Source organism: Amycolatopsis stemonae (assembly GCF_054781455.1).
The window spans coordinates 112857-170527 of the sequence record NZ_BAAGUJ010000016.1; the positions used below are offsets into that span (position 1 = coordinate 112857).

General features: G+C 71.3%; 45 protein-coding genes (2 of these 45 cut by a window edge). 28 read left to right on the forward strand and 17 right to left on the reverse strand.

Annotation, left to right across the window (positions count from 1 at the left end; all coding sequences use genetic code 11):
• The 3 genes in view from ACYVLJ_RS39360 to ACYVLJ_RS39370 are tightly spaced (each overlapping or abutting the next) and all read left to right on the forward strand, a layout consistent with a single transcriptional unit that may run on beyond the window.
• Positions 1–737, forward strand: partial view of an ABC transporter substrate-binding protein gene (locus ACYVLJ_RS39360; protein ID WP_460442478.1) — the 3' portion only. The gene continues 553 nt to the left of window position 1, outside the view; the window shows 737 of its 1290 coding nt (coding positions 554–1290); its start codon lies off the left edge, out of view; its stop codon occupies positions 735–737.
• Positions 734–1618, forward strand: a complete 885-nt coding sequence (locus ACYVLJ_RS39365; RefSeq protein WP_460442479.1) for a carbohydrate ABC transporter permease — start codon at positions 734–736, stop codon at positions 1616–1618. Before ACYVLJ_RS39360 ends, ACYVLJ_RS39365 begins: the two co-directional genes overlap by 4 nt.
• The gene (locus ACYVLJ_RS39370) at positions 1608–2435 is read left to right on the forward strand and encodes a carbohydrate ABC transporter permease (RefSeq protein WP_451984201.1); all 828 of its coding nucleotides are present in this window, start codon (positions 1608–1610) and stop codon (positions 2433–2435) included. The genes ACYVLJ_RS39365 and ACYVLJ_RS39370 overlap by 11 nt, the downstream gene beginning before the upstream one ends.
• Before the next feature lie 1743 nt (positions 2436–4178).
• Here ACYVLJ_RS39370 and ACYVLJ_RS39375 read toward each other — a convergent pair.
• Together ACYVLJ_RS39375 and ACYVLJ_RS39380 are read right to left on the reverse strand one after the other, a co-directional pair.
• Positions 4179–6083: a sensor histidine kinase gene (locus tag ACYVLJ_RS39375; RefSeq protein ID WP_460442480.1), complete on the reverse strand. Its 1905-nt coding sequence runs from the start codon at positions 6081–6083 to the stop codon at positions 4179–4181.
• Positions 6073–6768 (reverse strand): response regulator transcription factor, encoded by a 696-nt coding sequence (locus ACYVLJ_RS39380; protein ID WP_451984205.1) that lies wholly within the window; start codon positions 6766–6768, stop codon positions 6073–6075. Before ACYVLJ_RS39380 ends, ACYVLJ_RS39375 begins: the two co-directional genes overlap by 11 nt.
• Positions 6769–6924: 156 nt before the next feature.
• On the opposite strand from ACYVLJ_RS39380, the gene ACYVLJ_RS39385 reads away from it, so the two are divergent.
• Positions 6925–10059: a GH92 family glycosyl hydrolase gene (locus ACYVLJ_RS39385; RefSeq protein ID WP_460442481.1), complete on the forward strand. Its 3135-nt coding sequence runs from the start codon at positions 6925–6927 to the stop codon at positions 10057–10059.
• A gap of 18 nt (positions 10060–10077) precedes the next feature.
• Here ACYVLJ_RS39385 and ACYVLJ_RS39390 read toward each other — a convergent pair whose 3' ends face one another.
• Positions 10078–10941: an esterase/lipase family protein gene (locus tag ACYVLJ_RS39390; RefSeq protein WP_460442482.1), complete on the reverse strand. Its 864-nt coding sequence runs from the start codon at positions 10939–10941 to the stop codon at positions 10078–10080.
• 115 nt (positions 10942–11056) lie between these two features.
• Between ACYVLJ_RS39390 and ACYVLJ_RS39395 the strand changes: the two genes are divergently transcribed.
• The 3 genes from ACYVLJ_RS39395 (at position 11057) to ACYVLJ_RS39405 (ending at position 13194) form a co-directional block, all read left to right on the forward strand.
• Positions 11057–12175, forward strand: a complete 1119-nt coding sequence (locus tag ACYVLJ_RS39395) for a PucR family transcriptional regulator (RefSeq protein WP_460442483.1) — start codon at positions 11057–11059, stop codon at positions 12173–12175.
• A gap of 99 nt (positions 12176–12274) precedes the next feature.
• Positions 12275–12763, forward strand: a complete 489-nt coding sequence (locus ACYVLJ_RS39400; protein ID WP_460442484.1) for a hypothetical protein — start codon at positions 12275–12277, stop codon at positions 12761–12763.
• A complete protein-coding gene (locus ACYVLJ_RS39405; protein WP_460442485.1) occupies positions 12760–13194 on the forward strand; it encodes a hypothetical protein in 435 nt (144 codons plus the stop codon). Before ACYVLJ_RS39400 ends, ACYVLJ_RS39405 begins: the two co-directional genes overlap by 4 nt.
• Here ACYVLJ_RS39405 and ACYVLJ_RS39410 read toward each other — a convergent pair.
• The 3 genes from ACYVLJ_RS39410 to ACYVLJ_RS39420 all read right to left on the reverse strand — a co-directional run bounded on the left by ACYVLJ_RS39410 (position 13191) and on the right by ACYVLJ_RS39420 (position 18452).
• Positions 13191–14813 carry a DUF885 domain-containing protein gene (locus tag ACYVLJ_RS39410; RefSeq protein ID WP_460442486.1) on the reverse strand — a complete coding sequence of 541 codons (1623 nt, stop codon included), beginning with the start codon at positions 14811–14813 and terminating at the stop codon, positions 13191–13193. The two genes, ACYVLJ_RS39405 and ACYVLJ_RS39410, sit on opposite strands and share 4 nt — an antisense overlap.
• Before the next feature lie 103 nt (positions 14814–14916).
• Entirely contained in the window at positions 14917–17511 is a 2595-nt protein-coding gene (locus tag ACYVLJ_RS39415) for a glycoside hydrolase family 3 protein (RefSeq protein ID WP_460442528.1), read from the reverse strand.
• Positions 17512–17918: 407 nt separating this feature from the next.
• Positions 17919–18452: an Lrp/AsnC family transcriptional regulator gene (locus ACYVLJ_RS39420; RefSeq protein WP_460442487.1), complete on the reverse strand. Its 534-nt coding sequence runs from the start codon at positions 18450–18452 to the stop codon at positions 17919–17921.
• A 68-nt stretch (positions 18453–18520) separates the two neighbouring features.
• On the opposite strand from ACYVLJ_RS39420, the gene pdhA reads away from it, so the two are divergent.
• The 5 genes from pdhA to ACYVLJ_RS39445 are packed head-to-tail and all read left to right on the forward strand — an operon-like array spanning position 18521 to position 23338.
• On the forward strand, positions 18521–19591 hold the full coding sequence (gene pdhA, locus ACYVLJ_RS39425) for a pyruvate dehydrogenase (acetyl-transferring) E1 component subunit alpha (RefSeq protein ID WP_460442488.1): 1071 nt from the start codon (positions 18521–18523) through the stop codon (positions 19589–19591).
• On the forward strand, positions 19591–20586 hold the full coding sequence (locus ACYVLJ_RS39430) for an alpha-ketoacid dehydrogenase subunit beta (RefSeq protein WP_460442489.1): 996 nt from the start codon (positions 19591–19593) through the stop codon (positions 20584–20586). The genes pdhA and ACYVLJ_RS39430 overlap by 1 nt, the downstream gene beginning before the upstream one ends.
• Positions 20579–21751 (forward strand): dihydrolipoamide acetyltransferase family protein, encoded by a 1173-nt coding sequence (locus ACYVLJ_RS39435; RefSeq protein ID WP_451984227.1) that lies wholly within the window; start codon positions 20579–20581, stop codon positions 21749–21751. Before ACYVLJ_RS39430 ends, ACYVLJ_RS39435 begins: the two co-directional genes overlap by 8 nt.
• A gap of 55 nt (positions 21752–21806) precedes the next feature.
• Positions 21807–22355 carry a hypothetical protein gene (locus tag ACYVLJ_RS39440; RefSeq protein ID WP_460442490.1) on the forward strand — a complete coding sequence of 183 codons (549 nt, stop codon included), beginning with the start codon at positions 21807–21809 and terminating at the stop codon, positions 22353–22355.
• The gene (locus ACYVLJ_RS39445) at positions 22352–23338 is read left to right on the forward strand and encodes a coiled-coil domain-containing protein (protein ID WP_460442491.1); all 987 of its coding nucleotides are present in this window, start codon (positions 22352–22354) and stop codon (positions 23336–23338) included. The genes ACYVLJ_RS39440 and ACYVLJ_RS39445 overlap by 4 nt, the downstream gene beginning before the upstream one ends.
• A 97-nt stretch (positions 23339–23435) precedes the next feature.
• On the opposite strand, the gene ACYVLJ_RS39450 is transcribed toward ACYVLJ_RS39445, so the two are convergent.
• From ACYVLJ_RS39450 to ACYVLJ_RS39470, 5 genes are all read right to left on the reverse strand, one after another.
• The gene (locus ACYVLJ_RS39450; protein WP_460442492.1) at positions 23436–24578 is read right to left on the reverse strand and encodes an NAD(P)/FAD-dependent oxidoreductase; all 1143 of its coding nucleotides are present in this window, start codon (positions 24576–24578) and stop codon (positions 23436–23438) included.
• Entirely contained in the window at positions 24575–24895 is a 321-nt protein-coding gene (locus ACYVLJ_RS39455; protein WP_451984235.1) for a bifunctional 3-phenylpropionate/cinnamic acid dioxygenase ferredoxin subunit, read from the reverse strand. The genes ACYVLJ_RS39450 and ACYVLJ_RS39455 overlap by 4 nt, the downstream gene beginning before the upstream one ends.
• Positions 24896–25076: 181 nt before the next feature.
• Positions 25077–26735: a choline dehydrogenase gene (gene betA, locus ACYVLJ_RS39460; protein ID WP_451984237.1), complete on the reverse strand. Its 1659-nt coding sequence runs from the start codon at positions 26733–26735 to the stop codon at positions 25077–25079.
• 8 nt (positions 26736–26743) lie between these two features.
• On the reverse strand, positions 26744–28312 hold the full coding sequence (locus ACYVLJ_RS39465; RefSeq protein ID WP_460442493.1) for an amino acid permease: 1569 nt from the start codon (positions 28310–28312) through the stop codon (positions 26744–26746).
• 32 nt (positions 28313–28344) lie between these two features.
• A complete protein-coding gene (locus tag ACYVLJ_RS39470) occupies positions 28345–29811 on the reverse strand; it encodes an aldehyde dehydrogenase family protein (protein ID WP_460442494.1) in 1467 nt (488 codons plus the stop codon).
• Between the two features lie 159 nt (positions 29812–29970).
• On the opposite strand from ACYVLJ_RS39470, the gene ACYVLJ_RS39475 reads away from it, so the two are divergent.
• A complete protein-coding gene (locus ACYVLJ_RS39475; protein WP_451984243.1) occupies positions 29971–30549 on the forward strand; it encodes a TetR/AcrR family transcriptional regulator in 579 nt (192 codons plus the stop codon).
• Positions 30550–30800: 251 nt separating this feature from the next.
• The gene (locus ACYVLJ_RS39480) at positions 30801–31922 is read left to right on the forward strand and encodes an aromatic ring-hydroxylating oxygenase subunit alpha (protein ID WP_451984245.1); all 1122 of its coding nucleotides are present in this window, start codon (positions 30801–30803) and stop codon (positions 31920–31922) included.
• Here ACYVLJ_RS39480 and ACYVLJ_RS39485 read toward each other — a convergent pair.
• Positions 31919–32566 carry a GntR family transcriptional regulator gene (locus ACYVLJ_RS39485; RefSeq protein ID WP_460442495.1) on the reverse strand — a complete coding sequence of 216 codons (648 nt, stop codon included), beginning with the start codon at positions 32564–32566 and terminating at the stop codon, positions 31919–31921. The genes ACYVLJ_RS39480 and ACYVLJ_RS39485 overlap by 4 nt on opposite strands.
• Before the next feature lie 57 nt (positions 32567–32623).
• Between ACYVLJ_RS39485 and glyA the strand changes: the two genes are divergently transcribed.
• From glyA to ACYVLJ_RS39530, 9 genes are all read left to right on the forward strand, one after another.
• Positions 32624–33898, forward strand: a complete 1275-nt coding sequence (glyA, locus tag ACYVLJ_RS39490) for a serine hydroxymethyltransferase (protein ID WP_460442496.1) — start codon at positions 32624–32626, stop codon at positions 33896–33898.
• The gene (locus tag ACYVLJ_RS39495) at positions 33895–35109 is read left to right on the forward strand and encodes a sarcosine oxidase subunit beta family protein (protein ID WP_460442497.1); all 1215 of its coding nucleotides are present in this window, start codon (positions 33895–33897) and stop codon (positions 35107–35109) included. Before glyA ends, ACYVLJ_RS39495 begins: the two co-directional genes overlap by 4 nt.
• An 8-nt stretch (positions 35110–35117) precedes the next feature.
• Positions 35118–35396, forward strand: coding sequence for a sarcosine oxidase subunit delta (locus ACYVLJ_RS39500; protein WP_451984253.1), 279 nt, complete (start codon positions 35118–35120; stop codon positions 35394–35396).
• A complete protein-coding gene (locus ACYVLJ_RS39505; protein WP_460442498.1) occupies positions 35393–37966 on the forward strand; it encodes an aminomethyltransferase family protein in 2574 nt (857 codons plus the stop codon). Before ACYVLJ_RS39500 ends, ACYVLJ_RS39505 begins: the two co-directional genes overlap by 4 nt.
• Complete coding sequence (locus ACYVLJ_RS39510) at positions 37956–38423, forward strand: sarcosine oxidase subunit gamma (protein WP_460442499.1); 468 nt, start codon at positions 37956–37958, stop codon at positions 38421–38423. Before ACYVLJ_RS39505 ends, ACYVLJ_RS39510 begins: the two co-directional genes overlap by 11 nt.
• Complete coding sequence (gene purU / locus ACYVLJ_RS39515) at positions 38420–39262, forward strand: formyltetrahydrofolate deformylase (protein WP_460442500.1); 843 nt, start codon at positions 38420–38422, stop codon at positions 39260–39262. The genes ACYVLJ_RS39510 and purU overlap by 4 nt, the downstream gene beginning before the upstream one ends.
• Before the next feature lie 10 nt (positions 39263–39272).
• On the forward strand, positions 39273–41708 hold the full coding sequence (locus ACYVLJ_RS39520) for a GcvT family protein (protein ID WP_460442501.1): 2436 nt from the start codon (positions 39273–39275) through the stop codon (positions 41706–41708).
• A 3-nt stretch (positions 41709–41711) separates the two neighbouring features.
• Positions 41712–42248: a cyclodeaminase/cyclohydrolase family protein gene (locus ACYVLJ_RS39525; protein ID WP_460442502.1), complete on the forward strand. Its 537-nt coding sequence runs from the start codon at positions 41712–41714 to the stop codon at positions 42246–42248.
• A 134-nt stretch (positions 42249–42382) separates the two neighbouring features.
• Entirely contained in the window at positions 42383–43726 is a 1344-nt protein-coding gene (locus tag ACYVLJ_RS39530) for a S1C family serine protease (RefSeq protein ID WP_460442503.1), read from the forward strand.
• Between the two features lie 51 nt (positions 43727–43777).
• On the opposite strand, the gene ACYVLJ_RS39535 is transcribed toward ACYVLJ_RS39530, so the two are convergent.
• On the reverse strand, positions 43778–45235 hold the full coding sequence (locus ACYVLJ_RS39535) for an MFS transporter (RefSeq protein ID WP_460442504.1): 1458 nt from the start codon (positions 45233–45235) through the stop codon (positions 43778–43780).
• Positions 45236–45321: 86 nt separating this feature from the next.
• Between ACYVLJ_RS39535 and ACYVLJ_RS39540 the strand changes: the two genes are divergently transcribed.
• On the forward strand, positions 45322–45696 hold the full coding sequence (locus ACYVLJ_RS39540; RefSeq protein WP_451984269.1) for a MarR family winged helix-turn-helix transcriptional regulator: 375 nt from the start codon (positions 45322–45324) through the stop codon (positions 45694–45696).
• A gap of 14 nt (positions 45697–45710) precedes the next feature.
• Here the strand turns inward: ACYVLJ_RS39540 and ACYVLJ_RS39545 are convergent, their stop codons facing one another.
• Positions 45711–46160 carry a carboxymuconolactone decarboxylase family protein gene (locus tag ACYVLJ_RS39545; RefSeq protein WP_460442505.1) on the reverse strand — a complete coding sequence of 150 codons (450 nt, stop codon included), beginning with the start codon at positions 46158–46160 and terminating at the stop codon, positions 45711–45713.
• Between the two features lie 47 nt (positions 46161–46207).
• Between ACYVLJ_RS39545 and pdxR the strand changes: the two genes are divergently transcribed.
• Positions 46208–47593 carry an aminotransferase-like domain-containing protein gene (gene pdxR, locus ACYVLJ_RS39550; RefSeq protein WP_460442506.1) on the forward strand — a complete coding sequence of 462 codons (1386 nt, stop codon included), beginning with the start codon at positions 46208–46210 and terminating at the stop codon, positions 47591–47593.
• Positions 47594–47675: 82 nt separating this feature from the next.
• On the opposite strand, the gene ACYVLJ_RS39555 is transcribed toward pdxR, so the two are convergent.
• Positions 47676–48488: a glycoside hydrolase family 25 domain-containing protein gene (locus ACYVLJ_RS39555; protein ID WP_460442507.1), complete on the reverse strand. Its 813-nt coding sequence runs from the start codon at positions 48486–48488 to the stop codon at positions 47676–47678.
• A 261-nt stretch (positions 48489–48749) separates the two neighbouring features.
• Between ACYVLJ_RS39555 and ACYVLJ_RS39560 the strand changes: the two genes are divergently transcribed.
• Both ACYVLJ_RS39560 and ACYVLJ_RS39565 read left to right on the forward strand, forming a co-directional pair.
• Positions 48750–50330, forward strand: coding sequence for a substrate-binding domain-containing protein (locus ACYVLJ_RS39560; protein WP_460442508.1), 1581 nt, complete (start codon positions 48750–48752; stop codon positions 50328–50330).
• A gap of 43 nt (positions 50331–50373) precedes the next feature.
• Positions 50374–52086 carry a hypothetical protein gene (locus tag ACYVLJ_RS39565; RefSeq protein WP_460442509.1) on the forward strand — a complete coding sequence of 571 codons (1713 nt, stop codon included), beginning with the start codon at positions 50374–50376 and terminating at the stop codon, positions 52084–52086.
• Here the strand turns inward: ACYVLJ_RS39565 and ACYVLJ_RS39570 are convergent.
• Positions 52080–52730, reverse strand: a complete 651-nt coding sequence (locus ACYVLJ_RS39570) for a class I SAM-dependent methyltransferase (protein WP_460442510.1) — start codon at positions 52728–52730, stop codon at positions 52080–52082. The genes ACYVLJ_RS39565 and ACYVLJ_RS39570 overlap by 7 nt on opposite strands.
• A 127-nt stretch (positions 52731–52857) precedes the next feature.
• Here ACYVLJ_RS39570 and ACYVLJ_RS39575 point away from each other — a divergent pair, with 127 nt between their 5' ends.
• Positions 52858–56862 carry an alpha-(1->3)-arabinofuranosyltransferase domain-containing protein gene (locus tag ACYVLJ_RS39575; RefSeq protein ID WP_460442511.1) on the forward strand — a complete coding sequence of 1335 codons (4005 nt, stop codon included), beginning with the start codon at positions 52858–52860 and terminating at the stop codon, positions 56860–56862.
• A 3-nt stretch (positions 56863–56865) separates the two neighbouring features.
• Here the strand turns inward: ACYVLJ_RS39575 and ACYVLJ_RS39580 are convergent, their stop codons facing one another.
• On the reverse strand, positions 56866–57671 hold the 3' portion of the coding sequence (locus ACYVLJ_RS39580) for a lipopolysaccharide biosynthesis protein (RefSeq protein ID WP_451984285.1). The gene runs 424 nt beyond the window's last position; only the last 806 of its 1230 coding nucleotides appear in the window; the start codon falls outside the window, past its right edge — the gene reads right to left on this strand; the stop codon is at positions 56866–56868.

The window sequence follows — 57671 nt, forward strand, 5'->3', positions numbered from 1 at the left end:
CGGCCAGGCAGATCGCCACCCAGGTCGCCGCGAAGGACACCGGCAAGGCCGGCCTGGTCATCCGCGAGTTCGAGTACAAGCAGTGGGTGCTGCTCGCCTCGGTCTGGCGGGGCTTCGGCGCCGACGCCTGGGGCCCGGACGGCAGGTCCTGCGGGTTCACCTCGCCGGAGATGACGTCCGCGATGACGTTCCTGCACCAGGCGATCTTCACCGACAAGGCGCTGCCCGGCCCGGGCACGACGGCGGACTTCTTCGCGGGGGAAAGCGGCCTGACCATCGCCCAGATCAGCCGGGCCGGGCTGCTGAAGAGCAAGCCGTTCGACTGGGGCATCGTCCCGCTGCCCGCCGGGCCGAAGGCGAACGCGCAGGTCATCGGCCAGGCCGGGATCGGCGTGCCGGTGAAGGGCAAGCACGTCAAGGCCGCGGCGGACTTCCTCGCGTTCTTCACCAACCCGGCCAACTCGGCGAAGCTCGGCCAGTACTTCCCGCCGGCTCGCGACAGCCTGCTCAACGCGGCGGCACTCGCCAAGGCGAACCCGCTGTTCAGCCAGGAGCAGCTGCAGAACGTCGTGGTGAACGGGATCAAGACCGGCGCGGTGCTGCCGTCGCACACCGGGAGCGCGCGGATCGCGTCGCTCGTCCAGTCCGCTTTGGACCCGATGTGGAAGCCGGACGCGAACGTGCCCGCCGCGCTGGCCGGCGTCTGCCAGGCGATCGACCCGGCGCTGAGCCGATGACGTGGACGACGAAGAAGCGCGACGAGCTGGCGGGGTGGCTCTTCGTCGCCCCGCAGGCTCTCGGGTTCCTCGCCTTCGTCGTCGCGCCACTGGTCGCGGTCGTCTGGTACAGCTTCCAGGACGTCAACCTGCTCGCCGGGACGTCGTCGTTCGCGGGCGCGGACAACTACGCGAAGCTCTTCGACGACCCGACCGCACCGAAGGTCGCCCGCGCCACGGCGATCTTCTGCGTCGGCCTGGTCGTGCTCAACCTCGCGCTGGCGTTGTCGCTCGCGTTGCTGCTCAACCTGAAGCTGCGCGGCACCACGGTGTTCCGGACGGTCTTCTTCTCGCCGGTCGTCATCACGCTCGTCGCGTGGACGATCGTCTGGAACTTCCTCCTGCAGGACAACGGCGGGATCAACTCGCTGCTGCAGGCGATCGGCCTCGACGGCCCGAACTGGCTGCGCGGCAACGGCACCGCGATGCTGTCGGTGGTCGTGGTGCAGGTGCTGAAGAACGTCGGCCTCAACATGGTGCTGTTCCTGGCCGCGCTGCAGGGCATCCCGCAGTCCATTGTGGAGGCCTCCCAGCTGGACGGCGCCGGGCCGTGGCGCCGGTTCCGCTCGGTCACCCTGCCGATGATCAGCCCGACGACGTTGCTCACCGCGATCATCACGGTCGCCGGCGCGCTGCAGGTGTTCGCGCAGATCCAGGTGCTGACCCTCGGCGGGCCCGCGGACAGCACCAACGTGCTGGTGTTCTACTTCTACCAGCAGGCCTTCGCCAACCACGACCTCGGCTACGGCTCCGCGCTGGCCGTCGTGCTGTTCCTGGTGATCCTCGTGCTCACGCTGCTGCAGTGGCGGATGCGGAAGCGGTGGGTGTTCCATGAGTCGTAGGGCGAAGATCGCCTGCTACGCCGTGATGGTCGTGCTGGCCGTGCCGTTCGTGTTCCCCACCTGGTGGATGATCACGGCGTCACTGCTGCCGGCCAACGAGGTGCTCGCGTACCCGCCGAAGCTGTTCCCGGACCAGCCGCAGTGGGAGAACTACCGAGCCGCGTTCGCGGACTTCCCGTTGGCGCAGCAGTACTTCAACAGCCTCTACATCGCCGTGCTCGTCACGCTCGGCACGATGTTCTTCTCCTCGCTCGCCGGGTACGCGTTCGCGCGCATCCGGTTCCGCGGCGAGAAGCTGTTCGCGGTGATCCTCATCGGACTGATGGTGCCGAGCGAGGTCACGATCATCCCGCTGTTCCGGGTGGTCGACGACCTCGGCCTGACCAACACGCACTGGCCGCTCATCGTCGTCCCGGTCTTCGGGGCGCCGAGCGTGCTGGCGACGTTCGTGATGCGGCAGTTCTTCATCGCGATCCCGGGCGAGCTCGAAGAAGCCGGCCGGCTCGACGGCCTTTCGCGCTTCGGGCTCTACCGGCGCGTCGCCCTGCCGATCGCGAAGCCCGCGCTGGCCGCGGTCGCCATCTTCACGTTCCTCAACACGTGGAACTTCTTCCTGGAACCGCTGGTCTACCTGACCGACAAGAGCATGTTCACGCTGCCGGTGGCGCTGACGCAGTACGTCGACGTCTACGGCGGCCACCTCTGGAACGTCCAGCTCGCCGCCGCGACCACGACGGTCGTGCCGGTGCTGGTCGTGTTCGTCATCGCGCAACGCCAGTTCGTCGAAGGGCTCGCCCAAAGCGGCCTGAAAGGCTAGGAGGCAGTCGTGCTCGATCGCAGAACCTTCCTCGGCGGAGCCACGGCCGCCACGGTGCTCGGCCTCGTCGGCGCCCGCACGGCGGCCGCCGCAGTGCCACCCCCGGCCGGTCCGTACCCACCGCTCGCCCCGCTCCCGGCCGGGGCGCCCGACCGGCGGCTCTTCACGCCCGAGGAGCAGCGCTTCGCGCCCTACCTCGCCATCTTGCCGGGCATTGTCAACGATGTCAGCACGGATCCGGGCACCCTGGGGTTCTTCGGCGGCGGCTGGTGGCGCACGCCGAGCCAGCCGTACAACGCCCGCGTCCAGGAGCACGTCTACACGCTGAGCTGGTTCTACGCGAACCGGCGCCCGTGGAACCCGTATTACCTGGATCCCGCGCTGCGGAACCGGCTCGAAGCCGCGATCGTGCACTACCTGAACCTGCAGCACGCCGACGGGTCGTGGCCGGAGTACTCGATCGACGAGAAGTCCAAGGCGGCCACCGGTTTCGGCATGGGCTACCTCGCGAAGACCCTGGCCAACCTGCGCCGGGTGAACGCGCTGCCCGCCCGGCGCGCCGAGCTGGAAGCCGCGCTGCACCGGGGCATGACGTGGTTCCTGAACCCGGCCAACCCGATCTGGGCGCACCCGATCGAATTCGCCAACCAGAACACGTCCGGGCTTTCGTCGTCGCAGCTCGCCTTGACCCTGACACCCGACGCCACGCTGAGCCGGCAGCTGGCCGACCGGATCGAGTTCCTCGCCGCGAACGGCCAGAGCCCGGCCGGGTTCTTCTACGAACCGACCGGGATGGACGTCAACTACAACTTCGAGGTCATGCTCCCGGAGCTGGCCGAGATCCACGCGCTGACCCGCGACCGCACGGTCGTCGGGATGGCCCGGAAGTTCGCGGACTGGTTCGGCTACAACGTCGTGCGCGAACCGGACGGCTCGGGCTCGCTGACCTACGTCGCCACGTCGAGCCGCACGCACGTGACCTGCTACGACGACGTGATCCCGGACCCCGACCGGACGAACCTCGGTTCGCTGTTCGTGCCGGAGGTGCCGGACCTGGCCGCGTTCTTCACCACGCGCGAGGACCGTGCCGAAACGCGCAGGCAGTGGGCGAAGGTACCCGGCCCGGCGATCGGACCGGCCAAACAGGACACTTCACCGCGCATCCTCGCGCACGTCTCCTACGGCGAGGCGTTCCCGTCGCACGGGGAGAAGCAGGCCTCGATCCGGCAGCTCCCGTACCTGCGTTCGAACGACTTCGCCGTCCAGCGCCGGGACGACGAGCTGAACCAGACCTACTGCTACGTCCGGCGCCCGCAGCTGTACCTCGCCGGGTTCTGGGGCACACGGGCGTCGACCTACGTCCGGGGCGCGCAGGGCCTGCTCTGGCACCCCCGGGCGGGCATGGTCGTGGACTCGCAGCAGGACGACACCCAGTGCTGGGCCAGCGTTCTGCCCGGCGGCAGCCCGGACGCCCGCGGCCTCCTCGACGCGGAGTTCTTCATCGGCGACCGCCCGTGGGACGGCAGCCGCAAGGTGCCCGGTTCGGCCCCGGTCGTCGTCCGGTACACCCTGGACAGTCGCATCCGGACCGACTTGACGATCACGCGCGACACCGTCACCCGGGCCGTGCGGGGGACGACTCCGCTCACCGAGCAGATCCCCCTGGTCCTGCACCCGGGCGACGACGTGCGGTTCGCCGACGGCACCCCGGTCACCCCCGGCGCCGACGCGCACGCGACGGCATCAGGGCTGACGATCCGCCGCGGGGGCACGACGATCGCCATCGGCTGGGGCACGGCCCTGGCCGCGACCGTCACGGCCACCGCCGTCACCTTCCTCCGCGACGGCGCGCGGCGGCTGCACGTCCTGCGCGTCCCGCACCCCGGCGTCCTCACCACCGGGATCCGGCTTCGGTAGCCGGACGGTGAACGTCGAGCCGACGTCCACTTCGGACTCGACGGTCACCGTGCCGCCGTGTGCCGACACCAGGTGCCGCACGATGGCGAGGCCGAGCCCGCTGCCGCCGGTCTGGCGGCTGCGGGACTTTTCGGCCCGCCAGAACCGGTCGAACACGTGCGGCAGGTCTTCGGCGGCGATCCCGGCGCCGGTGTCCGCCACGGCGAGCGTCACCGCGTCCACGGTGGACCGGACGTGCACGGTCACCCGGCCGCCGGGCGGGGTGTGCCGGATCGCGTTGGTCACCAGGTTGCCGACGACCTGGCGCAGCCGGACCGGGTCGGCGTCGAGCCCGGCCGAGCCGGTGGCCTCGACGGAGAGCGTGACGCCCGCCGCGGCGGCCCGGTCGGCGTGCGCGGCGGCGACGTGGCCGGCGAGCTCGGCCGCGTCGAGCGGCTCGGGGTGCAGCCGCAGATGCCCGGCGTCGGCCGCGGCGAGGTCCTGCAGGTCGTCCACGATGTGCTGCAGCAGCACGGTTTCCTCGAGCAGCGACGCGGACAGGGCCCGGTCGAACGGCAGGTGCCCGTCCTCGGCGGCCTCCAGCCGGCCGCGGATGACGTTGAGCGGGTTGCGCAGCTCGTGGGCGATGTCGCTGACCATCGCCTTGCGCTGCTCCTCGATGCGTTCGCGGCGGGCGGTGAGGTCGTTGAACGCGGCGGCGAGGTAGCCGACTTCGTCGCGGGTCTTCACCGGTGCCGGCCGGTCCTGCTTCGCCGCCTCGGTCAGCGCGCGCAGCGGCCGGGACAGCCGCCGCGCGACGAGCACGGTGATCAGCGCGGCCAGCACCAGCACGCCGCCGGTCACCGCCAGGATCCGGGTGAGGTTCTCCCGCGAGAGCGTGAACGTCGGCAGCTGCGACCCGCCCGGGCCGAGCGTGAACAGCAACGCCGGCGGCGCGACGAACGGCGTCAGCTGCGCGCGGCGCGCGGAGTCGACGCAGGCCCGGCTGGGTCCCTGGTCCGCGACGCCGAGGGCGTCGAAGTCGAGGCCGAGCTTCACCGGCTCCGCGCCCTGGGCCTGCAGGCAGCGGTTCACGGCGTCGTCGAGGCTGTCGAGCGCGGCCTGCTCGGTCGGCGTCGGCTCGGCCAGCTCGTAGAGGCCGCACTTGGCCGCGAAGTAGCGGGCGGCCAGCGGGTCGAGCGCGGTGAGCTGGGCGCGGCCGCTCGCGCCGTCGCGCACCTGGCTGGGGAAGCCGAGCGCGGTGAGGCAGGCGGCCGCCTTCTGCGCGAGCGAGCCCAGGTCGGCGCGTTCCTTGGGCGGCAGCCGGAACGGGCCGGCCGCGCGCGGGTCGATGCCGCTCGTCCCGGCCTGGGGCAGCAGGACCGGGTCGACGTGCAGCGGGTCGACCGACGCCGTCGCCTTCACCGGCAGCGTGACCGGCGCGCCGCCGGAGTCGCCGAGGACGCGGCGGTCCAGGGTGGTCAGCACGATCCGGCGGCCGGTCTGCTCGGACAGCGCCTTCACCTTCGACCCGACCTGCTCCCAGGTGTGGTTGGCTGCCGCGAAGCCGATCAGCTCGGTGTAGATCGTCGCGTCGCCCGAGAGCGCCTGGCCCTGCTCCTGCTGGATCGCGTGGGTGGTGGTCTGCACGGCGAGCCACGCGGTCGCGGCGATCGAGCCGAGCGCGATCAGCAGCGAGACGGCCGTCAGCCGGACGACCAGGCTGCGTCTGCGGGGGAAGCTACGCGTCATCTTCCGCCGTCAGCTTGTACCCCACGCCGAACACGGTCCGCAGGTAGACGGGCTTCTGCGGGTCGGGCTCGAGTTTCTTGCGCAGGTTGAGGACGTGGACGTCGATGATCCGGGTGCTGACGAACCGGTCGTCGCCGCGGGTGAGCTCCAGCAGCTGACGGCGGGTGAACACCCGGCCGGGCTGCCGGATCAGCGTCTCCAGCAGCTGGAACTCGCCGGGCGTCGTCTCCACCGGGCGGCCGTCGATCGACACCTCGTGCCGCACCGGGTCGAGCCGCAGCGCGCCGGCGCGCAACGCCGTGTCGGGCGGTTCGTTCCGGGACGCCGTCCGCCGCAGCAGGGTCCGGACGCGGGCCATCAGCTCGCGAGGGCTGTACGGCTTGGTCAGGTAGTCGTCGGCGCCGAGGTCGAGGCCGAGGAGCAGGTCGTCCTCGGTCGCGCGGGCGGTCAGCATCAGCACCGCGACGTCGGACTCGCCGCGCAGGATCCGGCAGACGTCCAGGCCGTCGACCTTGGGCATCATCACGTCCAGGACCAGCAGGTCGGGCCGGTCGCGGCGGGCCTCGTCGAGGGCCGCGCGGCCGTCCGGGGCCAGCACCACGGTGTGACCTTCGCTCTCGAGGTAGAGCCGGAGGACTTCGGCCTGCTTCTCGTCGTCCTCGGCGACCAGTACACGTGCGCACACGGCGTCGAGGTTAGGCGTCCTGACAGCGCTGCCACCCGATCCTGACCGGATCTTCATACCTCCGGGCACGAGCCAGGTCTTTGTCAAAGTGTTGACCCGGGGGCCGGGCGCAGGCAAAGGTCGGATGACAAGGCTGTCAGCTCTGGGAGGCTCCGGGTGCGGTACAGGTTCATGGCGGCGCTGGTCGCGACGGCGGTGATCGGGGTGCCCACGGTCGCTTCGGCGGCGCCGACAACGATGTCATCGCTGGTCGGCGACCCGTCGGCGTACGTCGACCCGCTGATCGGCACCGGCCGGGGCGGCAGCTCGGTCGGCGAAATCAACAACTTCCCCGGTCCGGCGGCGCCGTTCGGGATGATGCAGTTCTCGCCGGACACCCAGGGCGCGTACGCCGGCTACCAGTACCACTCCGACCAGATCCGAGGTTTCAGCCTCGACCACGCGTCGGTCGGCTGCAACGCGTTCGGGGACGTGCCGCTCCTGCCGGTGACCGGCGACGTCGGCAGCGCGCCGTGGGACCGCACCGAGCACTTCAGCCACGACGGCGAGCAGGCCGAGCCGGGCTACTACGCCGTGACGCTCGCCGACTCGAAGGTCCGGGCCGAGCTGACCGCGACCACGCGCACCGGGCTCGCCACGTTCACCTACCCCGCCGGCTCGACGCCGCAGGTGCTGGTCAAGGGCGGCGCCAGCCTCGCCGGGAACTCCGCCGCGACCCTGAAGATCACCGGCGACCGCGAGGTCAGCGGCTCGGCCACCACCGGCAACTTCTGCGGCAAGGGCAACAAGTACACCGTCTACTACGCCATCACGTTCGACCAGCCGTTCACCGCGCACGGCACGTGGGACGGCTCCAGCGTCAAACCCGGCACCGACAGCGTCGACTCGCCGCGGGCGGGCGCGTACCTGACGTTCGGTTCCTCGACCGTGCACGCGAAGGTGTCGATGTCCTATGTGGGCGTCGAGGGCGCGAAAGCCAATGCCGCCGCGGAGGTCCCGGGCTTCGACTTCGCCGCCGTCCGGAAGTCCACCCGGGACCAGTGGACGCAGGCGCTGGGCAAGATCCGCGTCGCGGGCCGCGACACCGCGCAGCTCAAGACGTTCTACACGTCGCTCTACCACTCGCTGATGCACCCCAACACCTTCGACGACGCCGACGGGCGGTACATCGGCTTCGACAACCAGGTCCGGACCCTGCCGAAGGGCCGGCACCAGTACGCGAACTTCTCCGACTGGGACACCTACCGCTCGCTCGCGCCGTTGCACGCCATGCTGTTCCCGAAGGAAGCCAGCGACATGGCGCAGTCGCTGACCAACGACGCCGTGCAGGGCGGCTGGTGGCCGCGCTGGCCGATGGCGAACGGCTACACCGGGCAGATGACCGGCGACAGCTCGGTCGCACTGATCTCGAACCTGTACGCGTTCGGCGCGCGGGACTTCGACGTCAAGACGGCACTGAAGTACCTGGTCAAGGGGGCTACTTCGGTCGACGACACGCCTGGCGCGTATCAGGAACGCCGGGGCGTCGCCGACTACGTCGCCCGCGGGTACATGCCGAACAACGACGCCTCCCGCGGCGACCACGCGCGTGTCGGCGCGTCGATCACCCTGGAATGGGCGATCGACGACTTCGCCATCGCGCAGTTCGCGCAGGGGATCGGCGACCGCGACGTCGCCCGCGAGTTCACCCGGCGCGGCCAGAACTGGCAGAACATCTTCAACCCCCTGACGGGGTACCTGCAGCCGCGCGCGCAGGACGGCCGCTTCCCGGACGGCCCGGCCTACGTCCCGCCGCCGCCCGGCAAGTTCGGCCAGGACGGCTTCGACGAGGGCAACGCGGCGCAGTACACCTGGCTCGTCCCGCAGGACCCGGCCGGTCTCGTGACGGCGATGGGCGGGCCCGCGGCGGTTTCGTCCCGGTTGGACACCTTCTTCCAGAAGCTGAACGTCGGCCCGAACGAGCCGAACATGTGGGCCGGCAACGAACCCGACTTCGGCGTGCCGTTCCTGTACAACCACGTCGGGCAGCCGTGGAAGACGCAGCAGGTGGTCCGCGAGATCGCGACGACGTTGTTCAGCGCGACCCCGGACGGCGAGCCGGGCAACGACGACCTCGGCGCGCAGTCGTCGTGGTACGTCTGGGCCGCGCTCGGCATCTACCCGGCGACCCCGGGCACGCCGGACCTGGTCGTGGCCAGCCCGCTGTTCGAACGCGCGGTGCTGTCCCTCCCGAATGGCCGGACGATCGACATCCACGCGCCGAACGCGCCGGCGACGTACGTGCACGACCTGTCGCTGAACGGCCACGACTGGGAGCGCACGTACCTGCCCGCGAACACCGCGCGCGACGGTGGCCGGCTGGACTTCTCGCTCGCGTCCACTCCGGACCGGCGCTGGGCCGCGGACGCCGAGCCGCCGTCCTATCGTGACAGTGAAAAGCCGTTCCTGGCGTCGGCGACCAACCAGGTCGCCGTCGCGCCCGGGAGCAGCGGATCCGTCACGGTCAGTGGACAACGGCTCGGCGGGCACGATCGCTCTCTGGACGTGACGACGACGGCACCGGCCGGGGTGCGGGTGACCGGCCCGCGGCAGCTGCGGCTCGACGACCGGACCGGCAGTGGCACGGCGAAGCTGAGCGTTTCCGTGGCCGCCGGGACGCCCGAGGGCTACTACCAGGTGCCGGTGACCGTCCGCGGCGGTGCGACGACGGTGTCGTCGTCGGTGATCGTGCTGGTCGCGCCCCCGGGCGGGCCGGCGGCCGCGTACTCGAACGTCGGCATTTCCGACGACGGCGACACCGGGTCGGCCGACATCGACGGCGCCGGGAACAGCCTCTCGCGCCAGGCCCTGGCCGCGGCCGGGCTCGTCGGCGGCAAGCCGTCGCAGGCCGCGGGCACGACGTTCACCTGGCCCGCCGCGCCGGCGGGCCGGCCGGACAACGTCGTCCCGGCCGGCCAGACGATCCAGGTGTCCGGGACCCGGCTGTCGTTCATCGGCACGGCGTCGAACGGCGACCACCAGGCCAAGGCGACGGTGACGTTCACCGACGGCACCACGGGCCAGGCCGACCTGTCGTTCGGCGACTGGGTCTTCCCGGGCGGCGGCACGGACCCGGTGTTCGGCAACACGCTGGTCGCGCGCACCGACCACCGCAACCAGCCGGGTGGCCCGGGTGGCGGGGCGTCGGTGTACGCGACGGCGCCGTTCGACGCCCCGGCCGGGAAGCGGATCGCCTCGGTGACCCTGCCCGCCGACGCGAACCTGCACGTCTTCGCGATCGGCCTCGCCTGACAACCCGCGGCAAACCCCTCAGCCCGGCGAACCCACCGCGCAGACCGCGATCGGGGTGGCGTTCGCCGGGTCCAGGGCGTTGCGGACCAGGTGCCAGACGTTGAGGTCGTAGGCCTCGCCGATGTGGCCGACCGGGTCGAACGGGCACGAGTCCTGGACGTAGCGGTTGTGCACGCCCGGCTCGCGGACGAACGACGTCTCCGTCGGCGTGACCAGTTCGTCGTAGCGGGACGTGATGATCGTGTAGTCGATGCCGGGCTGGGCGACCGGGCCGGTGTTGAGCGCGACGATCGCCGCGCCGCCGTCCAGCTCGTCGGCGAAGATCGGCAGGCCGATCGTCTTCACGATGCTGTCCCACGTCGACTTGCCGAGCAGCTTGTAGGCCAGTGTCAGGAGCCCGGACGCGTTGGCGCCGTGGGTCGGCGGGGCGATCGCGACGACCTTGCCGATCTCGCTCCGGATGCCCTGCATCTTGGCCAGGTAGATGGACTGGAGGCCGCCTTCGGAGTGCCCGACGACGTCGACCTGGGCGGCGCCGGTGGCCGCGCGGACCTTCTCGACGAAGTCCTTGATCTCCGAGGACGACTCCGCGACCGGCTTCAGCCCGCCGACGAACGGGAACTGCGGGTAGGCGCCGTAGGTGAGCGAGAACGTGCAGTAGCCGCGGGCAGCCAGGTCGGCCTGGAGGAAGTTGAGGTCCTCGTAGTAGGTCGCGAAGGTGCCGTGGAGCAGCACGACCGGGTTGGGGTGGGCCGCACCGGGGCGGCAGCCGAAGTCGTTGTTCCCGCCGCTCGGCGCCGCCTGCGCCGGCGTCGCCGCGCTCAGGGCGAGCGCGCCCGCCAGGCCGATCGCGGCCAGCCACCGTTTCGTTCCCCGCGCCATTGCCGAGTCCCTTCGTCTGGTTGGTATGCACAGCATGCGCCGCTTGATCAACGCTGTCTGCTGGCAAAACGCGCAGAAACTTGCCGCGGCCGTTTGTGCATGGTGACAATGTGGCATGGATCCCGTGGCCGAGCTGTTCCCTCGATCGGGTGAGATCGCGGCCGCGATGATGGCCCGCTGCGCGGCCGAGATCCCGGCGTACCGGCTGCTGCCGGCCACCGTCCTGGAGGGCGACCTGGTCGCGAACGCGCGGGCCGTGTTCGAGCTGTTCCTGACCACCGTCGCCGAGGACCGGCGGCCGACCGAGGACGAGCTCGCGCTGCCGATCGCCTGGGGTGCCGAACGGGCCCGCGACGGCCTGCCGCTCGAAGCCGTCCTGAAGATCTACCCGCTCGCCGCGAGCGTCGCGTGGGAGCGGCTGGACGGCGACCGCGCGCTGCTCGGCGCGCGGATGCTGGACTTCCTCGGCGAGGTGGTGCCGCGCGTCGCCGAGGCGTACCTGGCCGAGCGGGACGACCTCGACTGGGAGCAGCGGGAGGACCGGCAGAACCTCGCCGCGAGCCTGCTCGCCGGCCGCCCGGTGCGCCACCGCGAGCTGCCCGAGAGCTACGACGTCGTGGTGTTCCCGCTGCCGTCGCGGCCCGCCTCCGCCGGACCCCGGGCGGCGACGGACCTCTTCCGCGCCGTCCGGTCCGATTTGGACAGTCAGCCCGGGGTCCTGGTGACGTTCAAGGGCGACGGCGGGGTGCTGCTGGTCCCGGACGGCACGCACGCCGACGCCGTCGCCGCCCGGGTCGACCGGGTCTGCGGGCGTCGCGGCACCGCCGCCGCGGCCCGCGCCGAGACGCACGCGGACATCCCGGCGGCGCACGCCGAGGCCGTCGAAATCCTTGCCCTGGCGGAAAACCTGCGCCGTCCGGCCCGGCTCTACCGGCTCGCCGACCTGGCCATCGAGTACCAGCTCGCCCGGCCGGGCCCGGCGCGGGAAGCACTCGCCGCGGTGCTGGCGCCGCTCGAGGACCACCCGCACCTGATCGACGCCCTGCGCGCGTTCGTGACGGCGGACTACAACCGCGGCGAAGCGGCGACGACGTTGAACATCCACCGCAACACGCTGACCTACCGGCTGGGCCGGATCCAGCTGATCACCGGCTACGACGCGACGCGTCCCGAGGACGCCCGCCACCTGGCCGCCGCGATGACGGCTTACGACATCGCCGTGCGGAACGGGTGACTTCCACGGGATAACGCTTGGATCGCGATTCCCCGGATCCGGTGCGCTTCCGCACGTCCGCCCGATTCCTGAAGGCGGACACGGAAGAAGTTGATTCCCATGAAAGCTGCCGGAATTCTCGTCGCCGCCCTGATCGCGCTGGCCGTCACCGCCTGCGGAACGCCCGTGGTGGGCGTGCCGGTCGCCGTGACGCTCGCCCCGGCGCCGACCACCAGCACGGCCATGGTCGCCGTGCCCCAAGCGCCTCAGACGGTGTACGTGCAGCAGCCGCCCGCGTACGTCGCACCGGCGGACACCGCGGAGGCGCGCACGGTCATCGCGTACTACGACGCGATCAACCGCCGCGACTTCGCCACGGCGTGGTCGCTCGGCGGCAGCCGCATCGCGGGCGGCGGCGGATACACCAAGTACGTCAACGGTTTCACGACGACGTCGTGGGACACGCTGACCGTCACCGACGTCCGCGGGAGCACGGTCTCGGTGGTGCTGTCGGCCGTCCAGACCGACGGCAGCACCCGGACCTTCTCCGGCACCTACACCGTTTCCGGTGGCGTCATCACCGGCAGCCACATCACCCGGACGAAATGAGCCCGACCGTGCGCCTTTTCCGCGTCACCGCTGCCCTTTCCGCCGTGCTCGCGCTCGCCGCGTGCGGCCTGCCGCGCCTGAACCCCGGGAGCGCGACGCCGGCGGCGACGGTGACCACCACCCTGCCGAGCACGCCGACCGTCACCGCGCAACCGCCCGCCGTCGTCGTCCAGCCGCCGCAGACCACGACCGTCGCACCGAAGGGGGTCGCGGCGTCGAGCCAGTGGTACGCCCAGTCCAGCTGGATCAACGCCCAGCCGTGGATCACCATCACGCCTTCGGCCGGGCAGACGCCGTGCCAGTGGCTGCACGCGAGCGGCTACAGCTACGCCCAGGCGTACGCGGCCTGGGCGCAGAACGGGTACCCGGCCAGCTGGTCGGCCACGAACGACGGCTACCCGTGCCAGAAGTCCTACGGCATGCAGCACTAGCCCGCCCAGGCGCGGACGGCGTCGGCCAGCACGGCGAGCGGCACCGGGCCGCCGCCGAGCACGACGTCGTGGAAGTCCTTGATGTCGAAGGAATCCCCGAGCCGCTCCTCGGCGAACCGGCGCAGGCGCAGGATTTCCAGCCGGCCGGTCATGTAGGCCAGTGCCTGGCCCGGGCACTCGACGTACCGGTCCGTTTCGGACTGGACCTCGACCTCGCTCATCACGGTGTGCGTGCGGAGGAATTCGACGCACCGGTCCCGCGTCCAGCGCAGGGCGTGCAGGCCGGTGTCGACCACCAGCCGCGCGGCGCGCACCGAGTCCTCGGCCACCATGCCCAGGCGCATCAGATCGCTGGAGAACAGCCCCATCTCGTCGGCGAGCCGTTCCGCGTAGAGGCCCCAGCCTTCGCTGTAGGCGGTCACCGGCGCGATCCGCCGCAGCAGGGGCAGGTCCGTCAGCTCCAGGGCCAGCGAGACCTCGAAGTGGTGGCCCGGAACGGCTTCGTGGAACGCCACGGTCTCGGCGATGAACCGGTCGCGCGTGCGCACTTCGTGGGTGTTGGTGAAGTACGTGCCCGGGCGCGACCCGTCGGCGGCGGGCGGCAGGTAGTACGCCGGTGCGGCGACCGGCGCGTCGGCCTCGGGCACCGCCCGGACGACGCACCCGGCCCGGGGCAGCCGGTGGAACCAGCCGGGCGCGGCGGCGGTCGCGCGGGCGACGGCGGCGCGGGCGGTCTCGAGCATCTCCTCGGCGTCACGCCAGCGGAGGCTGTCGTCGGTCCGCAGCCGGCGGCGCACCTCGGCGGGTTCGGTCAGCCCGAACTCCCGGCCGCCGATCTCGGCGTACTCGGCTTCGAGCCGGGCGAGTACGTCGAGGCCGAGCTGGTGCAGCTCTTCCGGCGTGCGGTCGGTCGTGGTGTGCATGCGCGCCAAGGCCGCGTAGTGCGCTTCGCCGTCTTCGAGCCAGCAAAGCCCCGGCCGGTCGTCGGGACGGCCGTGTCCGGCGACCTCGGTGGCGAGGAACTCGCGGTAGCGCGTCAACGCCGGCCGGATCACGTCGGCGACCAGCCGGTCGCGGCGCTCGCCGCGGGCGCCCGTCAGCGGCTGGGGGAACAGCTTCTCCTGCGCGAGGTACCGGTCGAGGAACGCGACCGCGTTGCGCGCGTTGCGGTCCACCGGCGTCCGCCCGGCGCGCAGGCCGTCCCGTTGGCGCGTCGCCAATGCGCCGTAGAACGCGGGGAGCGCGGCCAGCCGCGTCAGGTAGTCCTCTTCGGCCTGGTCGCCGGACGGGGTGAGCTGCGGCAGGAAGGCGAGGTGGCTGATGCCGGTCGCGAACATCGGGTCGGCGAGGGTGAACTCGACGACGCGCGCGTCGAGCTGGGTCACCACGGCTTCGGCCTGCTGGACGACGACGCCGAGCGTCACCCGGTCGGGATCGTCCGACGCCCGGGCCCGCGCGAGGATGCCGGCGGCCCGCTCCCGCAACCGCTGCTGGGCCGCCTCGCCGGGATCGGTCAGCTCGGCGTCGTGCCCGGCGATGCCCACCATGGTCGCTTCGAGCGGCACCCAGGTGCCCAGTACTTCCAGGAGTTCGTCAGCGAGCGCGGTGGCGGAGGTCATCCCCCCATTCTGTCGGCGCCGCTCGGCCCCGATCCAGGGGATTTCGCACCGGGGCGTGAAAACGGGACCGGGCCGGGAGCGTGGCTCCCGGCCCGGCCGGTGATCAGGTCAAACTCGAACAGGGTCTCGCGTCGGGATCCTTGGCCCCGCCGGGCACCCACCGCACGTTCGCGAAGGACGCCTGGAACGGGCCGTCGGTGTAGACCAGGAACGGGGTGTTGATGTTCTCGAAGTCCAGCCCGTTGTTGAAGCAGGACAACGGGATCTTGACCGTCGTCTTGCCCTGGCCCTGGAGGTCCGTGAACAGCTTCGTCGCGTTCACCTCCGAGAAGCACGGGTACACGCAGTGCATGCTGACCACCGTCCGGTTGGTCGGGGCCTGCTGCACGATCGTGTCGAACTCCAGTGCGCCGTCGGCGTTGAGGTAACTGCGGAGATCGTTCGTGCCCGCCGGGTTCTGGAGGTAGATCTGGGCGGCGCCGGCGCCGGTCCAGGTCGTCTTCAGGCCGTCGCCCTGCACGTTGACGTCCGTCGGGACGACGTTGATCTCGCTGTGCGCCGCCGTGCCGTCCGGACCGATCTCGGTGCCGCCCCAGTTCTCCGCCGAACCGATGAAGCTCTTGTACGGCGCGACGTCGGTGCGGTCGAAGATCGACAGGTCCTCGGTCGCCGTACCGCCGCCACCGGTCGAGGTGCACGACGCCGGGCCTTCGGTCTCGTCGAGCTTCCCGATGGTGACGCGCTGGCCGGTCTTGAGGCCGTAGCCGAGCTTGAACAGCGGGTCGTAGTTCGGCGACCACGGGTTGAGCGGCGACTGGCACGCGCTCTTCGGCCACGAGTAGGACAGCGTGGCGGTGTAGCCGCCGTTGACGTCCTTGCCCTTGACCATCAGGTCCGCGACGCCGCCGCCCTCGCTGCCGGGCAGCCAGGCCGCGACAAACGCGTCGGAGCGGTTTATCTCCTTGTTCATGTACAGCGGGCGGCCGCCGACGTAGACGGTGGCGACCGGGGTGCCCTTGCCGCTGACCTTGTCCAGCACGGCCAGGTCCTCGGGGTAGAGCTTCGACGCCTCGAGGGTCTTGCGGGTGAGGTCGCCGACGCCCTCGGCGTACGGCGTCTCACCGATGACCGCGATGACCGCGTCGTAACCCTTCGGGTCCGTGTTGCCGGTGGGGTCGAAGGTGACGTTCGCGTCGCCGAGGTCCTGCTTGAGCCCGGCGAGGATCGACGTGGCGTTCGGGAAGTCGGCGTTGGTGTTGCCGGTGCCCTGCCAGCTCAGCGTCCAGCCGCCGGTCTGGTTCTGGATGCTGTCGGCGCTCTTGCCGACCACCAGCACCTTGGACTTCGGCTTCAGCGGCAGCACGTTGCCGTTGTTCTTCAGCAGCACCTGCGACTCGCGCGCGGCGGCGCGGGCCAGCTGGTGGTCGGTCAGGGCCTCGTCCGACTCGGCGAACGAGCGGTCCGACGGCGCCTGGGCCTCGAACAGCCCGTCACGCAGCTTGACGCGCAGGATGCGGGTGACCGCGTCGTCGATCCGCGACATCGGGATCTGGCCGCTCCGCACCTGGGCGACGGTGTTGGTGATGAACGCCTTCCAGTCGGCGGGCACCATCACGATGTCGATGCCGGCGTTGATCGCCTGCGGGCACGAGGAGTTGGTGCAGCCGGGGACCTGGCCGATGCCGTTCCAGTCGGACACGACCAGGCCGTCGAAGCCCATCTTGCCCTTGAGGATCTGGTTCAGCGCCTTGTCGCTGCCGTGCAGCTTGCCCTCGTTGATGCCGAGGTCGGTGTTGGTCCAGCTGTTGAACGACACCATCACGGTCTGGGTGCCGGCGGCGAGCGCGCCGTAGTAGCCCTGGCCGTGGATGTTGATCATGTCGGCTTCGGACGACGGGTTGACGCCCTGGTCCTGGCCCTTCATCGTGCCGCCGTCGCCGATGAAGTGCTTGGCGGTGGCGATCACGCCGCTGGACCCGATGCGCTTGGTGGCCTCGTCCTGGAGGCCGTCGATGGCCTCGTAGCCGTAGGCGCGGGTGATGTGCGGGTCCTCGGAGAAGCCTTCGTAGGTGCGGCCCCAGCGGTCGTCCTGGACGACCGCGAGCGTCGGCGAGAACGCCCAGTCCTGCCCGGTGGCGCGGATCTGCCGCGCGGTGGCGGCGGCGACGTCGCGGACCAGGCACGGGTCGTGCGCCGCGCCGAGGCCGATGTTGTGCGGGAAGACGGTGGCGCCGTAGACGTTGTTGTTGCCGTGCACGGCGTCGATGCCCCAGATGACCGGGATCTTCGTGCGGCTCGACTTCGAGGCGTACCAGTAGGAGTCGGCGAGGTTCAGCCAGTCCTGCTGGGTGGCGTGCTTGTTGCCGCCGGGCCACGCGCCGCCGCCGTTGAGGACGGAGCCGATGGCGTACTGCTTGACCTCGTCGGCAGTGATCGAGGTGATCTCGGGCTGCGTCATCTGCCCGACCTTCTCCTCCAGGGTCATCCCCTTGAGGATCTGGGCGATGCGCGCCTCGTCACCGGCCTTGCCCTTGAACCGGCTGTCGACCTTGGGCCAGTCCGCGAGGGTGGGCAGGTTCGGCTCGATCTTGGCGCAGCCGTCCTTGTCCTTGGCGGGCTGCCCGATCACGGGCTGTGGCGGCTCGGCGGCTTGGGCCGGAATCGCCTGCGCGACCCCGCCCAGCAGGCTCAGGCTCATCAAGGTGACGAGCGAACTTCGGCGCGCACGGGACCACGCGCGGGATCTTCTGGCCATGGTCTGGTCCATTCTGCGATGAACGGCGGACCGGCCGATCCTCACCGGGCGCAGCGACGGCGTCAATAGGTTTCGGGCTCGTTATTTCTCGACATAAAATAAGAGTCGCCCGTCGACCCGGCCACCCTTAGCCGCCATCGCCGTGAAGGTCAAGGGCACTGCGGGGCAAGGCTTCTGCCCGACGGTCGCGGGGTGCGTCCGTGCGGGTGATTCTCGTGTGGACGTTCGGCTGAGCGCACCGCCGTGTCGACCCTCGGATCACGCGTGTCGACCCTTCGGTCACGCGGCCGGGCGGGGCCGGGTGTGATCGGGGAGCCGACACGCGTGATCGGCGGGTCGACACGGCGGCGTCAGTGCAGGACCGAGCCCGGCAGTTCCTCGAAGATCAGCCACGTCCGCGTCGAGCGGACGCCCTCCAGAGCCTGCAGGCGCTCCAGGACCACGTCGCGCAGGGTCTGGTTGTCCGGGGTGCGGACCAGCAGGAGGATGTCGAAGTCGCCGCCGACCAGGGCTACGTGGTCGACGTACGGGATGTCGTGCAGGTCCGTCGCCATCGTGCGCCAGGACGTCTGCTCCACCGTCACCATGATGTACGCCGACGTCCCCAGCCCCGCGCGGCGCGGGTCGATCCGGGCGCCGAAGCCCGTGATCACCCCCTCCGCCATCAGGCGCTCCAGGCGCGCGTACGCGTTCGTGCGCGAGATGTGCAGCTTCTCGGCCAGGGCGCGGACCGCGAGACGGCCGTCCGAGGACAGTTCGGCCAGCATCGCCCGGTCGACGTCGTCCAGGGCCGGGGCCGTTCGTCCCGGAAGCCCGCCGACGGCCGTGGTCGCGGAAGACGTTTGGTCACCAGATGGGGTCCCGGAAGACCGTTTGTCGCTCATTTCGCTGAACCCTTGAACAGACGACCAGCAAGAACCACCATTCCAGCATCATATGTCTGCGAGAGGTGGTGTCCGTGGATACCCTGCTGCCGTCCGCGTCGCCGGTGCGGTTCGTCGCCGAGGACGGGACGCCCGTCGACCGCCACGGTGACTACGCGAAACCCGCCGAAGACCGGCTCAAGGCCGCCTACCGGCTGATGGTCCTGGGCCGCCGCTTCGACGTCCAGGCGACCGCGCTCACCAAGCAGGGCCGCCTCGCCGTCTACCCCTCCAGCGCCGGCCAGGAGGCCTGCCAGGTCGCCGCCGCGCTCGCCCTGCGGAAGAACGACTGGCTGTTCCCCACCTACCGCGACTCGGTCGCCCTCGTCGCGCGCGGCCTGAAGCCCGGCGAAGTCCTGACGCTCCTTCGCGGCGACGCGCACTGCGGCTACAACCCCGCCGAGACGCGCGTAGCGCCCCAGTGCACTCCGCTCGCTACGCAGACTCTGCACGCCGCCGGTCTCGCACACGCGATGCAGCGACGCGGCGAAGACGCCGTCGCGCTCGCGCTCATCGGCGACGGCGCCACCAGCGAAGGCGACTTCCACGAGGCGCTCAACTTCGCCGCCGTCTTCAAGGCGCCTGTCGTGTTCTTCGTGCAGAACAACCGCTACGCCATCTCCGTCCCCTTCGAGAAGCAGAGCGCCGCGCCCGCGTTGGCGTACAAGGGCATCGGTTACGGCATGCGCTCCGAGCAGGTCGACGGCAACGACGCCGTCGCGGTCCTCGCCGTCCTTGACGACGCCGTGAAGCACGCGCGCGAAGGCAACGGCCCGGTGCTCGTCGAGGCGCACACCTACCGCATCGACGCCCACACCAACGCCGACGACGCCACCCGCTACCGCGACGCCGGCGAAGTCGCGAAGTGGCGCGAAGCGGATCCGATCAAGAGGCTCGAGGCCTACCTCGGGGACGCCCTCACCCAGCACGAAATCGCGCAGCATCGGGAAGAGGCCGAGGAGTTCGCGCAGTCCGTCCGCGACACCCTCAACGCCGACGCCGAACTCGACCCGATTTCGCTGTTCGACCACGTCTACGCCGAGCCGACCCGCCAGCTGGAGCGCCAGCGGGCCGCCCTGCAAGCCGAACTGGAGGCCTGATGACGACCACGATGGCGCAGGCGCTCAACGCGGCCCTGCGCGACGCGCTCAAGGACGACGACCGCGTGCTCGTCTTCGGCGAGGACGTCGGCACGCTCGGCGGCGTCTTCCGGGTCACCGACGGCATCACCGCCGACTTCGGCGAGGACCGCTGCTTCGACACGCCGCTGGCGGAGTCCGGCATCGTCGGGTTCGCCGTCGGGATGGCGATGGGCGGCTTCCGCCCGGTCGTCGAGATGCAGTTCGACGCCTTCGCCTACCCGGCGTTCGAGCAGATCACCTCGCACGTCGCGAAGCTGCGCAACCGCACCCGCGGCGCGCTGGAGCTGCCGATGGTCATCCGGATCCCCTACGCCGGCGGCATCGGCGGCGTCGAGCACCACTGCGACTCCAGCGAGGTCTACTACACGCACACGCCCGGCCTGCGCGTCGTCACGCCGGGCACCGCGCAGGACGCCTACGACCTGCTCCGCGACGCCATCGACTCGCCGGACCCGGTCGTCTTCCTCGAGCCGAAGGCCCGCTACTGGTCCGGCGAAGAGGTCTCGTTCACCCGTAACGGCCCGGCCATGGACCGGGCCGTGGTGCGCAAGAGCGGCAAGGACGTCACGCTCATCGCGTACGGCCCGATGGTCGCCACGGCCATGGAGACCGCCGAAGCCGCGAAGGACGAGGGCTGGGACGTCGAGGTCGTCGACCTGCGCTCGCTGTCGCCGTTCGACGACGAGACCGTGACGGCGTCCGTGCGCCGCACCGGGCGCGCCGTCGTCGTGCACGAGGCCGCCGGCTTCGGCGGCTACGGCGCCGAGGTCGTTGCTCGCGTCACAGAGCAGTGCTTCCACCAGCTGCACGCGCCGGTGCTGCGCGTGACCGGGCTCGACATCCCGTACCCGGCGCCGAAGCTCGAGCGCCACATCCTGCCGGACGTCGACCGGATCCTGGACACCATGGCGCGCCTGCAGTGGGCCGATACCCCGGTGGTGGCCGGTGCCTGACTTCCTGCTTCCGGACCTCGGCGAGGGCCTGACCGAGGCGGCGATCCTGAACTGGCACGTCGGCGTCGGTGACACGGTCGAGGTCGACCAGATCGTCGTCGAAGTCGAGACGGCGAAGGCGGCGGTCGAGGTGCCGGTGCCGTTCGCCGGCGTCGTGTCCGCGCTGCACGGCGAGCCGGGCCAGCTGCTGCCGGTCGGCGCGCCGCTGCTGAGCGTCGGCGGCTTCGCCGAACCCGGTGTGACGACGTCGAGCGGCAGCGGCAACGTCCTCATCGGGTACGGCACCGCGCCGACGACGCGGCGCAAGCGCGCTCGCCGCGTCGAACCGAAGGTGGTCGTGAAGACGCCCGGCGTCATCTCGCCGTTCGTCCGGAAACTGGCTTCGGACAACGGGATCGACCTCGCCCGGCTCACCCCGAGCGGCCCGGACGGGATCATCCGGCGTGCCGACGTCGAGGCGGCGCTGAAGAAGCCCGTCACGAAGGGCAAGCGGATCCCGCTGACCGGTGTCCGCAAGGCCGTCGCCGACAAGCTCACGGCGTCCCGGCGCGAGATCCCCGAGGCCACGGTCTGGGTGGACGTCGACGCGACCGGGCTGGTCGCCGCGCGGACGGCCCTGAACGCCAAGACGGACCGGCCGGTCAGCCTCCTCGGGCTAATCGCGCGGTTCGCCGTCGCCGGGCTTCGCAAGTACCCGGAGCTGAACTCGCGCGTCGAAGGCGACGAGATCGTGCTGCTGGACGAGATAAACCTAGGGTTCGCCGCGCAGACCGACCGCGGCCTGGTCGTGCCGGTCGTGCGGGACGCGGGGGAGCTGTCCACCCGCGACCTGTCGGCGGCGATCGGCGACCGTGCCCGCACCGCGCGCGAGGGCAAGCTCGCGCCCGCCGACCTCACCGGCGGCACCTTCACGGTCAACAACTACGGCGTCTTCGGCGTCGACGGCTCGGCGGCGATCATCAACCACCCCGAGGCCGCGATCCTCGGCATCGGCCGGATCATCGACCGGCCGTGGGTGGTCGACGGCGCGCTGGGCGTGCGGAAGGTCTGCGAGCTGACCCTGGCGTTCGACCACCGCGTCTGCGACGGCGGCACGGCCGGCGGGTTCCTGCGGTTCGTCGCGGACTGCGTGGAGTCGCCGGTCACGGCGCTGGGCGACCTCTGACGACTCACCGGCCGCGTTGGCCGGTTGTGACGGTCGTGGCACTTAAAGTGTTCGCGTGACGACTCCAGCCCAGCACGACCGCGACCTCGCGGAAGGGCGCGTGGCGCGGCTCAAGCAGGACCTTCGCGACGGGCTGGCGACCCCGCCCGAAGACGTCGAGGCGATGGACGACCTCGTCGCGACGGCCCACCGGCTGCTCGACGCCGAGGTCGCGTTCGACGACGCGAAGCACCGGCTCGCCAACGCCGAGCTCGAGTCCCGGCACGCGGCGACGCAGCGTGCGGTCGTGTACCTCGCGGCCGCCCCGGTGCTGGTGCCGTTGGTGGCCGCGGCGCTGGTGCTGTTCGAGGTGCTCTCGCCGGTGTGGCTGCTGGCCCTGGTCCCGCTGTTCGCCGCGGGCCTGTGGATCGGCTTCGGCCCGGTACGCCGCGTCGGCGACGTCATCCGCGAGCGGACGCGCGCGGCGTGGGCGGGGAGCGTGACGGCCGCGGTGCTGGTGCTCGCGCTGGTTTCCTGGCCGGGGACGGTGGTGTGCACGATCCTGGCGGCGCTGGGTGTCGCGGGCACGTGCGGCCTGCTGTGGCGGGAAAGCCGGATCCCGTGAGCCACGGCTACGCGACCTACGGCGACGATCCGGAGTTCTCGGAGCAGTACGAGGAGCCCGTCGACCCGACGCGGCGCGACCTCGACGAGCTGTTCGCGGCGGTCGACGGCCTGCGCGCGGCCGTCGAGGAGACCGACGACCGCCGCCGGCAGGACGTCGCCGACCTGACCGAGCGGCTCGAATCCGGCACCGCGCACCGCCAGGAGGACCGGCTCGACCTGCTCGGCAGGCGGCTGGACCGGCTGCAGCAGCAGGTGCAGGCCCTGGAGCGCGCGGTCCGCGTGTCCGACGGCGTGCCGCAGGTGAACCTCGACGACGTCGGCGCGGAGACGCGCGCGCTCGCGGCGGAGGCGGCGCGCTGGGACGACCTGCACAAGGAGCTGGTGACGAAGGAGCAGCGGGCGCGGCACGAGCAGGAGATCGAGCGCCTGTCGTCGGTGCGGTCCGCGCTGGAGCGCTGCGACGCCGACCTGCTCGGCGTGATCGGAGTCCTGGCTTCCACCGATCGGGGCTCCCGCGCCCGCGGGGAGGCGGAGTCGTCGTTGCGCGCGTTGTCGACGCGGCGCCGGACGTTGCTGGACGAGGAGATCCCGGCGGCCGTCGTGGCGGCGGACCAGGCCCGGCTGGCGTTGCGCGAGGCGGACGCGGTGGAGGCGCGCGTGGTGCCGCAGCTGGAGCGGGCCGAGCGCGCGTGGCACGACCTGCAGGTACGGCTGCGGACCCGGATCACGGACGCGCTGGGCTCGAACGCCCTGCTGCCGACGTGGTTCGGGCACGCACTGGGTGTGGCCCCGCCGTCGGGCGCTTCGGGTGACGCGTGGATCCGGACGGCCGCGTCGGTGCTGGCGTACCGGGTGACGTTCCGGATCGCCGATCCGACGCTGCCGCTGGGCCCGCCGCCGGGCGAGGACGCGGACAAGACCGAGCGCCGCTGGACCTGGCGAGCACGGCTGGAGTCCGACCTCGACGACCTGGCTTTGTAGGTCTGCCGCGGTGCCGAGGGGGCGGCCCAGGTTCCCCGGGCGTCAAAGCCCGGGGTTCGGGAAGAGTCGGCTCCATGTGGGTGACGCGTGGAGACTTTCAGACGACCGCCGGCCGCCGGAGGGGGCGGCGCAGGCGGTTGAACAACTTCGCGTTGTTCAACGCGAACACGCCCACCGTCGAGCCGTCGCGTTCATAGGTCGCCACGAACGACGACGCCGACGGATCGCCGTCCACGAACGTCAGCTTGTCGGTCGGCAACGGGTGCCCCGCCAGCTGCAGCGTGCCCGCGTACTGGTCCGACCACACGTATCCGCTCGGCACGTACGTCCGCGAAGTGTGCCCGGCGAGCAGGTTCGCGACCGCGACCGGTGCCTGCTCCGACGCGTTCGTCCAGTGCTCGTGCCGCCGGCCCTCGCCGGAAACGTGGTAGCGCGCGACGTCGCCCACCGCGACCACCTGGGGCAACGACGTCACCAGCCCGGCGTCGGTGTGGACGCCGTTGCCGGCCTTCAACCCCGAGCCCGCCAGCCAGTCGGTCGCCGGGGTCATGCCGACGCCCGTCACGACCACGTCGGCCGGGACCAGCTCACCGGAGGCCAGCTCGACGCCGGCGGGCGAGAGTCCCGAAACCCGGACCCCGCAGCGCAGGTCCGTGCCGTGGTCGGCGTGCAGCCGGGCGCACACCGCGGCCAGCTCGGGGCCCAGCACGGGCGCGAGCGGCGCCGGCAACGCCTCCAGGACCGTCACCTCGAGCCCCAGCGAGCGGCACGTCGAGGCCACCTCGGCGCCGATGAACCCGGCCCCGACGATGGCCACCCGCGCCCCGGGCACCAGGGCCGCGCGCAACGCCACGGCGTCGTCGAGGGTCCGCAGCGTGTGGGCGCCCTCGAAGCCCGGCAGCGTGCGTGCCCGGCCGCCGGTCGCGATGACGACGCCGTCCGCGTGCACCGAGCCGCCGTCCGACAGCAGCACCCGGCGCGCGGCCGGGTCCAAGCCCGTCGCCCGCACACCCAGCCGGAAGTCGAGCGCCAGCGACGCGAGGTCCCCGGCGTCGAGCAGCTCCAGCGACGCGGGCGACGCCGTCCCGGCCAGGAAGGCCTTGGACAGCGGCGGCCGGTCGTAGGGCAGGTGCCGCTCCTCGCCGATCAGCACGATCCCGCCGTCGTAGCCCTGCACGCGCAGCTCCTGCGCCGCGCGGACCCCGGCGAGCGAGGCGCCGACGACCGCGACGCGCTTCACGCCGCGTCTTCCTGGGCCGTGCCCTGGACGTAGATGACGCCGTCTTCGACGAGGACCGGGTACGTGCGCACCGGGTCCTTCGCCGGCAGGCAGCTCGGCATGCCGGTGCGCAGGTCGAACAGCGCCGCGTGCAGCGGGCACTCGACGAAGCAGCCTTCGAGCCAGCCGTCGGCCAGGGAGGCGTCCTGGTGCGTGCACGTGTCGTCGATGGCGTACAGCTCGCCGTCCTCGGTGTTGAACACCGCGATGGCGGGGGCCCCGGGAATCCGGACGGACTCGCCGGGGGGCAGCTCGTCGACGGTGCACGCGCGAATCATGGGTCCTCCGAGACTGTTGCGCATTGGGGAACATCGACTGCGATCCGCAACAAGTGTGAAGACGGCACCGAGCGCCGTCAAGGGGGTACGCCCCGGTAGTTTTCGTTACCCGCTAACGGATAATCCGGGCACGCCGGAGGCCCGTACCGAGGATGGCGGTACGGGCGCTCGTGCGTCCGGGCTAGTTCTCCCCGTGCCGGTAGAACGGCAGCTTGATCGGGGCGAGCGGGGTGTTGCCGAGGATGAGGTCGGCGGCCTTCTCGGCCGTCATCATCACCGGCGCGTAGATGTTGCCGTTGGTGATGTAGGGCATCACGGACGCGTCGACGACGCGCAGGCCCTCGGTGCCGTGCACCCGCATGCTCTGCGGGTCGACGACGGACAGCTCGTCCACGCCCATCTTGGCCGTGCACGACGGGTGCAGCGCGGTTTCGGCGTCCTTCGCGACCCAGTCCAGGATCTCCTCGTCGGTCTCCACCGACGGCCCCGGCGAGATCTCCCCGCCGTTGTACGGGTCGAGCGCGGACTGGTTGAGGATCTTCCGCGCCACCCGCACGGCTTCGACCCACTCGCGACGGTCGTTCTCCGTCGACAGGTAGTTGAACTTGATCGCCGGGTGCTGCCGCGGGTCGGTCGAAGTGACCTTCACCGAGCCGCGGGTGTCGGCGTACATCGGGCCGACGTGCACCTGGTAGCCGTGGCCTTCCGTGGGCGCCGACCCGTCGTAGCGGATCGCCACCGGCAGGAAGTGGAACATCAGGTTCGGGTACTTCACCTCGTCGTTGGACCGGACGAACCCGCCGCCTTCGAAGTGGTTCGTCGCGGCCGGCCCGGAGCGCAGGAACAGCCACTGCGCGCCGATGTAGGGGCGCTTCCACTTCGCCAGCGACGGCTGCATCGACACCGGCTGCTTGCAGGAGTACTGGATGTACACCTCCAGGTGGTCCTGCAGGTTTTCGCCGACGCCCGGCAGGTCCTTCACGACGTCGATGCCGAGCTTCTCCAGCTCGGCCGCGTTGCCGACGCCGGAAAGCTGCAGCAGCTGCGGGCTGTTGATCGCACCGCCGCAGAGGATGATCTCCTTGCCGTACACCTCGCCCGGGGCACCGCGGCCTTCGGCGTACTCGACGCCGATCGCGCGGGTGCCGTCGAAGAGGATCTGCGACACGAACGCGTGCGTCTTCACGGTCAGGTTCGGCCGGTCCATGACCGGGTGCAGGTACGCGCGCGCCGCCGACAGCCGCCGTCCCTTGCGGACGTTGCGGTCGAACGCCGCGAAGCCCTCCTGGCGGTAGCCGTTGACGTCGTCGGTGCGCGGGTAGCCCGCCTGCTCGGCGGCGTCGAAGAAGGCCTGGAACAACGGGTTCGACGCCGGGCCGCGCTCCAGCGCCAGGGGACCGTCGTGGCCGCGCCACTTCCCGTCCGGGGCGTCCGCGAGGCAGTTCTCCATGCGGTTGAAGTACGGCAGGCAGTGCGCGTAGTCCCAAGTGGACATCCCGGGGTCGGCGCCCCAGCGTTCGTAGTCCATCGGGTTGCCGCGCTGGAAGATCATCCCGTTGATGCTGGACGACCCGCCGAGCACCTTGCCGCGCGCGTGGTAGATGCGACGGCGGTTCATGTACGGCTCGGGTTCGCTGCGGTAGCCCCAGTCGTAGAACTTCGACCCGATCGGGAACGTCAGCGCGGCCGGCATGTGGATGAAGACGTCCCACTTGTAGTCGGACCGGCCGGCCTCCAGCACGAGGACCTTGTTCGACGGGTCGGCGGAAAGCCGGTTCGCCAGCGCGCAGCCCGCCGAGCCACCGCCGACGATGACGAAGTCGTAGGAATCGGAACTCATGGCGTCTCCTAGCCGGGCAAGGTGTCCGGGGCGTTGTCGGGCATGTGCTCGGGGCTCGTGTGCGACGAACCCCAGGTGCGGCGCCGGACGTACAGCATGATCGCACCGATGATCACGATCAGCCCGGTGACGATCACCGCGCCCCACTGGAAGTACCAGTGGTCGGTGCCGTAGACCTCGGCCCGCGGCCAGATCAGGTTGACCGTCATCGCGGCGCCGTAGAGCACCGCGACCAGGTTCACCAGCGTGCCCCAGCGGCCGAGCTTGAAGTACGGGCCGTGCTCCGGCCGCGGCCAGCCGCCGCGCAGGCGCCGGACGAGCATCGGGCCGGTGACCATCAGGTAGGGGATGTAGAACAGGACGATCGCGGTCGAGGTCAGGATGAAGAACGCCCGCTGGTTGCCGAGGTTGATCAGCAGCACCACGATCGTGAGGCCGCCGGTCAGCAGCGCCGGCAGCACCGGCGTCTTCGACCGCGGCGACACCTTCGCCATCGCGCGGCTGAACGGGAGCCGCCCGTCGCGGGCCATCGCCCACGTCATCCGGATGGCCGCGGTCTGCACGGCCAGGCAGCACACGGTGATCGCGATCGCCGAGCAGATCAGGAAGGCGTCGCCCAGGCCGTCGCCGAGCGTGCTCTTGAGCAGGTACGGCATGCCGGACGTGCTGAGCTCGTCGGCGTTGAGGTTGCCGACGGCCATCATGCCGAACAGCATGATCAGGCCGCCCACGATGAACGCCGCGGTGAGGGCCCGCAGGATCGCGCGCGGCGCGTGCCGGCGCGGCTGGGTGGTTTCCTCGGCCAGCGAGCCCGCGGTGTCGAAGCCGTAGAAGACGTACGCGCTCATCAGCGACGCCACCAGGAAGGCCCCGAAGTACCCCCACGACTGGCCTTCGCCGGTGCCGTGGGTGTCGAAGACGATGCCCGGGCCGCGCTTGATGTGGATGGCCAGCGCGATGACGAGCAGGATGCTCGCGCCGAGCTCCACCGCGACGCCGAAGTTGTTGATCCGCGCCATCAGCTTGACGCCGATGATGTTCACGACCGTGGCGAACACGACCAGGATGAGCGCCAGGATGATGGCGTTCTGCGCGCCGCCGGGCGTCGAGGTCAGGCCCGCGTCGGAGTCGCTGCCGACGATCTGGAACGCGGTCGAGACCTGCGGCAGGATGATCTGGTAGGCCACCGCGACGGCCGCCGCCGTCACGATCGCGCCGATGATCATGATCCAGCCGGCCAGCCACGACGTCGCGGGCTTCGCGATCTGCTTGGCCCACTGGTAAACGGACCCGGCGAGCGGGAACTGGCCGGCGAGCTCGGCGAAGCACAGCGCGACGGCGAGCTGGCCGAGGAAGACCAGCGGCCACGTCCAGATGAAGGCCGGGCCCCCCGACCCGAAGCCGAAGAAGAAGAGCTGGAACACGCCGGTCAGGATCGAGATGTAGCTGAACCCGGCGGCGAAGCTGGAGAACGAGCCGAGCGAGCGCTCGAGCTCCTGGCGGTAGCCGAACTTTTCGAGTTCGGAGCTGTCGTCGGCAGCAGGCCCCCCGCCCGCCGGCTTTTCCTGGGTGGTCATGGCAACGTCCTCACGTGGTGGGGGAGGGGAATTCAGCCTTTGAACCAGTGCTGCGGAACGGGCTCGATGTTCTGGTAGACGTGCTTGCTCTCCTGGTACTCCGCCAGCCCGGACGGTCCGAGCTCGCGGCCGATGCCGGATCTCCCGAACCCGCCCCACTCCGCCTGCGGCAGGTAGGGGTGGTAGTCGTTGATCCACACGGTGCCGTGGCGCAGGGCCCCGGCGACCCGCTGGGCGCGGGACGCGTCCGACGTCCACACGGCCCCGGCGAGCCCGTACTCGGTGTCGTTGGCCAGCGCGATCGCGTCGGCCTCTTCGGTGAAGCGTTCCACGGTGACGACCGGGCCGAAGACCTCTTCCCGGACGATCGCCATGTCCCTGGTGCAGTCGGAAAACACGGTCGGGCGCAGGAAGAAACCGCTTTCGTACTCCCGGCCTTCCGGCCGGCTGCCGCCCGCCCGGAGCGTCGCGCCGGCTTCGATCGCGCCCGCGATGTACCCCTCGACCTTGGCGCGGTGCTGCGCCGAGACGAGCGGGCCCGTCTCGGTCGCGGGGTCGAGGCCGTCGCCGACCCGGATCCGGTCGGCACGCGCGGCGAGGTCCGCCACGAACCGGTCATGGATCCCATCCTGGACGATCAGGCGCGCGCCCGCCGAGCAGACCTGTCCCGAATGGACGAACGCCGCCATCAGGGCGTAGTCGAGCGCGGTGTCGTAGTCGGCGTCGGCGAAGACCACGTTCGGGTTCTTGCCGCCGAGTTCCAGCGCGACGCGCCGGACGCCCTTCGCGGCGGCCGTCATGATCTTCTCGCCCGTCGCGTAGCCGCCGGTGAAGGAGACCAGGTCGACGGCCGGGTGCTCGACCATCGCGGCGCCGACCCGGCCGTCGCCGAGCAGGAGGTTGACGACCCCGTGCGGCACGCCGGCCTCTTCCAGCAGGGCGACGAGCTTGATCGTCGTCAGCGGCGTGACCTCGCTGGGCTTGAGCACGACGGTGTTGCCCGCGGCCAGCGCGGGCGCGACCTTCCACGACATCTGCAGCAGCGGGTAGTTCCACGGCGCGATCAGCGCGCAGACGCCGACCGGCTCGTGCACGATCCGGCTGACGACGCTCGCGCTGCCCGCGTCGACCAGGCGGCCGGCGTCCTTGTCGGCGAGGTCGGCGTAGTAGCGGAAGACGTTGGTGACGTCGTCGATGTCGATGCCGCCTTCGCCCAGCGTCTTGCCGGTGTCGAGGCTCTCGGTGCGGGCGAGTTCTTCGCGGTCGCGGACCAGCAGGTCGGCGGTGCGCCGGAGGAGCGCGCCGCGTTCGGTGGCGGTGGTGCGTCGCCACGGGCCCTCGTCGAAGGCCCGCCTGGCGGCTCTGACAGCGGCGTCGACCTCCGCGGCGCCCGCTTCGGCGACGGTCACGATGACCTCGCCGGTGGCGGGATTCAGCACGTCGGAGCGCGTCCCGGTGGACGCGTCCAACCAGATTCCGTCGATGTGGAGGTCCTTCACGCCACGTCCTTCCCCGGATCGGTGGTGGCTGTGCGGCGTCCTGAGTGCGTACATTTGTACGCGATAGGTGTACAGATGTCCACAACTGGGTTTTCACGAGGTGACGTGCGACGATCCGGTTCGTCGCGCACACCGGCACGAAGGGGCGGCACGACACCGATGTCGAAGAACGACTCCACGGCCACGCGCCGCCGGGGCCCGAATGACCCCGAACGGCGGGCGCGGATCGCCGAGGCGGCGATCGAGGTCGTCGCCCAGCGGGGCATCGACGGGCTCACCCACCGGGCGGTCGCGGCCGCCGCGGGCGTCCCGCTCGGCTCGACGACCTACCACTTCGCGACCCTGGACGACCTCCTGGAGGTCGCGCTGGTCGAGGCCGCCGAGAAGAACGTCCACGCGCTGAAGGAGTGGGAAGCCGCGCTGCCGCCGGAGGCCGACTTCGCCGCGGCGCTCGCCGACCTCGTCATGGGCTACATCAACGAGCAGTACCGGGCGACGGTCGTCGAGTACGACCTGTACGTCGCGGCGTTGCACCGCCCCCGGCTCCGCAAGGCGAGCGCGGCCTGGGACGACGCGCTCGTCGCGTTCTTCGGCTCCCGCACGGACGCGCTGACCGGCCGTCTGCTGGCCGGCCTGTTCTGCGGCCTGCTGATGCAGGCGGCCCTGGCCGACCCCCGCCCGACCCGCGAAGAGATCGAAACCCTCTTCCGCCGCGCCATCCACGGCCCAGCCATGTGACCGAGCGGGCATCACGCGTGATTGAAGAGGCATCACCCGTGATTGGACGGGCATCGGCGTGATGCCCCGGCAATCACGCGTGATGCCCGCTCAATCACGCGTGATGCCCGAAACGTGCCGGAAATCTGGTGCGGGGCCGTGAAAAACGTGGGTTGACATGGGTCTGGGTGGCAGTCACTCTGTTCCGGAGTGAGCAACATGACGCGTCTTCCGCAACTACTCCCGAACTGATCGCGGAGAGGACCCACGCCGTGACCACTACCGATCTCCCGCCGAGCCTGCTCGCCACGCTGCCCGGCTCCGCCTACACCGACCCGACGGTCTTCGCGCTGGAGCAGGCGAAGATCTTCGAGGCGGACTGGTTCTGCGCCGTGCGCGGCGCGGACCTGCCGACGCCGGGGTCGTTCGAGACCGTCCAGGTCGGCAAGGAGAGCGTCCTGATCTCGCGGGGGCGGGACGGGAAGCTCAACGCCTTCCTCAACGTCTGCCGCCACCGCGGCGCGCGGCTCTGCACGGCCGAAACCGGTACCGTCAAGCGGTCCTTCCAGTGCCCGTACCACGCCTGGACGTACGGCCTCGACGGCAAGCTCATCGCCGCGCCGAACCTCACCGGGATGCCCGACGTCGACCGCACCGAGTTCGGCCTCACGAGGGTGCACCTGCGCGAGTGGCTCGGCTACGCCTGGGTCTGCCTGGCCGACGAGCCGCCGTCGTTCGAGGAGACCGTGGTCGGCGCCGTCACCGAACGCCTCGGCGGGCCCACCGAGATCGACGCCTACGGCATCGACGGCCTGGCGCTGGGCAAGCGCATCGAGTACGACGTGAAGGCGAACTGGAAGCAGATCATCGAGAACTTCATGGAGTGCTACCACTGCGCGACGATCCACCCGGAGCTCACCGAGGTCCTCCCGGAGTTCGCCGACGGCTACGCCGCGCAGTACTACGTCGGCCACGGCGCGGAGTTCGGCGGCGAGATCCAGGGCTTCACCATCGACGGCTCCGCGGGCGTCGACCGCCTCCCCGGTGTCACCGAAGCGCAGGACCGCAAGTACTACGCCATCACGATCAAGCCGGGGGTGTTCGTCAACCTCGTCCCGGACCACGTGATCTTCCACCGGATGTTCCCGCTGGCCCCCGACCGGACGCTGGTGCGCTGCGACTGGCTGTACCTGCCCGAGGTCGTCGAATCCGGCAAGGACCTGAGCCGGTCGGTCGAGCTGTTCCACCGCGTCAACCTGCAGGACTTCGAGGCCTGCGAACGCTGTCAGCTCGCCATGGACTCGCGCTCGTACGCCAACGGCGGCGTGCTCGTGCCCAGTGAGCACCACATCGGCGCCTTCCACGACTGGGTTCGTGCCCGGCTGGCGGTCTAGATCAACGCGCGGATGGCGGCCTCGAAGCCGGTGACGTGCTCGAGCGTCAACGCGGCCGCCTTCTCGGCGTCGCCCTCGATGATCGCGGTGAGGAGCGGGACGTGTTCGTCGACGTGGCCGGCCATCCCGGACAGCCGGGGCACGAACACGCACCAGATCCGCGTCGCGAGGTTGTCGTACCGGATCAGCGTGTCTTCGAGGAACGGGTTGTGCACGCACCGGTAGATCGCCCGGTGCAGGGCGAGGTCGGTGCGCAGCAGCTCGGCGTTGTCCCCGGCGGGGACGCCGGCGTCGAGCTGCGCGCGCAGCCCGGTCAGGACGTCCCGGTCCGCCGTCGTCGCGCGCTCGGCGGCGGCGGCCGTGGCCATCGGCTCCAGCGTCCGCCGTACTTCGGAGATGTGCGCGAGGTCGGAGATGTGGACGTCGGTGGCGAACGTGCCCCGCCGCGGGTAGGCGACGACCAGGCGTTCGGACTCAAGCCGCTTCAGCGCTTCGCGGATCGGCGTGCGGCCCATGCCGAGCGTGGTACCGAGCCACTCCTCGTTGATGGGGTCGCCGGGCCGGATGTCGAGCATGACCAGCTGGTCGCGGACGAACAGGTACGCCTGTTCGGCCAGCGACGGGGGATTGACCTGCGGGTGCATGGCGCTTAGTCTACATCGACGATTGATATATTAGAAGTCGACCAGACGGAGCTTTGGATGACCTCGACGATCGACCCAGTGCTCAACCGGTCCCTGACCGAGTACGACCCGGCGGTGGCCGAGGCGATCGGCGCCGAGCTGCGCCGCCAGCGGACGACGCTCGAGATGATCGCCAGCGAGAACTTCGCCCCGCTGAGCGTGCTGCAGGCCCAGGGCTCGGTGCTGACCAACAAGTACGCCGAGGGCTACCCCGGACGCCGCTACTACGGCGGCTGCGAGCACGTCGACGTGCTCGAACAGCTCGCCATCGACCGCGTCAAGGCGCTGTTCGGCGCGGGGTTCGCCAACGTCCAGCCGCACTCGGGCGCCCAGGCCAACGCCGCCGCGATGGCCGCCCTCCTCAAGCCCGGCGACAAGATCCTCGGCCTCTCGCTGGCCCACGGCGGCCACCTGACGCACGGCATGCGGATCAACTTCTCCGGCCTGCTCTACGACGTCGCCGCGTATGAAGTGTCCGAAAAGGACTTCCGCGTCGACATGGACGAGGTCGCCCGGCTCGCGCGGGAACACCGGCCGAAGCTGATCATCGCCGGCTGGTCGGCCTACCCGCGTCAGCTGGACTTCGCCCGCTTCCGCGAGATCGCCGACGAGGTCGGCGCGTACCTCATGGTCGACATGGCGCACTTCGCCGGGCTGGTCGCCACGGGCCTGCACCCGTCGCCGGTGCCGCACGCGCACGTCACGACGACCACCACGCACAAGACGCTCGGCGGCCCGCGCGGCGGCGTCGTGCTGACCGATGATCCGGCCTTGGCCAAGAAGGTCAACTCCGCGGTGTTCCCCGGCCAGCAGGGCGGCCCGCTGGAGCACGTCATCGCCGCCAAGGCCGTCGCGTTCAAGATGGCTTCCGAACCCGCGTTCGTCGAACGCCAGCAACGGACCCTGCGTGGGGCGAAGCTGCTGGCCGAACGGCTGGTGACCGAACCGGACATCTCCGTGCTGACCGGCGGCACCGACGTCCACCTCGTGCTCGTCGACCTGCGGAACTCCGAGCTGGACGGCAAGCAGGCCGAAGACCGGCTGCACGAGGCCGGCATCACCGTGAACCGCAACGCCGTCCCGTTCGACCCGCGGCCGCCGATGGTCACCTCGGGCCTGCGCATCGGCACGCCGGCCCTGGCCACGCGCGGCTTCGGCGACGTCGAGTTCCGCGAAGCCGCCGACGTCATCGCCGAAGCGCTCAGGCCCGGCTACGACGTCGAGAAGCTGCGGGCCCGCGTCACCGCGCTGGCCGAGGCGTTCCCGCTGTACCCCGGGGAGGAGACCCGATGACCGACCTGCCGGAGCACCCGGACTTCCTCTGGGACAACCCGGAACCGAAGAAGGCCTACGACGTCATCGTCGTGGGCGGCGGTGGGCACGGCCTCGCCACCGCGTACTACCTGGCCAAGGTGCACGGCATCACGAACGTCGCCGTGCTCGAGAAGGGCTGGCTCGCCGGCGGGAACATGGCCCGCAACACGACGATCATCCGCTCCAACTACCTCTGGGACGAGAGTTCCGGCATCTACGAGCACTCCCTCAAGCTGTGGGAAGGCCTCGAAGAGGACCTCGGCTACCCGATCCTGTTCAGCCAGCGCGGCGTGCTGAACCTCGCGCACAGCCTGCAGGACGTCCGCGACAGCGTGCGGCGCGTCGAGGCCAACAAGCTCAACGGCATCGACGCCGAGTGGGTGGACGCGGCCGGCGTCAAGGAGATCTGCCCGATCGTCAACACCTCGCCGGACGTCCGCTACCCGGTGCTCGGCGCGACCTTCCAACCGCGCGCGGGCATCGCGAAGCACGACTACGTCGCCTGGGGCTTCGCCCGGGCCGCGCACGAACTGGGCGTCGACCTCATCCAGAACTGCGAGGTCACCGGCATCACCACGAGCGGTGGCCGCGTCACCGGCGTCGAGACGTCACGGGGCCGGATCGCCGCGAACAAGGTCGCGCTGTGCGCGGCCGGGCACACGTCGGTGCTGGCTCGCATGGTCGGTCTCGACCTGCCGCTGACCTCCCACCCGTTGCAGGCGCTGGTGTCGGAGCTGCTGGAGCCCATCCACCCGACGGTCGTCATGTCGAACGCCGTGCACGTCTACGTCTCCCAGGCGCACAAGGGCGAACTCGTGATGGGCGCGGGCATCGACAGCTACAACGGCTACGGCCAGCGCGGCTCGTTCCACATCATCGAGCAGCAGATGGCCGCCGCGCTGGAGCTGTTCCCGGTGTTCGCGCGGGCGCACCTGCTGCGGACGTGGGCGGGCATCGTCGACGTCAGCCCGGACGCGTCGCCGATCATCGGCCTCACCCCGGTGGAGAACCTGTTCCTCAACTGCGGCTGGGGGACCGGTGGCTTCAAGGCCACGCCGGGCGTCGGCGACGTCTACGCGGACACCATCGCGCGCGGCAAGCCGCACGAGTACGCCGAGCCCTTCGCCCTCGACCGGTTCACCACCGGCGCCCTCGTCGACGAGCACGGCGCCGCCGCCGTCGCGCATTAGGAGCGTTCATGCAGCTGATCCGATGCCCGTTCTGCGGGCCGCGCGAGGAAGCCGAGTTCCACTACGGCGGCCAGGCGCACGTCGCGTATCCCGAGGATCCGTCGGCGCTGTCCGACGAGGAGTGGGCGAAGTTCGTCTTCTTCCGCGAGAACCCGAGCGGGCCGTTCGCCGAGCGCTGGAGCCACTCCGCGGGCTGCCGCCGCTGGTTCAACGCCGTTCGCGACACCCGCACCCACGACCTCCTGGCGGTCTACCGCCTCGACGAGCCCAGGCCGGTGATCCCATGACCCGACTGTCCGGAGTGCCGCTCAAGTTCACCTTCGACGGCCGCGAGCTGACCGGCTACCTCGGCGACACCCTCGCCTCCGCGTTGCTGGCCAACGGCCTCCACCACGTCGCGACGAGCATCAAGTACGGACGGCCGCGCGGGATCTTCGGCGCCGGTGTCGAAGACTCGAACGCCTTGGTGCAGATCGAAAAGCCGTTCCCCGAGCCGATGCTGAGCGCGACCACCGTCGAGCTTTACGACGGCCTGGAGGCCCGTGGTTTGCGAGGTCAGGGGCGGCTGGCCACCGAGCCGGACCCGGCGCGGTACGACGCCAAGCACGCCCACTGCGACGTCCTGGTCATCGGCGCCGGACCCGCGGGCCTGGCGGCGGCGCGGGCCGCGGAAGGCCGGGTCCTGCTCGTGGACGACCAGCCCGGCGGCGAAGCTCCCGAGGGGGTCCGGTTCCTCCCGCGCACCACGGCGTTCGGCATCTACGACGACGGCTTCGTGCTGGCCCTGGAACGCCGGGGCGAGCCCGCCGCGCCCGAGCGGATCTCGCGGCAGCGCGTCTGGCGGATCCGCGCGAAGCGGATCGTCATCGCGACCGGCGCGCACGAGCGGCCGATCGTGTTCCCGGACAACGACCGTCCGGGCATCATGCTCGCCTCCGCCGCGCGCACGTACCTGAACCGCTACGGCGTGCTCGCCGGGAAGCGCGTGGTCGTGTTCACCACCAACGACAGCGCGTACGACGCCGCGTTCGACCTCGCCGCGGCGGGCGCCGAGATCGCGATGATCATCGACGCGCGGGAGCACGCGCCCGACAGCCGCGGCATCGAAGTCCGCACCGGAAGCGGGGTCTACGGGACCGACGGCGACACCCACCTCACCGCCGTCCACGTCGCTCCGCTGGGCGAGACGGACGGCGTGCGCGTCGCGTGCGACCTGCTGCTCGTGTCCGGCGGTTGGAACCCGGCCGTGCACCTCTACAGCCAGGCCCGCGGCACCCTGCGGTACTCCTCGGACCTCGGTGCGTACGTCCCGGCCGGTGACCTGCCGAACGTGAGCGTCGTCGGCGCCGCCGCGGGCGAAGGCCTGCCGGAGACCGAGGTGCTGTGGCAGGTGCCCGCGCCGGAGTCCGAAATGGACACCCGGTTCGTCGACCAGCAGCGTGACGCGACGGTGTCCGACGTCCTGCGCGCCACCGGCGCCGGGCTCGTCTCGCTGGAGCACGTCAAGCGGTACACGACCATCGGCACCGCGCACGACCAGGGCAAGACGTCCGGCATGCTCGCCGCCGGCATCACCGCGGACGCCCTCGGCGTCGACCTCGCCGACCGGCGGCCGACGACGTTCCGGCCGCCGTACACGCCGGTGGCGTTCGCCGCGCTGGCCGGCCGCGACCGCGGTGAGCTGCACGACCCCGTGCGCGTCACGACCATTCACCCGTGGCACGTCGAGCACGGCGCCGAGTTCGAGAACGTCGGCCAGTGGAAGCGGCCGTGGTACTACCCGCGGCCCGGCGAGTCGATGCACGACGCCGTCAAGCGCGAATGCCGCGCCGCCCGCAACGACGTCGCGCTGATGGACGGGTCCACTTTGGGCAAGATCGACGTCCAGGGCCCGGACGCCGGCTGGTTCCTCGACATGCTCTACACGAACATGATGAGCACCCTGCGCGTCGGCCGGATCCGCTACGGCGTGATGTGCGGTGTCGACGGCATGGTCATCGACGACGGCACGGTCATCCGCGTCGCCGAGGACCGCTTCCTCGTCACGACCACGACCGGCAACGCGGCCATGGTCCTGGAGTGGATGGAGGAGTGGCTGCAGACGGAGTGGCCGCACCTGCGCGTCTACGCCACGTCGGTCACCGAGCACTGGACCACGATTCCGCTCGTCGGCCCCCGTTCCCGGGAGGTACTGGGCCGCCTGGCGCCCGGCCTCGACGTCTCCAACGACGCCTTCGGGTTCATGACCTGGCAGGACACCGAGGTCGCCGGGACCCCGGCCCGGGTCTGCCGGATCAGCTTCTCCGGCGAGCTGGCCTACGAGATCAACGTCCGCTCGTGGCACGGGACGCACGTCTGGCAGTCCATAGTGGATGAAGGGGCCACGCCGTACGGCACCGAGACCATGCACGTCCTGCGCGCCGAGAAGGGCTACCCGATCATCGGCCAGGACACCGACGGCACGGTCACCCCCCAGGACCTCGGCATGTCCTGGGCGGTGTCGAAGAAGAAGGCCGACTTCATCGGCAAGCGATCGTTCGCCCGCGCCGAGAACAACCGGCCCGACCGCAAGCAGTTCGTCGGGTTGCTCCCGGTCGATCCCTCGGTGCTGCTGCCGGAGGGTTCGCAGATCATCGAGTCCGAGACGGTGCCCGAGCCGCCGGTGCGGATGCTCGGGCACGTCACCTCCAGCTACGACAGCGCCGCCCTCGGCCGGACGTTCGCGCTGGCCCTGGTGCGCTCCGGACGTGAGCGTGTCGGCGAGACGCTGTACGTCCCGGTCGGCGACCAGGTCGTGCCGGTGACCGTGACCGAATCCGTGCTCTTCGACAAGGAAGGAGCCCGCCGTGACGGCTGAAGCGGTCGAAGAAAAGTTCCGCACCCAGCTCACCGTCCGCCTCCGCGAGGGCGACACCCTCCTCGGCGTCGCCCTGCCGGACCCGTGCACCTTCACCAGCGGCAACGGCGCCGACATCCTCTGGCTGGGCCCCGACGAGTACCTCGTGCTCGCCGAACCCGGCCGCGAAACCGAGCTGGAAGCGTCACTTTCCCGGGAAAGCGACGCCGTGGTGGACGTCTCGGCGCAGCGGAACGTCATGCGGTTGACCGGGGAGCACGCGGCCGATGTGCTCGCGCACGGGTGCTCGATCGACCTGGAGACGGCGACGCCGGGTACGTGCGTGCAGACGTTGCTCGCCCGGACCGGGATCGTGCTCATGGTCCGGGAAGAGGGCTTCACGATCCTCGTGCGACAGTCCTTTTCGGACTACTTTCACGCGTGGCTGGCCGACGCGAGTCTGGAGTACGCCTCGTGACCTTCACCCTGACGCTCAAGTGCCCGGAACGCGCGGGCATCGTGCACGCCGTCACGACGTTCCTCGTCGGGCAGGGCTGCGACATCGTCGAGCACCAGCAGTTCGACGACGACGTCCGCGGCTCCCTGTTCCTGCGCACGTCGTTCAAGTGCGCCGAAGAGCACACTGTGGACGATCTGACGCGCGCGTTCTCGCCGGTGGCCGGGGACTTCGGCATGGAGTTCGGGTTCTCCGACGGGACGCCGCCGCGGGTTCTCGTGATGGTGTCGAAGTTCGGGCACTGCCTCAACGACCTGCTGTTCCGCTGGCGCGCGGGCGGGCTCGGCGCGGAGATCGCCGTCGTGGTCTCCAACCACGAGGACCTGCGGCCGATGGCCGAAGCGGCCGGCGTCCCGTTCGTGCACGTCCCGGTGACGCCGGAGACCAAGCCGGAGGCCGAGCAGCGGCTCCTCGACCTGGTCGGCGAGTACGAAGCGGATCTGGTGGTGCTCGCGCGGTACATGCAGGTGCTGTCCAACGAGCTGTGCCAGAAGCTCGAAGGCCGCGCGATCAACATCCACCACTCGTTCCTGCCCGGCTTCAAGGGCGCCAAGCCCTACCACCAGGCCTACGACCGCGGCGTGAAGTACGTCGGCGCGACCGCCCACTACGTCACGCCCGACCTCGACGAGGGCCCGATCATCGAGCAGGAGGTGCAGCGCGTCGACCACACGTACTCGCCGCGCGAGCTCGTGACCGTCGGCCGCGACGCCGAAGCCCTCGCCCTGTCCCGCGCGGTGCGCTGGCACTCCGAACGCCGCGTCCTGCTCAACGGCAACAGCACCGTCGTCTTCCGTTAGGAGTCCCGCCATGACCGCACCGCGAGTAGTGATCATCGGCGCCGGCATCGTCGGCGCGAACCTGGCCGACGAGCTGACCGCCCGCGGCTGGGCCGACGTCACCGTGCTCGACCAGGGCCCGCTGCCGCGCACCGGCGGGTCGACGTCCCACGCGCCCGGCCTGGTGTTCCAGACGAACGCGTCCAAGTCCATGACCGACTTCGCGCGCTACACCGTCGAGAAGCTCCTCGACCTGGACTGCTTCCTCCCGGTCGGTGGCATGGAGGTCGCGACCACCCCGGCGCGCTGGGAGGACCTCAAGCGCAAGCACGGCTGGGCGCAGTCCTGGGGCGTGCCGGGCTCGCTGATCGACGCCGGCGAGTGCGTCTCGCGCTGGCCGCTGCTCGACGGGTCGCAGGTCTTCGGCGCGCTGCACACCCCGACCGACGGCCTGGCGCGGGCCGCGAAGGCCGTGGCCGTGCTCGCCGACCGGGCCACCTCGCGCGGTGCGCGGTTCGTCGGCTCGACGAAGGTGACCGACGTCCTGCAGGAAGGCGGGCGCGTCACCGGCGTCCGGACCGACCAGGGCGACTTCCCGGCCGACGTCGTCGTGTCGTGCGCCGGGTTCTGGGGCCGCGAGATCGGCGCGATGGTCGGCATGGACGTGCCGCTGCTGCCGCTGGCGCACCAGTACGTGAAGACCGGGCAGGTCGCGGAACTCGTCGGGCGCAACACCGAAGAGGTCGAGGCGAGCCTGCCGATCCTGCGGCACCAGGACCAGGACCTGTACTTCCGCGAGCACGTCGACCGCATCGGCATCGGCTCCTACGCACACCGGCCGATGCCGGTCGAGGAGTCCACTCTGGATCCGACGGTCAGCGGGACGGCCATGCCGTCGATGCTGCCCTTCACCGAGGACGACTTCGCCCCGTCGTGGGAGGAGAGCAAGCTGCTGCTGCCCGCGCTGCGGCAGACGAAGGTCGAAGAGGGCTTCAACGGGATCTTCTCGTTCACCCCGGACGGCCAGTCGCTGGTCGGCGAGTCGCCCGACGTCCGCGGCTTCTGGATCGCCGAGGCGATCTGGGTGACGCACTCCGCGGGCATCGCCAAGGCCGTCGCCGAGGTGCTCGTCGAGGGACACTCCGAAGTGGACCTGCACGAGGTCGACGTCCACCGCTTCGAGGACGTCCAGCTCGCCCCGTCGTACGTGCACGAGACGGCGCAGCAGAACTTCGTCGAGGTCTACGACGTCCTGCACCCGTTGCAGCCCAAGCTTTCCCCGCGAGACCTGCGCGTGACGCCGTTCCACGCGCGGCAGCGCGAGCTGGGCGCGGTGTTCCTGGAGGCGGGCGGCTGGGAGCGGCCGCACTGGTTCGAGGCCAACGCGCCGCTGCTGAAGAAGCTGCCGTTCGACGCGTTGCCGCCGGCGCGCGACGCGTGGTCGGCGCAGTTCCACTCGCCCATCGCGGCGGCCGAGGCGTGGCACACGCGGAACAAGGTCGCGATGTACGACATGACGCCGTTGAAGCGCGTCGAGGTCAGCGGGCCGGGCTCGCTGGAGTTCCTGCAGTCGCTGACGACCAACCAGCTCGACAAGTCGGTCGGGTCGGTGACCTACACGCTGATGCTGGACAACGCGGGCGGCGTCCGCAGCGACGTCACGGTGGCGCGGCTCGGGCCGGAGCTGTTCCAGGCCGGGATCAACGGCACCATCGACGTCGACCACCTCGTGAAGCACGCGCCCGCGGGGGTGCAGGTCCGGGACATCACGGGCGGGACCTGCTGCATCGGCGTCTGGGGCCCGCTGGCCCGGGACCTCGTGCAGCCGCTGACGCAGGAGGACTTCTCGCACACGGCGTTGAAGTACTTCCGCGCGAAGCGGGCGCGGATCGCCGGGGTGCCCGTTGTCGCGATGCGACTGTCCTATGTGGGCGAACTCGGCTGGGAGATCTACACCGGCGCGGACAACGGCCTGCGGCTGTGGGACGCGCTGTGGGCGGCCGGGCAGCAGCACGGCGTCATCGCGGCCGGGCGGGCGGCGTTCAACAGCCTTCGGCTCGAGAAGGGCTACCGGCTGTGGGGCACCGACATGACGACCGAGCACGACCCGTACGAGGCCGGGCTGGCGTTCGCGGTGCGGCCGGCGAAGGGCGGGTTCCTGGGCCTGGACGCCATCGAGGGCCGCAGTGAGGAAACGGCGTCGCGGCGGCTGCGGTGCCTGACGATCGACGACGGCCGGACCGTCGTGCTGGGCAAGGAACCGGTGTTCGTCGACGGCGTCGCGTCGGGCTACGTCACGAGCGCGGCGTACGGGTACACCATCGGCCGGCCGATCGCGTACGCGTGGCTGCCGGCTTCGGCGGACGTCGGAAGCAGTGTCGAGATCGAGTACTTCGGCCGCCGGGTCGCGGCCACCGTGGCCGCCGAGCCGCTGGTCGACCCCGGCATGGAACGAATCAGGCGGTGAGTCATGCGTGACCAGATCCTGAGCGACTACCTGAAGTCCCTGGCGTCGGAGGGGTCCCCCGGCGGCGGCGCGACGGCGGCGCTGCACGTCTCCCAGGCCGCGGCCCTGGTGGCCCACTGCGCCGAGGACCGCGAGGTGGTGGCCGAGGCGGAGGCGCTGAGCATGCACGCGCTGCGGCTGGCGGAGAAGGAGGCGCACGCGGCCCGGACGGTCGTCCGCGCCCGCCGTCAGCCACCCGGTGACCTGCGTGATCGTGCCCTGGCCGACGCCCGGCGAGGCGCGTGCGTGCCCCCGTCGGACGTCATCGCCGCGGCGTCGGTGGTCCTGGACCTGGCGTCGCGCCTGGCGCCGGACCCGGACCTGGCGGCGGCGGTCGAAGCCGTCCGCGCCGCGGCGTCGACCGCCCGGGTGACCATCGAGGTCCACCTGGCGGGACTGCCGGACGACGCCGCCTTGCGTGAAGTCGTGGCGGGCGTGGGCGCGCTCCACGCCCGTGCGGACGCGCTGACGGCGGCTATCAGGGAAGCGGTGGTGGCGTAACGTCGATCACGGAGGTATGTCCGGCGCTCGCGGCGGGTACATCCACAGCAAGTCCATGGAAGCGCGCCAGGAAATTCTCAGGAAAGCGGCGTTTCCTGGAACGGCCGGAGGCTTGTCGAGGGCTGGAGCTGTGCATGAGCGAGTACGACCGAGGGCCGCAGGGCGGCGGCGAGTACCCGTACGGCTACGGCCAGGGCTACTACCAGCAGCCGTACGACCACCAGTACGGGCAGCCCCGCGACCAGTGGGGCAACCCGTACCCCCAGCAGCACCCCTACACCCAGCCGTACGGCCACCAAGGGTACGGCCAAGAGGGTGCTCCTTACGGCTACGGATACCCGCCACCGGTGCCACCCCCGCCGCGGAAACGACACCCCTTCCGGGCGCTGACCGTCGCGATCGTCGCCGTCGCGCTCGCCGTCGTCGCAGGACTCGGGATCGGGCACCTCATCTCGGCCTCGAACACCCCGGCCGCGAGCGGCAACCAGAACTTCGGCTTCTCCGGGCAGCCCAGCGCCTCGAACACCACCACGCTCGACGCCGCCGCCGTGGCCGAGAAGGTCAAGCCGGCCATCGTCAACGTCAACACCGAGCTCGGCCTGCAGGGCGCGGCCGCGGCGGGCACCGGCATCGTGCTCACCCCCGACGGCGAGGTCCTGACGAACAACCACGTCGTCGCGGGCGCGACCAGCATCAAGGTGACCAGTATCGGCACCGGGGACACGTACAAGGCGCACGTCGTCGGCTACGACCGCGGCGACGACGTCGCCGTGATCCAGCTCGAGGGAGCCTCCGGGCTGACGGCCGCGTCCATCGGGGACTCGTCCACGGTCAAGGTCGGCGACCAGATCCTCGGGCTCGGCAACGCGGGCGGCAAGGGCGGCGACCCGGTCCCCGCGGCCGGCACGGTGGCCGCGCTCGACCAGTCGATCACCGCCTCCGACGAGTCCAGCGGGTCGTCCGAGCAGCTCACCGGGCTGATCCAGGTCCGCGCGAACATCGAGTCCGGCGACTCCGGCGGCCCGCTCGTCAACGCGAACGCGCAGGTCATCGGCGTCGACACGGCCGCGTCCACCGGCTACCAGCTCAACGGCCGCCGCAGCGGCGCGGGCGGGCAGGGCTTCGCGATCCCGATCAACCGGGCCGTCGACATCGCGCACCAGATCGTCGCCGGCACGGCGTCGGACAAGGTCCACATCGGCAAGACGGCGTTCATCGGCGTCTCGGTGACGGATGCCCAGGGCCAGGGCGGCGCCCAGGTCCGCGACGTGGTCGCGCGCGGCCCGGCGCAGCAGGCGGGCCTGGCGGCCGGCGACGTGATCACGGCCATCGACGGCAAGGCGATCGACTCCGCGACGACCCTGACCACGGTGATGGACACCCACCACCCGGGCGACCAGCTGACGCTCACGGTGTCGGACGCGTCGGGAGCGCAGCAGCAGATTCAGGTCAAGGCGATCGAAGGCCCGGTCGGCTGACGGACGGGCGCCGGTCGTGAGCGGGAAGACCGCCCACGACCGGCGCCGGGCTCAGTCGGCGAGGGCCAGCAGGTCGCCCTCCGGGACCGGCTCCGCGACGGTCCGCTTCCGCGCGACCAGGCCGCTGATCGCGATCAGCAGGCCCAGCACCGCGATGCCGGTCACGACGCTCAGCGCCGGGGTCAAGCCGGTGAGCAGCGCGGCGGGCGAGGCTTCACGGCCACCGTTGGCGGTCAGGACCGCCGTCACCACCGCGAGCCCGATCGCGCCGCCGACCTGCAGCGACGTGTTCAGCAAACCACCCGCGAGGCCCTGCTCGTTGTCCGAGATCCCGGCCGTGGCCTGGATGTTGAGCGACGAGAACGCCAGCGTGAAGCCGATGCCGAGCAGGATCATGCTGGGCAGCACGTACCCCGCGTAGCCCGAGTGCTCGTCGATCCGCAGGAACAGCGCGTAGCCGATGACGTGCGCGACGACGCCCGCGAAGATCGTGCGCGGTGTGCCGACGCGGTCGATCAGCGGCTCGATGCGCGGCGAACCGAACGCCACGATCAGCGCCGCCGGCAGGAAGCCGAGCGCGGTCTGCAGCGCCGACCAGCCGAGCACCCGCTGCAGGTAGAGCATCACGACGAACTGGAACCCGATGTACGCGCCGAAGAACAGCGCGCCGCCGAGGTTCGCCCGGGCGAGCGGGCCCGACCGCAGGATGCCCAGCCGCAGCAACGGGTGGCTGCTGCGCTTCTCGATGACCACGAACGTCACCAGCAGGGCGAGCGCGACGACGAACGTGATCAGCGTGCGCGGCGCGGCCCAGCCGACCTCCGGCGCCTCGACGACGCCGAAGACCAGCAGCAGCGAGCCGGCGGCGCCGGTGACGGCCCCCGGGAAGTCGTAGCCGCGGCCCTCTTCCCGCGCGTACGACGGGATCAGCTTCCACGCGGCGACCAGGGCGACGAGCGCGATCGGCGCGGGCAGCAGGAACGTCCAGCGCCAGCCGACCTCGGTCAGCAGGCCGGAGAACACGAGCCCGGCGGAGTAGCCGCTCGCGCCGAACACGGCGAAGATGCTGATCGCCTTGTTGCGGGCCGGGCCCTCCTGGAACGTCGTGGTGATGATGGACAGCGCGGCCGGCGCGGTGAAGGCGGCGGCCAGGCCCTTGACGAAGCGGCTCGCGATGAGCAGCGCGCCGTCGTCGACGAGGCCGCCGAGCAGGGAAGCCAGCGCGAACACGGCGACGGCGACGAGGAACACGCGACGCCGCCCGAGCAGGTCGGCGGTGCGCCCGCCGAGCAGCAGCAGCCCGCCGTAGCCGAGGACGTAGCCGCTGACGACCCATTGCAGTGCGCTGGTGGACAGGCCGAGGTCGGCCTGGATCGCGGGGAGCGCGACCCCGACCATCGACACGTCGAGCGCGTCGAGGCCGATGACGATCGAGACGGTGAGCAGGACACCCCAGAGACGTGCGTCCCACCGGGTCGTGGTGGTGGACAAGGACACGGAAGAGCTCATGCCGGCGACAGTACATGCACACGCATCTAATGTCGACGCATTTAATGTGTTTGCATCAGATGCGTGCGCATGCTAAGTTGGTCGCCGTGAGCGACGTCGCTGAGCAAGGTCTGGTGCAGGAGTGGCACGAGCTGCTGGCGCGCTATTCGGCCGTGTTCAGCACGCTCGAGTGCCGCCTCCAGGAACGCCACGGCATCGGCGCGAACGAGTTCGAGGCCCTGGAGCGGGTCGCGACGGGCGATGCGAAGTGCCGGTCGGCCGACCTCACGGAGGCCATCCACCTCAGCCAGAGCGCCACGTCACGCCTGGTCGCCCGCCTCGAGAAGGAAGGACTGGTCGAGCGCGCGCTCTGCGAAGTCGACCGGCGCGGCATCTTCGTGACCCTCACCGACGCCGGCCGCGAGCGTTATCTCGCGGCGAAGCAGACCCACCGCGAAGTGCTGAACGAGACGCTTCGCTGACCTCGGCCCACGCCTCACCGCTCGTCCGTGCCCGGCACCTTCGCCGTGGTGATCGCGATGCGGTTCCACGTGTTGGTGGTGCAGATCAGCGCGAGCAGCTGGGCGAGTTCCTCGTCACCGAACTCGCCGGCGGCGCGGGCGTAGACGTCCTCGGGGACGCCGCCCTCGGAAACCAGCGTGACGGCCTCGGTCAGGGCCAGCGCTGCCTGCTCCTTCTCGGTGAAGAAGTGCGTGGCCTCGTGCCACACCTGCACCATGTGCAGGCGCTCTTCGCTCTCACCGGCCTTGCGGGCGTCCGAGGTGTGCATGTGCAGGCAGTAGGCGCAGCGGTTGAGCTGCGACGCGCGGATCCGGACGAGCTCGACCAGCGCGGGGTCCAGCCCGGCGCGGGCGGCGGCGTCGAAGCCGATCAGGGCCTTGAAGGCCTTCGGGGCGGTCTTGGCGAAGTTCACCCGGGTTGTCATGACCAGAAATCTAGGGCTCGGTTGACCCCTGTGTAGGGTGCATTTCCGTGCCGGAATCGTGGGTCAATTCGGGAGTCGACCTCCACCTGGAGCTGACGGCCACCGGGGGCAAGCGGGCCGCGCTAAGCACGGCGCTGCGCGACGCCGTCCGGGACGGCCGGCTCGCCCCGGGCACGCGGCTGCCGCCGTACCGGGCTTTGGCCGCCGACCTCGGGGTGGCGCGCAACACGGTCGCCGAGGCCTACGCCGAGCTCGTCGCCGAGGGCTGGCTGAGCGCCCAGCAGGGATCGGGCACCCGCGTCGCCGCCCGGGCAGAACCCCTCCCGGCGGCCCGGACGCCGAAGAAGGCGCCGGTTTCCGCGCCGCGGCACAACTTGCGGCAAGGTCAGCCGGACGCGACGTCGTTCCCGCGTCCCGAATGGCTGGCCGCCGCGCGGCGCGCGCTGAACATCGCCCCGCACGACGCGTTCGGCCCCGGCGATCCGCGCGGACGTCGTGAGCTGCGGGAGGCGTTGACCCAGTACCTCGCGCGGGCGCGCGGCGTGCGGACGTCGCCGGACCGGATCGTGGTGTGCTCGGGGTTCGCGCACGCGGTGCGGCTGCTGTTCCCGGCGGTGCTGGGCGGGCCGCTCGCCGTCGAGGCGTACGGCCTGGCGTTCCACCGCGGCCTTCTCGAGGCCGCCGGCGTCGAGACGATTCCCCTTGCCCTGGACGAAAAAGGCGCCCGCATCGACGAGCCGGCCGGGCCGGCGGTGCTGCTGACGCCGGCGCACCAGTTCCCGACCGGCGGCCCGCTGCACCACGAGCGCCGCACGGCGGTGATCGACCACGTCCGCGCGACCGGCGGCCTGCTGGTCGAAGACGACTACGACGGCGAGTTCCGCTACGACCGCAAGCCGGTCGGCGCGGTCCAGGGCCTCGACCCCGAGCACGTCGTGTACGTCGGCTCGGTCAGCAAGAGCCTGTCACCCGCGCTGCGGCTCGGTTGGCTGGTGCTGCCGGAGGCACTGGTCGACGCGGTGCTGGCGGTGAAGGGCGAGCGCGAAGCGTGGGCGAGCGTGCTCGACCAGCTGACCCTGGCCGAGTTCCTGACGTCCGGCGGGTACGACAAGCACATCCGGCGCATGCGCCGGCGTTACCGCCGTCGCCGGGACGTGCTGGTCGCGGCATTGGCGGCCCGCGCACCCCACGTCGAGCCGACGGGCATCGCGGCGGGCCTGCACGCGGTGCTGCGCCTGCCGCCGGGCACGGAACCGTCGGCGCTCGAGGCCGCGGCGGGGCAGGGGCTCGCCCTGGACGGCCTGTCCGCCTTCCGCCACCCGGCCAGCCGGATGTCCACAATGGACGGCTTGGTGGTCGGCTACGCAACCCCGCCGGACCACGCCTACCCGGCGGCGATCGACGCCCTGTGCCGCGCCTTGCCGCCCGCCTGACGCGGCCACGGCTTCCCGCTCGGCGGGCCGATGTGGCGCCGGGGTGGCACCGAAGGCCGCGTGGGAGCGCTCGCGCCGAGGCCTACCCGACGATGTCGATCTCGAAGGGTTCCGAAGCGCTGTAGTTGATGTCCGCCCACACCGCGCCCGGCAGGTCGTAGCGGCGGTGGGACGTCAGCTTGGTGTCGTAGCCCGGTGTCTGCGTGGGGTTGTGGCCGATGCCCTGGTGGTCGCTGCCCCAGGCGTAGATGTCGCCGACCCACATCGGGTTCGCGAAGCCCTCGCCGTCGAGGCGGGGGCGGACGATGACCGCCGCGCCCGGGCTGCCCGACAGGAAGACCCGTACCGCGTTCTGGTCGCCGTTCGGCGGGGTCACCGTGATGCGTTCCATGATCTCCACTCCGGTCGAGGCGGATCCGTTGCCGTTGCCGTTGCCGTCCACGCCGGGCCAGAAGTCGGCGACGGACGAGATGTCGTAGCCCGGCGCGACGTTCCCGCGGTACTGCTTGGCGATCGCGCCGTCGGGGATGGTGGGATCGCCGTTGTAGTGGGCGATCCAGTAGTGCGGCTCGGCGACACCGGCCGAGGAGAACGCCGAGCGCACCGAGGGCCACGTCGAGAGGCTGCAGTAGACCGTCGGGTCCGCGCCGGCCGCGCGCCGCATCCGGACCCAGCCCGGTGCCTGGCCCGCGGTGGCGTCGCCGGGCTCGACGTCGAGGACGTGACCGTCGTTGGTGGACGCCTTCTTGACGATCGTCACCTTGACCGCGTTCGGGAACCGCGCCCAGTCGGCGGACGACCAGGGTTCGAGCTTGATCCTGTCGATGTACCCTGCGACCATCTGGGCGCCGGCGGGGATGTTCGCTGCTGTGACCGCGTCGTACATCGTGCGCACGGGTTCCGTCTCCGTTCGGTGCCGTTCGCCGGTTCGGGGACGGCGAAATCGTCTCCGCGATCCGCCATCGTGCTGTTACCCCTGTGGGACGAGCGTCAAGCGGAAACGTTACGCGGTTCCGGAAGATCACCGAAACGGCCGCACCCGGCCATTCCTTCACCGCTTTCGCACGCGCCGGTGGTGACTTTCCGCTATCGGGACTGGCTTCCCGCTGCCCCGGCTGGCAAGCTGCCAGGACTTCGACGACGGAAGGTCACGTGCATGGCGGCACACCCGGTGCGGGCCCGGCGCATCGACGCGCGGGTGGTCGTCCTGAGCGTGCTGCTCGTGGTGGCCCTGCTCGCCTGGTTCGGTGTCGACTACCTCCGCGACCGCCTCGCCGCCGGCGGCTGCGACACCACGACGCCGGTGCGCATCACCGCGGCGCCGGACGTCGCGCCGGTGCTCACCGCGCTCGCGCGGACCGTGCCCGGAGGCGACTGCTACGCCGTCGAGGTCACGGCGGCCGCGTCGACGGCCACCGCGGCGGCGCTCGAGGCCAACGGCGCGAACGGCCCGGACGTCTGGGTGCCGGAGTCGAGCACCTGGCTGCTGCAGGCCCGCGACGGCGGCGCGTGGAACCTGCCCGAGACCGGCCAGTCGGTGGCGAGTTCGCCCGTCGTGCTGGCCTTGACCGACGAAGTCGCGAAGAAGGCGGGCTGGCCCGCGAAGTCCCCGTCCTGGGCGGACGTCCTCGGGGAGAGCCCGGTCGGATTGCCCGACCCGAGCCGCGACCCGGCCGGCATCGCCGCGCTGATCGGCCTGCAGCAGCTGACCAAGGACGCGCCCGACCCGGCCGCCGAGTTCACCCAGGAGATCCGCGCGGTCTCGGCGGTGAAGGAGCCGTTCACCGCGTCGCCGGCGTCCGAGCAGTCCGTGCTGGCCCGCAAGCTCGTCGCGGCGTACCCGGCGGCGGGGGTGCCGAGCTTCGACTACCCGTACGTCGTGCTGCCGCGCGCGTCGGAGGCGTCCCGGTCGGCCGCCGAGCGGTTCCTGCGGCTGCTGCTGGACCAGACCGCGACGAAAGCGTTCGCCGACGCCGGGTTCCGGACGCCGGGCGGGCAGCTGCTCGGCGACCGGCCGGCGGACACCCGCACGAACGCCGCCCCGCGCCCGGCCGGGCCGCCCGCGCCCGACGCGATGTACGGCGTCCTGCAGGCCTGGGCCGGGGCGAACCTCAGCGCCCGCGTCCAGGTGCTGCTCGACGTCTCCGGCTCGATGGCCGCCACCGTCCCCGGCACCGGCCGCAGCCGGATGGCGCTCACGCTGGAAGCCGCGACGCAGGGGCTCGGCCTGTTCAAGCCGACGACCGAGATCGGCCTCTGGCTGTTCTCGACGCGGTTGGACGGCGACAAGGACTACAAGGAACTGCTGCCGATGCGGCCCATCTCCCAGCAGCTCGCCGCGGGCGGCGTGGCGACGCTGCAGGCCGTCAAACCCAAGCCCGGCGGCGCGACCGGGCTGTACGACTCGATCCTGGCCGCCTACCAGAACGCCCGCCAGAACTGGCAGCTCGGCCGGATCAACGTCGTGGTCGTGCTCACCGACGGCCGCAACGAGGACAGCGACTCGGTCGGCCTGCCCGGCCTGCTGAGCGAGCTGGGCCGGCTGCAGGACCCGCGGAAACCGTTGCCGGTGATCGGGATCGGCATCGGCCCGGACATCGACGCGAGCGAGCTGAAGCAGGTTTCGGCCGCCACCGGCGGCGAGTCCTTCACGACGCCCGACCCGCGCAAGATCTCCGACGTCTTCTACCAGGCGCTGAGCAAGCTCATGTGCCAGCCACCGGCCTGCAAGAACTGAGGACGCCCCTGTGTTGGTGGAAACCGAAAGACCCGCACCGCGAGTGATCTGGCGGCCGTCGGCGGTGGTGCTCGCGGCGTTCGTCGCCGGGGTGGTGCCGTTCGCGTTCCACGCCTGGGCGGCCCTGCACGGGAGTTTCGCCCAAGACGACTTCGTGGTCACCTACCGGGCGGCCGCCGCCGGGCCGTTCGACCTCGGCTACCTCTTCCAGGACTACCACGGGCACCTGCAGCCCGGAGGGTTCTTCCTCGCCGCGGTCGCGACGTGGTGGGCACCGCTGAACTTCCCCTTGCTGATGGCGCCGCTGCTGCTGATGCGGGCGGTCGCGACGGTGGTGTTCTGGTGCGTGCTCGTGCGCTGTTTCGGCCGCCGGTGGGCGATCCTGGTGCCGTTCACGGTCTTCACGGCGTCGACGCTCCTGCTGGTCCCGACGCTGTGGTGGTCGTTCGGCGTCCAGCTCGTCCCGGTGGTGCTGGCGGCCGTCGGCGCGCTGCACGCGCACGTGCGCTACCTGGCCGCCGGCGGCCGGTGGTGGCTCGGCGTCTTCGCCTGGACGCTCTTCGGGCTCGCGTTTTACGAGAAGGCCGCGGTGATCCCGGTGCTGCTGGCCGGGGTGACCGTCCTGCTCGGACGGTCCTTCCGGGAGCACGTCCGCTACTGGGCGGGGCTCGTCCTGCTGCTGGTGGCGTTCGTGGCCGTCTTCTTCGCGCTGACGTCGAGCCAGGTCGGGTCAGGCGAGCAGCCGGTGTCCGCCGGCACCGTCGCCGACCTGACCGGCCGGATGCTCGGCGACACCCTGTTGCCGGGCCTGGCCGGCGGCCCGTGGTCCGGCGCCGGCGCGGGAGCGACCTGGACACCGTCGCCGTTCGCGGTCGTCGTCGTCCTGCTGGCGCTCGCGCTCGCCGTGGTGGTCGCCGGGATCCGCGCCGGCGGGCGACGCGCTGGGGGTGCCTGGCTGCTGTTCGCCGCCCTGTTCGCGGTGGACGTCGCGTTGCTCGCGCTGACCCGGCTGCGCGAGGTCGGGCCGTCGGCCGGGGACGACCCCCGGTACGTCGCCGATCTCGCGGTGGCGGCCGCCCTCTGCGGCGCGTTCGCGTTTTTGCCGCCCGGGGGAATTGCGCCGTCCGGTGGAAAGCGGGAACGGCCGATCGCGCTAACCGTGTGCATGCTTTTGCTCGCCGGTTCCGCGGCGGGTTTTTCGGGACTCGCGCCCGCGTTGCGGTTCGGGCATTCGGCGGAGTACCTCGGCAATGTGCGCGACGCCGTCGCGGAAGACCCGGACCTCGTTTTCTACGACACCTTCGTGCCCTCCGATGTGGTCCACGAATGGTTCGGAGCCGACTCACAGGCGTCTCGGGTGGTCGGGCTGCTGCCCGGCACCCACTTCGACCAGCCGACGAACCGGATGCACCTGCTCGACGCCGCGGGCGAGCCGCACCTGATCACCGGCGTGGCGCCGGTTTCGCGCGGGAAGCCGGGCCCGGTGGCCAACTGCGGGTACGCGATCGGCGAGTCCGAGGTGGACATCCCGCTGGACACGCCCGTGCTCGGCCGCAACCTGGTCAAGCTCGACTACTACACCTCGGACGGCGGCGAAGGCCTGGTGGGCCGGACGCCCGTGTGGTTCCAGGCCGGGCTGCACTCGCTGTACCTGCCGGTGGACGGCCTCTTCGACCACCTCGGCGTACGGCTGTCCAGCCCGGGCGCGCCGGTGTGCGTCGCGAAGGCCGAGGTCGGGAAACCAGTAGCTCAGTAGGGGTCGTACGGGCTGTCGTGCCCCAGCAGCCGGGCCACCGGCCGCAGCCGCAGGCGCAGCAGCACCTTGATCCCGACGTTGCGGAGGAACCACGGCAGCTGCGCCAGCACCCGCACGCGGTCCGCCGTGGACGGTGGCCGGAGCTTGAACCGCGCCAGCGACGTCGCCCGGTCCACGTAGGTGTACCGGCGTCCGAAGAGGACCTTCACGATCGTGCCGAGCGTGACGCCGATCGAGGAAAAGCAGTCGTGGACCAGGATTTCCGCGTCCGGCGGCAGGTGCGCCGACCACCGCAGGTCGTCGGTGTAGGTCCAGTAGTCGTGCTTGCCGTCGATGTAAAGCAGCTGTAAGGGCCGGTCCCAGTCAGGGCGCAGTGCCGTGCTGTAGCCGGCGACGAGCTCGACGACGTCGTCCAGCCCGGCCTGGCGGATGTTGCGCTCGAACAGCTGCCGCGTCGGCGATCCGCCGAACAGCCTGCCGTCGACGAACGGGTCGACCGCGATCACCGTGGCGCCGACCGTCCGGGCGGCCGCGCCCAGGACGATCGTGGATCTGCCCTGGTGGCTGCCGATTTCCAGGACGACGTCGCCCTTCTCCAGCCGGCGCGCGGCGTTCCACAGCGCTTCGCCCTGCGCGCGCGTCATCCAGCCCTTGACCGGCTCGGCGAGAGCCCAGGCGTCTTCGAAGGAGATGGCGCACCTGCCAGGAGTTCGGGGGACTCAGCAAAATCGTCGGCACATGGTAGCCAGGTTTCCGCCTAGTATCTACCGGATGGTAACCGCCACCCGCGAACGGTCCCGGGACGACGCCCCGCCCTCGAGCGGCGTCCGGAAGTTCTCGGTGGGCGCGCTCTTCCGCCGGCCGAGCACGTGGATCGTGCTGGTGCTGACCACGGTGTCGTTCCTGCAGATGCCGGGGAAGACGACGTTCGACACGAAGCTCGACCTGGCCGTCGACCCGCTCGCGTTCCTGGGGCGCGCGCTGCACCTCTGGAACCCCCAGGCCACCGCCGGGGAGCTGCAGAACCAGGCGTACGGCTACCTCTTCCCGATGGGCCCGTTCTTCGCGCTGTGCCAAGCGGCCGGGATGCCCGCGTGGATCGCGCAGCGGCTGTGGGGCGCGATCCTGCTTTCGGCCGCGTTCGGCGGCGCGCTGCTGCTGGCGCGGGCGATGAAGCTCGGCACCGAGCGCACGCGGCTGATCGGCGCGCTCGGCTACGCGCTCGCGCCGCGCATGCTGACCGAAATCGGCGGTCTGTCCGCGGAAATGCTGCCCGCGGTGCTGCTGCCGTGGGTCCTGGTGCCGCTGGTCCGGGCGGGGACGATCGGCTCGCCGCGCCGCGCGGCCGGGCTGTCCGCGGTGGCCGTGCTGTGCATGGGCGGGGTCAACGGCGCGATGGTCGTGATGGCGCTCGTCCTGCCGGGACTGTGGCTGCTGACGCGCAAGTGGACGCGCCGGCACGTCGAGCTGGTGCTGTGGTGGTTCGTCTTCGTCGTCGGCGCGACGCTGTGGTGGATCCTCCCGCTGCTGCTGCTCGGCGAATACAGCCTGCCGTTCCTGGACTACATCGAGTCCGCGACGAACACCACCGCGCCGATGTCGCTGTTCGAGGTGCTGCGCGGGACGAACCAGTGGGTCGCCTACGTCGTGCAGGGCACGCCGTGGTGGCCCGGCGGGTGGTCGCTGATCGACAACCCCGTGCTCATGCTGGCCACCGGGCTCGTCGCCGCGGTCGGGCTGCTCGGGCTCACCCGGCGCGGCCTGCCGGAGCGGCGGTTCCTGGTGCTGGGCGTGGTCACCGGCCTGACGCTGCTGACCATCGGTTACGTCGGCACGCTCGACAGCCCGGTGGCCGAGCAGGTCCGGCACCTGCTCGACGGGCCGCTGGCCCCGCTGCGCAACGTCCACAAGTTCGAGCCGGTGCTGCGGCTGCCGCTGATGCTCGCGTTCGTGCACGGCATCGCGAGCCCGGTCCGGCTGCAGTCCGCGCGCCGGTTCCTGCGCCCGGCGCTGGGGCTCCTGCTGGTCGTGGTGATGGCCGCGCCCGCGTGGCTGCTGAACCTGCGGTCCGGACCGGGCTGGGACGAGGTGCCCGGCTACTGGCACGACGCGATGGGCTACGTCGCCAAGGCCGACCCGAACGCGCGGACGCTGCTGCTGCCCGCCACCGGGTTCGGCGAGTACGACTGGGGCCGCACGGTCGACGAACCCGCGCAGGCGATCGCGAAGAGCCCGTGGGCGGTGCGCAACCAGGTCCCGCTCGGGTCCGAAGGCAACACCCGGCTGATGGACTCGGTCGACGCGGCCCTCGCGGACGGCCGGGGCGACCCCGGGCTGGCGTCGCTGCTGGCGCGGTCCGGGTACCGGTTCCTGCTGCTGCGCAACGACATCGACCGCGAACGAACCAACGCGCCGCCGATCGCGACGCTGCGTGCCGGGCTGGCCGGGTCACCCGGGATCGGCAAGGCGGCGGAGTTCGGGCCGCTGGAGATCTACGAGGTGAAGCAGGCGGTCCCGCTCGCCACGGCGACGTCCACAAAGGACGTCCCGACGGTCAGCGGCGGGCCGGAGAACCTGCTCCCGCTGATCGACTCCGGCCAGCTCGACCCGTCGACGCCGACGGTGCTGACCGGCGACGGCGGTTCGGCCGGCGGGCCGCGGCTGGTCACCGACGGGCTGCGCCGCGCCGAACGGAACGTCGGCGGCGTGCGGGACAACCTCAGCCAGACCCTCACCGCCGGCGAGGCGTTCAGGCAGCAGCGCGCCGCCGGTGACGTGCTGCCGTTCCCGGGCGAGGAACACCAGACCGTCGCCGCCTACCGGGGGATCCGCGCGGTGACGGCGTCGACGGCCGCGTCCTTCGCCGACGCCTTCGGCGGGTCGGACCCCGGGCACCAGCCGTTCGCCGCGATCGACGGCGACCCGCGCACGGCGTGGCAGTCGTCGTCGTTCACCGGCCCGGTCGGGCAGTGGCTCGAGGTGGAGCTCGACACGCCGCGGCTGGTGAACTCGGTGGACCTGCAGCTGGTGGACGACATCCGGGTCGGCTGGCCGGCGACGCGGATCCGGATCACCACCGACAACGGCTCGGTCGACCAGCAGGTGATCCGCGGCGCCGGGGCGCACAGCTACGCCGTGGCCGGCGGGGTCACGCGCAAGGTGCGGATCACGTTGCTGTCGCTGGTGGTCGGACGGCAGGACGGGAACGTCGGCATCGCGGAGCTGACCATCCCCGGGACGCAGCCGCAGCGCGCCCTGGAAGTGCCCGCGGACCTGCCCGCCGGGCCCGCGCCGGGGTTCGCGTTCACGCGCGGGGCCCAGCCGCGCTTCGCGTGTCTCCCGGCCGGGGGCGCGGTGCGGTGTGACGCGTCCGCGGCCCGGGACGGCGAAGAACCCGACGGCATCCGGCGGTTGTTCAGCACCCCGGCCGAGCAGACGTTCCTCGTCGGCGGCTCGGTGCTGCCCGCGGGCGGCGGCAGGAACCCGGTGACGCTGCCGGGGGTGACGGTGGCGTCGACGTCCGAGCTGGGCGGCGACCCGGCGGCCGGCGGGTTCGCGGCGGTGGACGGCGACCCGGGCACGACGTGGCGCCCCGACGTCACCGACCTGCGGCCGGCGCTCACCCTGAACTGGACCGGGACGAAACGGATTTCGGGGCTGCACATCGGGGTTTCGCCGTCGAGCGGGGCGCGGGCGCCGCGGCAGGTGCAGCTCGTCGGCCGCACCGCGACGCGCACGGTGGAGCTGGACGCGGGCGGGTCGGCGTCGTTCGAGCCGATGGACACCGACCAGCTGCAGATCGTGCTCCCGGGGGACGACGACGATCCCGCGGCCCGCGCGGTCGTCGGCATCGGCAGCCTGGAGCTGGCCGGGACCGACGGCCTGCTGCCCGGGCCGGACCCGGCGTTCACGGTGCCGTGCGGCTCGGGCCCGAACGTCCACCTCGACGGGCTCGACTACCGGACGTCGGTGCAGGGGACGCTGGCCGACATCACCGCGCACCGGCCGCTGGCGCTGCGGATGTGCCGGGACTCCGAGGGCGGCGTCTCGCTGCCGGCGGGCGGGCACGAGCTGCGGACGGACCGGTCGGACTCGTTCGTCGTCCAGGACCTGTGGCTGCGTCCGGCCGTGGAGTCGACGCCGGTCGTCCACCGCGCGGTTCAGGTCGGTGACTGGGACGCGGCTTCGCGGTCGGTGACGGTGGCCCCGGGCCCGGAGGCGGTCCTGGCGGTGCCGGAGAACGCGAACGCGGGCTGGGTGGCCACTTTGGACGGCCGCGAGCTGACCCGCACCCGGGTGGACGGCTGGCAGCAGGCGTGGATCGTCCCGGCGGGCGCGGGCGGCGTGGTGTCGCTTTCGTTCACCCCCGACCACGCTTACCGGACTTCGCTGCTGATCGGCGCGTTCGCGGTGGTGCTGATGCTGGCGGGCGTTTTCTGGCCCGCGCGAAGGCGGTCGTACGCGGTGGTTTCCGGTGGTTCGCTGGTACCGGTGGTCCTGATCGGGCTGCTGGTCGCGCTGGGCGGGATGCTGCCGGTGGTGCTGCTGATCGCGTGCCTGCTGGCCCGCCAGTTCTGGGAGCGGGCACCGCGGTACCTGGCCTTCGGCGGGATGGTGCTGGCGGCCGGGGTGTCGGTGACGGGCCGGGTGCTGGGTCACGGCCAGGAGTGGGCGTACGGCCCGGTGACGCAGGCGGCGCTGCTGCTGGCGGCGGCCGCGATAGTGGCGACGTGCGTGGACTGGTTCAGCCGCGAAGATGCCGTGCGCGGCAATTAGGTTCTAACCCGAACTGCCACTCACGACATCCCGGTGACCACGTCGAGCGCGCAGCTCGAGCACCGCTCCGGCCACGGCCAGCCCGCCCGCGCAGCCGGCCGCCACCGTCACGACCTGGGTCGCCGACGCGTGCAGCCACGCCGTGATCAGCAGGGCCTCCACGGCCACCGCCGTCCACATCAGCACCGTGACGCGGCGGTCGCCGTCGGCCAGGCGGGCGTACAGCAGGATCTGCACCAGCGCCAGCATCGACCCGGCGAGCGCGAACGGCCACACCGGCATGGTGCTTCCGGCGTAACGCGATCCGCCGATCAGCGCCAGCAACGACGGCCCCAGTACCAGGGAAACCAGCAGCACGAACGCGTCCAGGAACGCGCACACCGCCAGCGCCACCGGCAACGCCCGGCGGCGGCCCGACGAAGCCGCGAAGCGGGGGAGGACCAGGACGCCCACCGCCTGCGGCAGCCAGTACGCGATCTTCGTGACGATCGCCCCCAGCGCGTACTCGCCCGCGGCGTCGGACGGCAGGGTGTGCCGCGCCAGCACCAGGTCCAGGTTCACCAGCAGCACCAGCGCCAGCATCGCCTGCGCCGTGTGGAGCACCTCGCCGCCGTGGCGATCGGCCCAGCGGGGACGCGGGCGGCCGCACACTTGCCAGCCCGCCACGACCACGGCCAGCGATCCGATCGCGGTGCCGGCCAGCGCGCCCGTGGGGGAGCCCGAAACCAGCAGGCCGGCCAGGGACCCGCCGACCTTGCCCAGGCCCTCCAGGGCGATCAGCCCGGCCAGCGTCGCGAACCGGTGGCCGC

Coding starts and splice junctions, on each gene's coding strand:
- ACYVLJ_RS39365 (WP_460442479.1), top strand. CDS start 734: ATGACGTGGACGACGAAGAAGCGCGACGAGCTGGCGGGGTGGCTCTTC.
- ACYVLJ_RS39370 (WP_451984201.1), top strand. CDS start 1,608: ATGAGTCGTAGGGCGAAGATCGCCTGCTACGCCGTGATGGTCGTGCTG.
- ACYVLJ_RS39375 (WP_460442480.1), bottom strand. CDS start 6,083: ATGACGCGTAGCTTCCCCCGCAGACGCAGCCTGGTCGTCCGGCTGACG.
- ACYVLJ_RS39390 (WP_460442482.1), bottom strand. CDS start 10,941: ATGGCGCGGGGAACGAAACGGTGGCTGGCCGCGATCGGCCTGGCGGGC.
- ACYVLJ_RS39395 (WP_460442483.1), top strand. CDS start 11,057: ATGGATCCCGTGGCCGAGCTGTTCCCTCGATCGGGTGAGATCGCGGCC.
- ACYVLJ_RS39400 (WP_460442484.1), top strand. CDS start 12,275: ATGAAAGCTGCCGGAATTCTCGTCGCCGCCCTGATCGCGCTGGCCGTC.
- ACYVLJ_RS39405 (WP_460442485.1), top strand. CDS start 12,760: ATGAGCCCGACCGTGCGCCTTTTCCGCGTCACCGCTGCCCTTTCCGCC.
- ACYVLJ_RS39410 (WP_460442486.1), bottom strand. CDS start 14,813: ATGACCTCCGCCACCGCGCTCGCTGACGAACTCCTGGAAGTACTGGGC.
- ACYVLJ_RS39415 (WP_460442528.1), bottom strand. CDS start 17,511: ATGAGCCTGAGCCTGCTGGGCGGGGTCGCGCAGGCGATTCCGGCCCAA.
- ACYVLJ_RS39420 (WP_460442487.1), bottom strand. CDS start 18,452: ATGAGCGACAAACGGTCTTCCGGGACCCCATCTGGTGACCAAACGTCT.
- ACYVLJ_RS39430 (WP_460442489.1), top strand. CDS start 19,591: ATGACGACCACGATGGCGCAGGCGCTCAACGCGGCCCTGCGCGACGCG.
- ACYVLJ_RS39455 (WP_451984235.1), bottom strand. CDS start 24,895: ATGATTCGCGCGTGCACCGTCGACGAGCTGCCCCCCGGCGAGTCCGTC.
- betA (WP_451984237.1), bottom strand. CDS start 26,735: ATGAGTTCCGATTCCTACGACTTCGTCATCGTCGGCGGTGGCTCGGCG.
- ACYVLJ_RS39465 (WP_460442493.1), bottom strand. CDS start 28,312: ATGACCACCCAGGAAAAGCCGGCGGGCGGGGGGCCTGCTGCCGACGAC.
- ACYVLJ_RS39475 (WP_451984243.1), top strand. CDS start 29,971: ATGTCGAAGAACGACTCCACGGCCACGCGCCGCCGGGGCCCGAATGAC.
- ACYVLJ_RS39485 (WP_460442495.1), bottom strand. CDS start 32,566: ATGCACCCGCAGGTCAATCCCCCGTCGCTGGCCGAACAGGCGTACCTG.
- glyA (WP_460442496.1), top strand. CDS start 32,624: ATGACCTCGACGATCGACCCAGTGCTCAACCGGTCCCTGACCGAGTAC.
- ACYVLJ_RS39495 (WP_460442497.1), top strand. CDS start 33,895: ATGACCGACCTGCCGGAGCACCCGGACTTCCTCTGGGACAACCCGGAA.
- ACYVLJ_RS39500 (WP_451984253.1), top strand. CDS start 35,118: ATGCAGCTGATCCGATGCCCGTTCTGCGGGCCGCGCGAGGAAGCCGAG.
- ACYVLJ_RS39505 (WP_460442498.1), top strand. CDS start 35,393: ATGACCCGACTGTCCGGAGTGCCGCTCAAGTTCACCTTCGACGGCCGC.
- ACYVLJ_RS39520 (WP_460442501.1), top strand. CDS start 39,273: ATGACCGCACCGCGAGTAGTGATCATCGGCGCCGGCATCGTCGGCGCG.
- ACYVLJ_RS39525 (WP_460442502.1), top strand. CDS start 41,712: ATGCGTGACCAGATCCTGAGCGACTACCTGAAGTCCCTGGCGTCGGAG.
- ACYVLJ_RS39530 (WP_460442503.1), top strand. CDS start 42,383: ATGAGCGAGTACGACCGAGGGCCGCAGGGCGGCGGCGAGTACCCGTAC.
- ACYVLJ_RS39535 (WP_460442504.1), bottom strand. CDS start 45,235: ATGAGCTCTTCCGTGTCCTTGTCCACCACCACGACCCGGTGGGACGCA.
- ACYVLJ_RS39545 (WP_460442505.1), bottom strand. CDS start 46,160: ATGACAACCCGGGTGAACTTCGCCAAGACCGCCCCGAAGGCCTTCAAG.
- ACYVLJ_RS39560 (WP_460442508.1), top strand. CDS start 48,750: ATGGCGGCACACCCGGTGCGGGCCCGGCGCATCGACGCGCGGGTGGTC.
- ACYVLJ_RS39570 (WP_460442510.1), bottom strand. CDS start 52,730: ATGACGCGCGCGCAGGGCGAAGCGCTGTGGAACGCCGCGCGCCGGCTG.
- ACYVLJ_RS39575 (WP_460442511.1), top strand. CDS start 52,858: ATGGTAACCGCCACCCGCGAACGGTCCCGGGACGACGCCCCGCCCTCG.